Source organism: Bacillus sp. 7_6_55CFAA_CT2, from assembly GCF_000238655.1.
Lineage (GTDB): Bacteria > Bacillota > Bacilli > Bacillales > Bacillaceae_G > Bacillus_A > Bacillus_A cereus.
The window spans coordinates 195,676-253,346 of record NZ_JH414712.1 but is presented as its reverse complement, the minus strand read 5'-3'; the positions used below and the strand labels follow the sequence as shown (position 1 = coordinate 253,346).

Genomic DNA, 57,671 nt, shown 5'->3' with positions numbered 1-57,671 from the left:
GACTTCGTATTGAGTTAGGGGAAATAGAATCGTGTTTAATGTCTTGTGAAGGAGTTTTACAATGTGCGGTAATTGTAAGACAAGAATCTGAGATGGTAGTTAAGTTAATAGCTTTCTATGAGTCAGAAAATGATATTGAGTTAGAGAAGTTAAAAAAATATCTTCGCTTATTTTTACCAGATTATATGATACCTAACCGTTTTGTACGTGTAAATGAAATGCCATTAACGGATAGCGGAAAGATAGATAGAAAAGCACTTGCCTTATTAGGTTCCGATAAATATTCACACCATACCACACTTGTAGGAGGTTCTGTTAATGAGGAAAGCAGTAAAGATTCATAAAGAAGATATTGAAGATGTAATTGCCCTTACACCAGTGCAGGAAGGTATTCTTTATCATTATTTGAAAGAACCCGAAGGAAAGCTATATCATGAAGAACTTCGACTTTGCTTAACTGGAAAAATTAATATTCCAAAGTTTGAAGAGGCGTGGAATTATGTGACGCGGGAAAATGAAATGCTACGTACAATTTTTCGATGGGAAAAAGTTAAACAACCTGTACAACTTATACTAAAAAAGCATACTCCGAAGATTATATATAGTGATGGTAAAGTCTCTAATAATACAGAAAGCTTTGATTTACAAACAGTTCCCTTTTCTATCGAACTGTGCCATTTGAACGAAGGCGAATATGAAATGGTTTTACGTCATCATCATATTTTGTTTGATGGTTGGAGTAATAGTATTATTTTACAAGAGTTTATTAAGGTATATCGAGAGTTAATAAAGGGAGAGGTACCATCATCTATAAATAAAAAGAAATTTAAAGAATATATACTATGGCAACAAAAACAAGATAAATCAAAACAAAAGCTTTTTTGGGAACAATATTTAAATGAATTAACTGAACAAATAAATTTATCCAATAAGAATTCTAATGAACTAAAAAAAGCAAAAACATATGTAAAAGAGATAGATAAAGAGCGAAGTGATAGATTCCGAAGTTTTGCAAGTAATCAAGGTGTAACATTGGCTACATTATTTTATACAGCCTGGGGTCTATTATTACAAAGATACAAAAATTCAGAGGACGTAATATTCGGTACAACAGTATCTGGTCGTTCAATTCCAATGCATGGTCTGAGTGAAATGGTAGGTTTATTTATAAATACACCACCACTTCGTGTAAGTGCTGATGGGAGAATGACTGTTTCAGATCTTTTACAAAGAATTCAAAGTGATGTCCAAAGAAGAACTGAATATGAAACGACTCCAATTGTTGATTTAAACGTGTCATTTGACACTATTATGGTAGTTGAGAATTACCCTCTTGATATAGAAAAGCTGAAAGAAATTGATGAAGGTGTAAGAATTTCAGGTTATGAAGTAAATGAAATGACCAACTATGATTTAACTGTCTCAATAGAGTGTTTCGATTCTATTAAACTTGCAATGATGTGGCCTGAAGATGTATTTGATGAATCCATTATTACCAGTATAACTAATCATTTTATAAAGCTATTAGATTCAATGCTTTTAGATGAAGGACAACCAATACAAACTCTTAAAATGTTAGATGAGGCAGAAGAAAAGTTATTACTTCAAGGTGGTCAAAATCAAAGTGCTACATTCCCACACACAACACTTCATCAATTAATTGAGATGCAAGCTGAAAAGAATCCTGAAAGAGTGGCACTTACATTTGAGAATAGTGAGATGACTTATGGAGAGTTGAATGAGCGTGCGGATAAATTGGCATTTGCTCTTCTAAAAGAAGGTGTAACTTTAGATTCTCCAGTAGCTGTAATGTTGGATTACTCATTTAATATGATTATCTCCCTACTTGGTATTTTAAAGGCAGGTGGGGCTTATGTTCCAATTGATCCTGATTATCCTCAGGAACGAATTGATTTTATTCTTCAAGATAGTGGTTCAAATGTAATAATAACCTCAAATTTATTTGAGGATAAAGTTAAATTTGATAGCACAATGCTTTTTATTGAAGAACTCAATGAGACACCTATGCAAGATTTCGAGAGAGTAGATGTTGCCCCAAATAATTTAGCATATGTTATTTATACTTCTGGAACAACAGGACGTCCTAAAGGGGTTATGATTGAACATAGTAATGTAATACAACTTGTCATGCATCAACCAAATAGTTTTAAATTCTCTAGTGATGATGTGTGGTTACTATTTCATTCTTTCTGTTTTGATATGTCAGTTTGGGAGATATTTGGATCACTTACTTATGGTGGACGTCTTGTACTGGCAACAAAAGAAACAATCCGTGATACGTATAAACTTGCCCAGTTGATTGCAGATGAGGGAGTAACGGTATTGAATCAAACTCCATCTGCATTCTATGTTTTTCAACAAGTAGTTGAAGAGATGCCTAAACTTGCTTTTAAAATTAGGTTAATTACATTTGGAGGGGAAATGCTGAAGCCAGGTTTACTGCAAAGTTGGTTTAAGCGTTCACCTAATACGGTCATAGTAAATATGTATGGAATAACTGAGACGACAGTACATGTTACTTATAAGGAAATTGGAGAAAAAGAAATGCACAGTAATCTTAGTGCTATAGGCGTGCCTCTTCCTACGTATTCGTGCTATGTATTTGACAAACATATGAATCCTACACCTAAGGGAATGCAAGGGGAACTTTATGTTGGAGGATATGGAGTTGCGCGGGGATATCTAAATCGTCCTGAACTAAACAGTGAACGTTTTATACAGAATCCTTATAATCCAAGTGAAAGATTATATAGATCAGGAGATTTAGTCCGTATTCTTGAAAATGGCGAAATGGAGTATATAGGTCGTAGTGATCATCAAGTGAAGATACGTGGTTATCGAATTGAAACAGGAGAAATAGAACATCATTTACAACAGCATGCGGATGTGAAGGAAGCGGTAGTTTTATCTATTGCTTTTGGAGAGGAACAAGAACTGTGTGCTTATATACTAACTGATCAAGATATATCTCAAAATGAATTACGTTATTATCTTACTGACAAAATACCTTCGTATATGATACCTATGTATTTTGTACTTTTAAGTGAAATGCCATTAACTACGAATGGAAAAGTTAATCGTCGTGCTTTACCTAAGCCTACTAAGTTAGTACAACCAAATGATTTACTAGATGAGCTTGAAACAACGGTAGCTGATGTTTGGAAGGAAGTTTTGGGGGTAGAAAAAGTAGGGTTGTATGATAATTTCTTTGATGTTGGAGGGAACTCCTTAAAAATGGTTCGATTGTTTTCTCGTTTACGAAGCAAGTTTGAAAAAGAACTTACAATGCCTATGTTATTCCGATACCCAACGGTTCATGATCAAGCTTCCTACTTTAGAAGTGATAATGCTATGGAACACCAACCTAAAGAAGTTAAGAAAGAAAATTTTTTATCTATGAATAAAAATGATGTAGCAGTGGTTGGTATGGCGGCTCGTATGCCAGGCGCTTCTAATCTTAAGAAATTCTGGTCAAATTTAGAACAAGGGATAGAATCCATTCGTACATTTACAGATGAAGAACTTAGTGAGATGGGCATACCAAAAGAAGTGATTCAAAAAACTAATTATATAAAATCTAAAGGGTATTTAGAAGATGTAGATGCATTCGATAATGAATTTTTTGATTACAGTCTAAAAGAAGCTGAAATGATGGATCCACAACTGCGAATACTTCATGAATGCGCATGGGAGGCACTAGAACAAGCAGGTGAGGTTAATTCTTCTCATATGAATACAGGAGTTTATGTTGGAGGATCACCAAATTTCCACTGGCTTCGTTCTATTGCTAGTGAATCTTCAAATACATTAGAAGATTTCCAAGCAATGTTGTTAAACGAAAAAGATTTCTTTGCTACTCGATTGGCCTATAAATTAAATCTAAAAGGACCAGCGATTACAGTACAAACAGCTTGTTCTACCTCCTTAGTTGCTATTCAAAACGCATGGGCAGATCTTATTGATGGACGATGCGATATAGCTTTGGCCGGGGGAGTAAGTATAACTTATCCAACAAAAACAGGATATTTATATGAAGATGGTATGATTTTCTCACCAGATGGTCATTGTCGAGCTTTTGATAAGGATGCTCAAGGAACAGTGGGTGGAAATGGTGCTGGCATTGTAGTACTGAAAAGGTTGGAGGACGCTCTTCGAGATGGAAATTTAATATATGGAGTTATTAAAGGAGCTGCAGTAAACAATGATGGATCCAATAAGGCTGGATTTACAGCACCAGGGGTTGATGGACAAGCTGCTGTTATAAAATCGGCTCATGAAATAGCTGGTGTTAAGCCTGAAGAAATCTCATATATAGAAACTCATGGGACTGGTACGCAACTAGGTGATCCTATAGAAGTAGAAGCATTGAAGTTAGCTTTTGGTAAGCAAGAACCAGGTAGAGTTTTAATTGGATCAGTGAAGACGAACATTGGACATTTAGATGCTGCAGCAGGAGTTGGAGGATTTATAAAGACGGTCTTAGCTTTGAAAAACAAGAAAATTCCGCCGAGCCTTCATTATAATAACCCAAACCCTAGCATTGATTTTGGAAAAAATCCGTTTCGTGTAAATACGGAACTTATCCCATGGAAAGAAGAGGTTAGAAGAGCGGGTGTTAGTTCGTTTGGGATGGGTGGAACTAATGCACATATAGTGTTAGAGTCTGTTCCTGACAATGCTAAGAATTTTGAAAAACAATCTTGGAACTTATTAACTGTTTCAGCAAAAACAGAGGAATCCTTAGATAAAGCTACTAACGATCTATTATTGCATTTGAAGGGGAATTCAGAGATATCACTATCTGATACAGCTTATACATTACAAAAAGGTCGTCGTGAATTTCCATATAGAACTGCTGTAGTTGTTAATGGAATAGAGGATGCCATAGAAAAACTTGGTGATACGGGACTAGAGAAAACAAACGTAATAGAGAGTAGACCTTTAGCCTTTCTTTTTTCAGGGCAAGGATCACAGTATATCAATATGGGTAGAGATTTATATGAAAATGAACCTGTATTTCGTGAACACGTTGATCAAGGTTTAGCTTTACTCTCAAATTGGTTAAATATAGACATGAAAAATATTTTGTATCCTACAAAGGAGACAGAGGATAAAGCAACTGAACAGCTAAATAGAACTTCAATGACGCAACCTCTACTATTCACTATTGAATATGCATTAGCCAAGCTTCTAATAAATTGGGGAGTTTATCCAAGGGTCATGTTTGGCCATAGTATTGGTGAGTTTGTAGCAGCTTGTTTAGCAGAAGTAATGTCTTATGAAGATGCATTACATTTAGTAATGATTAGAGGGAAGTTAATGAATAGCGTACCAGAAGGCGCTATGCTAAGTGTAAATTTATCTGTTGAAGAATTAAAAACCTATATAACAGATGATGTAGATATAGCAGCTGTAAATTCCTCTCAACATTCAGTAATTTCTGGTACTGTACTTTCAATCAATAAGATTGAGGAATTACTTTTAAATCATGGAGTAAAGACAACGCGTCTATTTACTTCGCATGCTTTCCATTCTCGAATGATGGATGAAGTTCTAGATGCATTTGAGCAAGCTGTAGGAAATATAAAATTATCAAGTCCTAAAATACCTTATATATCTAATGTTACAGGTGAAATGATTACAGCAAATCAAGCCACATCACCTTCTTATTGGGCACAGCATCTACGAAGTACTGTTCAATTTTCAAAGGGATTATCTGAAATTTTTCATTTAAAAAATGTAATTTGCCTTGAGATTGGCCCAGGTAATGCATTATCAACTTTTGTATTAAAACATTTAAATAGAAGTAAAGATCAATTGGCTTTAAACATGTTACGTCATCCTCTGGATAAATCAAATGACTTCGAGCATTTATGCAAGCAAATGGGACGGTTATGGATGCAAGGTGGAACTATAAATTGGAATACTTTTAATAACAGTGAGAATAAAAGGTTATTAGATTTACCAACGTATCCTTTCATGAAAAAACGATTTACAGCTGATCCATTTTTTAATACTCAATCTCAGAGTTTAACTCAGGAAACAAGAGGCCATACTAAACAGGCTAATATTAAAGACTGGTTTTATTTGCCGTCTTGGGAGCGCAAAACATTAAAATCTATACAAATAAAGAAAGAACAAAAATATAAATGGCTTATTTTCAATGATCATCTAAATCGATTCAATCAACTGATAGAAAAATTAAAAAGAGAAGGTCATGATGTAATTGAAGTTAAAACAGGTGGTATTTTCTCTGAAAAATCAGACGGTTTATATACGATATGTCCATCTCAAAAAATGCATTATGAAATGCTATTTTCAGAATTAGAACAAAAAGATTTATTACCAAATAAGATTATACATGCTTGGAGTTTTAATCCAGTTAATGAGGTTATTCTCGATCAAGAGAGAATTGAACGATCAATGGATGAAGGATATTATTCGTTACTTTATATTGCACAAGCAATTGGGAAAATTAATTATGAGGGAGCATTACAGTTAAACATTTTTACTGACCGTATGTTTGAAGTTACAGGTACAGAGCTGAACTTAAAGCCAGAGCAAGCTACAATTCTAGGCTTTTCAAAAATATGTAATCTTGAGTTTCAAAATATAAAATGTCGTACCATTGATATGGATACAGATTCTCAACAAATGTTTGAAGAAGCGGGTTTAATGGAGAGTTTTGTGGATTCTACTGATATAGTTGTAGCTTATCGAGGACGTCATCGATGGGCGCAAACGATTATTCAAAGTCCTTTTGAGGAAGAAGATGTAGAAATTGATAGATTACGAGAGGGTGGCGTCTATTTAATTACTGGTGGACTTGGTGGAATTGGATTTGAAATTGCAAAAGATTTAGCTAATAGAGTACCAAATGTCAAACTTATATTGATTGGCCGCTCAGAGTTCCCACCTCGTAATCAATGGGAACAGTACCTAGAAAATAAAGACGAGCGTATAAGCCGAGTTATTTCTGATTTGTTGACAATGGAGTCTCAAGGTGCAGAATACATGATCCTAAGTTCTGATGTTTCCAATCAAGATGATATGAAACAGGCAATTGAAAAGGCTAAATCTCGTTTTGGTTCTATTAATGGTGTAATTCATGCAGCAGGTGTCGCTGATTATCTAGGTATTATGATGAATCGTGAAAAAGAATCTAATAATAAAATTTTAGCTCCGAAAATTAAAGGTACACTAGTACTCGATGCTTTATTAAAAGATGAACCAATTGATTTCTTCGTACTATGTTCATCAATTGGTAATGTGGCGTATCATATGAAATTTGGTCAGAGTGGTTATAATGCAGCGAATGAATTTTTAGATGCATTTGCGTTTTATAAGCGGGCTCATGATGGAGTGTTCACTGTAGCTATTAACTGGCCAGATTGGCAAGAGGTGGGTATGTCACTTAAGTCGGCTGAAATATGGGCAAAGCAATTTAATATGGATATGGAAAGTGTATTACATGATGGTGTAACTGTAGAAGAGGGTTTAAAAGTATTCCGTAGTATTATCAATAGAAATCAACAACAAGTCGTGGTTTCTCCAATAGATTTACATTGGAAAATTTTAAATGGTGCCAACTATTATAATGAACTATTGGAAAAAGGAAGTAAGAATAGATTAAAGCAGAATCGTTCAGATGTTTCCACGACGTATAGACCACCAACTAATGAAATTGAACAACAATTATACGAATTATTAAAAGATATGTTTGGAATCGAAGAAATAGGAATTTACGATAATTTCTTCGATCTAGGAATGAGTTCTTTAGATCTTGTTCGTATTAATGTGAAATTAAAAGAGGCCTTTAAACGAGACTTACCTATAGTTGTTCTTTATGAGCATACGTCAATTAAATCTCTTGCTAAATATTTAAGTAATCAAGAAGTAAATAACAATTTAACAAATAAAAAAGAGTTATTGAAAGCGAAATCGGTTATGAAAAATACATTATCTGCTTTAAAAAGTAGAAAGTAGTAAAGGGAGGGGAACAACATGATTAATAAAGAAGTAGTTCCGTCAAAAGTTGAGTTTTGCTGGGGATTACCTGTTATTCCAACACCACAAACAAAAGAACTTCTAGAGGAATATGTTAATCAAGCTAAAAGAGCTGAGAAGAATAACTTTGACTCGGTATTGGTTTCCATTGCACCAACATCTGTTGATCCAATGATAGCAGCGTCTATGATTGGAATGAATACGGAGTTTGTAAAGATTTTGGTTGCGCAAAATACAAACCAGATGCTTCCTACCGTAACAGCAAAAGCATTGAATACTTTAAATAGTTTAATTGGTAATCGTGCAGATATTAACATTGTAACTGGAAGTGCCTCGCTTGTCCTTGCGCGTGATGGATTACCAGAACCGCACCATGTTCGATATGCTAGGACAAAAGAATATATTGAGCTGTTACAACAATTAAGACGAGGAGTAACTAGCTATAAAGGTGAGTTTTATCAAGTAGAAAATAGTGATATTTATCCAAAGGAAGATCTATCTCGAAGTGCCCGCTACTTTGTAGCGGGGTCCTCCGAGGAGGCAATGAGAGTAGCTGCAGAGTATGGTGATGCTTATATACTTTATGCAACAGATCGCAAAAGTCTTAGAGAACACTATCAAACAGTTAATAATTACGCTAAGCAATATGGGCGCGAGAAAATTCCATGTGCTATTTTAGTAGACATCATTGCTCGTGAGACTTCGGAAGAAGCATATGAAGAAGCATATGAATTACTTGAGAGAACACCAGCAGCCTTAAAGCGGATGACTAAGCTATTTTTAGATAATGCAGATTCTGTTGGACTTCGCCGATACAAAGATTTAATTACAAAAGATAGTATGTGGATAGATGATCATCTTTGGGGAGGTCTAAGTTTAGTTAACCCATCTAATTCAATTTCTATTGTTGGTAGCTATGAGGAAGTCATCTCGACGTTAACTGATTTTTGGGAAATAGGGGCAAATTATTTTCTTATTACTTCTCAGATTAGTGAGCATGAAATTGAACGTATTGGTCAAAATGTTGTGCAACCATTTAAAAAGAAAATTGAAAAGTTAATCCAAGTTAACTAAAAGAGGGCTAAAAATATGAAGTTAAACATATGGTTGAAGTTTATCATTTTAATGACTTTAATAGTACTCCCTTATCGACAGGTGGAAGCACAGGAAACGGTACAGGTTAATGAGAAGAAAATACAGAAGCATATAGAAGAACAAATATCTCAAGCGGGTATTCCTGGACTTTCAGTAGTAATTGTAAAAGGAAACGAAACGATTTATAAGAAGAATTATGGCTATGCCAATACAGACAAAAAACGTCAAGTTACGAATGAGACGCTTTTCGAGCTAGGTTCTACTTCAAAAGCTTTTACGGCATTAGCTGTATTGCAGCTAGAAAAAGAAGGGAAAATTAAACTTAGTGATTCTTTAACTAAATATGTTTCATGGTTTGAAATGGAGTATAAAGGCAAACCTTATGAAATTACACTTTATGACTTATTACACCATACTAGTGGAATACCGGAAAAGGCCATTGGATATATTCCTATAACCAATGGCAAAGATTCTATTGAGAAAACGATTAGAAATGTTATGCCAATAGGACTAAACCGAGAGCCGGGTAGCAGTTTTGAATATTCTACGGTTAACTACGATCTATTAGGCTTAGTAATCGAGAAGGCAACTAATCAATCATTTGAAAGATATGTTCAAGATCATGTGCTATCAAAGTTGGATTTATTGAGTACATACGCTGGACGTGAGATGGCCCCATTAGATAACATGGCCCAAGGTTACAAGCGTAATTTCTTACAATCATTACCCTATGACGCTCCTAATTATAGGGGGAATACACCGGCTGGATATTTTATTTCAAATATAAATGATATGGAAAGATGGTTAAAATTACAGCTTGGGGTTGAAAAGCCTAGGATGTTTCCGGAGGAATTGATTAACGATTCTCATAAAGCGAATAGAAAGGTTGCCCCAGATAGCAATGGAGCTTCATATGCAGCTGGATGGGAGGTCTATCAAAGTGGTGGAGGGGAAATTTCACATGGTGGAAGTAACCCAAATTATTCATCGTATATTGGTTTCCGTGATGAGGAACAGATAGGGGTCGTAGTATTAGCAAATCTGAATAGTAATTACACTTACTATATCGGTAGCAGTCTTTTAAATATGATGATAGATAAAGAATTTAAACCGTTACTCTATGATGAATATAAGAAAACGGATCAAATAGGAACAGCCTTATTTGTGATCTCATCTTTGTGTTTACTAACGTTATTGGTCATGTTATTTCATTTAATCAGGGAGATTATTTTTAGAAAAAGAAAGTTTATATTACCAACGGGAAAAACATGGTTACATATGGTATTAGTTGTTGCGATATATGGGCTAATGATTTATGCACTTTATCAACTACCAAATCTCTTGTTTGGAGGGCTTCCGTGGGCATTTATAAAAGTTTGGGCTCCTTCAACTGTTGTACTTGCAATATATGCAATTGCTGGGGTGGGTTTGGCCTATGTTATCCATACATTCTTAAATCTTTGTTTTCCAAGACAAAAGGGAAAGTCGCTTTTGACTTTAATTGTTTTGGGATTAATATCAGGATTTGGTAATGCCTTTCTCATTTTTGTGATTAATGAAACGTTTGTTAGATCAAATAATTTGGAAAATGGCTTGTTGTTTTACTTTGTACTTGGAATCGTTATGTATGTCTTTTCACAACGTATTATTAGAACTAGCATTGTATCGTATACAAACGAGCTAGTTTATGAAAAAAGGATGGAATTAACAGATAAGTTGTTACAGACTCCTTATTACAAATTGGAATTGATTGAGAAGGGCCGAATAGAGGCGACATTAAATAACGATACGGAAGTTATCTCTCGTTCTCTCAATCTATTAGTTACTGCTGGAACAAGTTTATTAACGTTACTATTTTGTTTTCTCTATCTTGGTGTAATGAATATGTATGCCTTTTTACTATCCTTGTGTATCATCTTTATTACTGCAGGGGTATATTCTTTGATCGGACGACAAGCAGATAAAGTTTGGAATGAAACAAGAGATATTCAGAATGTATATTTTCGTTTGATTGGTGATCTAAGGCATGGTTTCAAAGAGCTTAGGCTTCATACTGGAAAACGAAACGATTTTCGAGAAGTTATGAATGAAAGCTGTAATAACTATCGTGTTAAACGAACGATAGGAGATATTAAATTTGCAAATGTGTTTGTTCTCGGAGAACTATTATTCATTTTTGTTATTGGTATTGTAGTTTTCGTATTTCCAGAAATTTTTGTTAATATGCCGAAAGAGACGATAAGTAACTATGTAATCGTTTTTCTGTATATGACAGGTCCAGTTAATGAAATACTGGGCGGTATCCCTCAGCTCGTAAATGTACGTATTTCTTGGCAACGTATTCAACAAATGGTGAAGAGTGTAGATCATATAAAGGCAAATGAGCAAATCGCGACAACAAAAGAGTACTTAGATGTGCCAATTTGTTTGCAGCTACAAAATGTAAGTTATAAGTATAAGAATAAAGATGGAGATTTTACTGGTTTTGGTATTGGTCCGATAGACATGGAGTTTAATTCTGGAGAAATAGTCTTTATTGCTGGTGGTAATGGGAGTGGAAAATCTACTTTATCAAAACTGATTACTGGGTTATATGAACCTAATGAAGGTAACGTTTTATTAAATGGAAAAGAAATAGCTCCAGAGGAATTGAATCAATACTATTCAGCTATCCTGAGTGATTTTCATGTTTTTGATAGGCTATATGGAATTAATACAGAAGGAATGAAAGCAGAAATCGATCATTATTTAGAACTTCTCCAACTGAGTGACAAGGTTGGCATTGAGGATGGGCACTTTACTACTACGCAACTATCAACTGGACAAAAGAAAAGGTTGGCATTGCTGGTTACGTATTTGGAAGATCGACCTATACTTTTATTTGATGAATGGGCAGCGGATCAAGATCCTGGTTATAGACGCTTCTTTTATGAAGAATTGTTACCTCAAATGCGAGCGAAGGGTAAATGTATTATTGCTATTACTCACGACGATCAATATTTTCATTTGGCAGATAACCTTATAGTGATGGAGATGGGAACTGTGAAAATGAATAAAACAAAGGAGGCATTATCATGAGTAAGGAAATTAAATGTGTTGTTTGGGACTTAGATTGTACAATTTGGGATGGTGTTTTATTAGAGAGTGGTACAGTTACTTTAAAACCTGGAATTTATGAAATTATATGTGAATTAGATCGACGTGGAATACTGCAATCAGTTGCTAGTAAAAATAACTACGAAGATGCAATAGCTAAATTACGGGAATTTGGAATAGAAGAGTATTTTTTATATCCGGAGATTCATTGGAACTCTAAATCTAGTTCCATTGAGAAAATTAGAAAAAATTTAAACATAGGTATTGATACTTTTGCGTTCATTGATGACCAACCTTTTGAATTAGAAGAGGTACAGAGTGTTCATAATGATATTCTGTGTATACATGTAAATGAATATAAGTCGTTATTAGACTTGCCACGACTACAACCAAAAAGAATTACAGAAGATTCAGGTCGTCGAAGACTGATGTATTTAGAAAATCTTAAGAGAACGAAGGATGAAGAAGAATATGAAGGCCCAAAAGAAGAATTTTTAGCTTCACTTGGGATGAATTTTGTGATTAGTGAGGCTCGTGAGGAAGATTTGCAGCGTGCAGAGGAGTTAACAGTACGTACGAATCAATTAAATTCGACTGGTATTACCTATGATTATGATGAATTAAACTATTATCGTAATCATCCAGATTATTTATTATTAGTTTGTGAGTTATCAGATAAATATGGCTCCTATGGGAAGATTGGTTTAACACTTGTAAAAAGGACGGAGGAAGCCGACTGCCTAAAACTTCTTCTCATGTCTTGTCGTGTAATGTCCCGTGGCGTTGGTACTATACTCCTCACATATCTAATGGAAAGAACAAAACAGGCAGGTAAACGCTTTTTGGCTGAGTTTCGACAGACTGACCGTAACCGTATGATGTTTGTTACGTACCGATTAGCTGGATTTAAGGAAACTAGCAACGAAAATGGAATATTAATTTTAGAACATAATCTTGAGAATATAAATCCTTATCCTCACTATATTAATATACAATTTCCGGAAACACCAACGGATGTGGATAGAGGGGAAGTGGAAATATGCAACAAACAATTGTAAAACATTCTCTTACGCACCCACAAAAAAGAGTTTGGTATAATGAACAAATTTATCCAAACACATCTATGTATAACATCGGAGGGATGGTTCTTATTAATGGGGAAATTAATTTTACAATTCTAGAAAAAGCAATTCATTTATTCATTAAGAAAAATGATGGTTTACGTCTACGGATTTTTCAACAACATAGAGAACCCCACCAATATATATCACCATTTGAACCTACACCAATATGTTTAATTGATTTTTCTAATCATCATAATCCAAGTTTAGAAGCTAGAAAATGGGCCCAGGATGAATTTCAAAAACAAATTCCACTTGAAGGAGGCCCTCTGTTTGAATTTGTGCTCTTGAAAATAAGTGATGTAGAAAGCTCCTATTTTGTTAAGTTTCATCATATTATAGCTGATGGTTGGACAATCCAACTTATGACGAGTCAAATTATCGATTTTTACTCTAAGTTAAAGAATGATGAGCATATAAATGATACGGTTGAATCTACTTATCTGTCTTATTTACAAGCAGAGGAGAAATATCTGGAATCCCCTCGATACGTAAAAAATAAGAATTATTGGAATGAGAAATTTATGAATCTGCCAGATTTCTTTTTATCAAAAACATCTCATTCTCTAGAAGGGAAACGAAAGATATTTTTAATTGAAAAAGAAAAATCGGTTGCTCTACAGTCTTTTATACAAAAACATAGAATATCTATGAATACATTATTTTCAACCTTTATGCTTATTTATATTCATAAAATGTATGATCAATCAGACATAATCATTGGATCTCCTGTACTAAATCGTTCCGGTGTACTAGAAAAGAAAATAGTAGGTATGTTTACTAGCACAATGCCGTTACGGTTAAATGTGGATGAAGATGAGAGTGTTCTATCTTTCATTAAAAGAGTAAATCATGAAATAAAACAATGTCTATTTCACCAGCGTTATCCTTATAACTTATTGGTAAAAGACTTGCAATTGACTAGTAAAGGATACGATGGTTTATTTCAATATAGTGTGAATTACTATAATACAAAACTTAAAAATACTATTGATGGATTTTCTTTAGAAAACGTGGAGTTTTACAGTGGTTACCAAGCCTATTCATTGCAGTTAGTTATTAAGGAATGGGCAGATGAAGGTTTAGAAATTCAATATGATTATAAAGTCGCGGATTTTGAAGAAGATCAAATCAATTGTATGCATGAGAGGTTTTTAGCTTTAGTAGAACAAGTTTTACGTAATGAAGATCAATCGATAAAAGAATTATCTTTGTTATCGGATGATGAGCAAAAGTTTATGTTAGAGAAATTTAACAATACAGCTGTTGTGTATCCGAAAGAAAAAACTATTCAAGAATTATTTGAAGAACAAGTAAAACAGACACCAGAAAAAATAGCAATTCAACATGCTGATAGATCAATGACTTATCTTGAATTAAATAAGAAATCTAATCAGTTAGCAAGAAAGTTACGAGAAAAAGGAATCAAAAATGGTCAAGTCGTGGGTATACTAGCTAAACATTCACTTGAGATAGTAATTGCAATTTGGGGAGTTATTAAGGCTGGAGGTACATATTTGCCTATAGATCCTTCCTACCCAGAGGACCGAATTCGTTATATTTTGAATGATAGCGGCACAACATTACTTTTAACTGACTATACAAATGAGGGTAATTTAGAATATTTAGGTGAGAAAATTAATATATGTGATCAGAAACTTTATGAAGGAGATAATGCCAATCTAAACCTAGTAAATGCACCAAATGATCCAATATATATAATTTATACCTCTGGAACCACGGGGAATCCTAAAGGAACTGTAATCACTCAACGTGGATTGGTTAACTATATTTCCTGGGCTAAAAAGAACTATATTAGTAGTGAAAATGATGTTTTTGCATTATATTCATCCGTTTCTTTTGATTTAACAGTAACTTCAATATTCACTCCTTTAATAAGTGGTTTATTGTTAGTAATATATCATGTTAATGAAGATGAGTTTATTTTGTCAAAAATACTCAAGGAAAATGTAGTAACAGTGTTGAAAGTTACGCCTTCACATTTAGCATTGTTAAATAACTATTCACCCCCAAAAGTTTCATCTCTTCGCAGATTGATTGTGGGTGGAGAGGATTTGAAAACCTCAGTCGCCGAAAAGATATATGATCTTTTTAGCGGTAAAGTTGAAATAATTAATGAATATGGACCAACTGAAACTGTGGTTGGATGTATGATTCATCGTTATGATCCAGATCTAGATCGAAGAGCATCCGTACCAATTGGTACACCAGCTGATAATGTTCAAATATATTTATTGGATAAGAATCTTCAGCCGGTTCCTATTGGTGTAAAAGGAGAAATTTATATATCGGGTGATGGGGTAGCTAAAGGTTATTTAAATCGTCCGGATTTAACAGCGCAACGTTTTTTATCCAATCCATTTATTTCGAGTGAGAAGATGTATCGAAGTGGTGACTTAGCTGTCATGTTGCCAAATGGATTAATTGAGTATCAAGGACGGATGGATTCTCAAGTGAAAGTTAAAGGATATCGTATTGAAATAGGGGAAGTTGAGAATGCACTGTTACAACACAAGTCTGTTAAAGATGTAGTAGTGGTGAATTGGCAAGGTGAGGATAATTCAAATCATCTAGTTGCTTACATTGTTTTGAAAGACAGTGTTCAAAATATAGAAATACGCAATTTTATTTCGCATATGCTACCAAGTTATATGATTCCTTCATTTTTTATCTATATGGATCAGCTACCGCTTACTATTAATGGAAAGGTAGATCGTCAAGCGTTGCCAGATCCGATGTTAAATAACGGTTCTAATCATACTCATTTAGAAGAAGTAGATGAAGATGTTACTGCAATGGTTAGTGAAGTTCTCAAGGAAATATTACAGACTGATAGAATCGAATTGCATAGTAATTTTTATCATTTAGGTGGAGATTCTATTAAAGCGATCCAAGTGAGCGCTAGATTACAAGAACTGGGATGGAAAGTTAGAGTTAAAGATGTACTAAATTATCCAGTTGTAAGTGAATTGGCAGCAATGTTAGTTAAACAAAAAGATGTTACAGTCTCACAAACATTGGTAACAGGAAAGGTAGAGCCTACTCCTATTATGCGTTGGTTCCTTAATCAACAGTTTAAGAACCCGCATCATTGGAATCAATCGGTATTACTGTCTTTGAAGAAGCCGGTTAAAGAAGAATATGTTAATAAGATGTTAAATACGATCATGCATCATCATGATTTGTTACGGTTAAGGTATGAGGATAAGCAGGATTACTTCTATTATGACGAAGATATGTCCATTGTTGATTCTAAGGTTACCATGTTTGATTTGTCTGAAATTCCAATTGAAATGGCTTTGAATCAGGTTCATATAAAAGGTGAAGAGTTAAAAGGAAGTTTAAATTTGAATGTAGGACCATTATTTAAAGGGGCCTTATTCCAGCTTTCAAATGATCAACAGTTGTTATTATTAACTGCACACCACCTTATTGTTGATGCTGTGTCCTGGCGTATTTTAATTGAAGATGCAAACCGATGTTTGAATAGCTTGTATTTAGGAGAAGTTCCATCGCTACCATTAAAAACTAACTCTTTCCAAGATTGGTCTGAAGCTTTAAATAGTCGAGGAGTTAATTTAGTACGTGCTGAATTAGATTATTGGGAATCCATAGATAACATGCTAGATAATAATTTTCAAATTAATAGAGAAAAAGAAAATAGTACTGTTGAAAGTTGTACTACTCTTACCTTTACATTGAATGCAGATGATACAAGAAAACTATTAACTACTGCAAATGTGCCTTACAATACACAACCAATGGAGTTGTTACTTGCTGTGTTGACAGAAAATTTAGGTAAATATACAAACCAAGATCAAATTAAATTTGAGTTAGAAGGTCATGGTCGAGAGGAATTATTTGAGCATCTTGATATTTCACGTACAGTAGGGTGGTTTACAACGATGTATCCTATTGTATTACAAGTTTCGCATAATATTGCTAATCAAATAAAGAGTGTTAAAGAAGAGGTTCGTAAAAGACCTAATAAGGGAATTGGATATGGAATTCTTAAAGAGAAGTTTCCTTCTTGCAAAGATTTAACTCAAAATATAATTCGTTTTAACTATTTAGGAGAGATAGATAATTCTCTCGGGGATGGATGGTTTACTATTGTTGATTATCAAAGTGGCAGTGAACAATCAAAAGATAATCATATTACTGCATTATTGGATATTGTGGCCATGGTTAAGAATAAAAGCTTAGAAATTCATGTGACATTTAGTACAAGTCATTTTCAAAAGAATTTTGTAGAAAATTTATTTTCAGATTATCTAGAACGACTACAGACATATATCCAATCCTGTTGTCAAATGCAAACAAAAGAATTTACTTCATCAGATTTTGAAACCTTAAACCTTAGTGATGAAGAAATTGATAATTTGTTTGATTAAACAACTATTTGATGAAAATTTTATTTAATAAAGGAGAAGTCACTTGAGAAAATTAATGAAAGATTTATCGCCAGGATTGAATAGTAACAAATATTTGGTTTGTGTTCCTTATGCTGGGGGCTATTCGAATTCTTTTTTATCTTTAAAGAATTATTTACCGAAAGATATAAAACTTATTTCATTTGATCCTCCAGGCCATGGTCCTAATCTTTCTCCACTAGTTGATAACATAGATGATCTTGTTAATTTATATTTAATGGAGATGCAACCAATTTTAGAGGGAGAGGTTACATTATTTGGCCATAGCATGGGAGGAATTATAGTTCACCGTATGGCTCAAATTTTAGAAAGTAAGGGTATAAACCCTAAAAATGTTATTATCTCTGCTATGAATCCACCGGAAATAAGAAGAAAAACAAATCATTTAGATGATAAAGACTTTATAGATTATATAAAGTCTTTGGGAGGATTACCGGATGAAGTATTACAACATCAGGAGCTTTTAAACTATATCCTTCCAGTTATTCGATCAGACTTTCGTGCCATTGAGAATTATATAAATGATGACACAACATTGTTGAAAGCGCCCCTATATATTATTAGTGGAACAACAGACTCTAATTATACAGTAAAAGGGGCTAAGAATTGGGTAGAATGGGGCAATGAGGTTTATTTTCTAACAGTTAATGGTGGTCATATGTTTTTACTACATCAAGCTGACATCGTGGGCGAGTTAATTATGAAAATACTAGATAGGGTAAAATCTGTGAAGTAAAAAAATTAAGAGATGTATCTGAGTAAGAGAAAAGTGCATTTCTATGCTTTATGTGAAACTTCTATTGTTAAAGTAGCAATCTAATTGGTCGTCATTGGGAGTTTTATTACTGAGGAAGAAAACTCCCAATGACGAGTATGATTGTGCCCCCTCATGATAAAACGGATAGGTCTATGGGGAACATAACCACTAAATATGTAGTATTTAGTATCAATATCATAGAGAATGGTGGGAAGAAAAAATGCTTGATAAATTTACCCAGCAGGTTTTATTATCTAGTGAAAAATTTAAAAAAGAAAAAGAATATTGGTTAGACAAGTTATCAGGTGATGTTGAGTTAAGTAGATTTCCTTGTGATTGTCTGTCTTTAAATAATATTCAGGCTTCTAAAGAAAGTTATTATTGTCAATTCCCATCGGATATTGCGAAGAGAGCTGTAGCAATTAGCAATAATTCTAATATGTTACTGTACACTATTTTATTATCAGGTGTGAAATATCTCTTAAGTAGATATACCGATAAGGATGATGTAGTAATTGGAATGCCAGTTTTTAAACAAGGTCAAGAAGAGACGGTTTTTCAAAACAACTTTTTATTATTACGTACTCAAATAAATCAAGAAGATAATTTTAAAGAAATAATATATAAAATTAAAGAAACAATTTTAGAGTCAAATGAACATTGTCATTTTCCTTTTAATAAACTTACTCAATTATTAAGTCTAGATGGAGAGAGTAATAATCTTCCCTTATTAAATACAATAGTAATGTTAGATGATATTCATTGTTATGAGAGTACAGATAAAATAAAATCTGATATGGTTATTAGGTTTATGAAAAATGAAGAACAGTTAAAGGTTCAAGTGGATTACAATTCTACTTTATATAGTGAAGGATTAGTTAGTAGAATAGTTAATCATTTATATAATATTTTAGATATATTAATGAAAGATCCAAATAAATCTGCAATGGATCTAGATGTAATGCCTAAAACAGAAAAGAATCAAATATTATTTGATTTCAATCATACGACTAGAGTTCATAAAACATTACTTTGTGAGACTGTAACAGCTCCTCAATTATTTGAAGAGCAGGTAAAACAGAATCCTAATCAAATAGCGATTGTATGTAATGGAAAAGAAATTACATATAAACAATTAAATATAAAAGCTAATCAGTTGGCGAGAAGGTTATTAGACCAGGGAGTTAAAAGAGAATCCATTGTTGGTGTGATGATGGAACGCTCTATTGAGATGATTGTAGGCATATTAGGTATCTTAAAAGCGGGTGGGGCGTATTTACCGATTGATACCGAGTTACCAAAACAAAGAGTGGAATATATGCTGACAGACAGCGGGTGTTCACATGTACTAACATATCAAAACTCTATTATAAAGGGAGTAGCATTTCAAGGTAGTGTAATAAATCTAATGGATATTCCTTTTGAAGAAGAACATGTAGAAGATTTGCAGATAACGATGGAACCTCAAAATTTGGCATATGTTATTTATACATCAGGTTCTACAGGCCAGCCCAAAGGGGTAATGATTGAACATCGTTCCTTAACTAATTTTTTGTGTGCAATGTATGAGGACTTCTCTCAAGATATAGGGATAACTGATAATGTACTATTCTCAAGTAGTATTTCTTTTGATGTTACTATATTTGAAATATTTGTCCCATTGGTATGTGGAGCAAGAATGACTATTTATCAAGGTGAGAAGTTTGATGTACTAAAACTTGTACAAGTCATTCTTGAGGAACAGGTTACGTTAGCATATATTCCACCTACCTTATTAAATGAAATATATGATTATTTTGTAAGGGCGAATCAGAAGATATCGTTAAATAAACTTTTCGTGGGAGTAGAACCAATTAAAACAGAATTACTCGCAAAATACGATCATCTATTTAGGGGGAACCTCCAAATATTAAATGGATACGGACCTACAGAGGCTACAGTCTGTTGTACATCTTATCAATATGAGAGGGATAAAGAAATTACAACACAAAACGTACCAATAGGTTCGCCATTGTTAAATACTAAAATTTATATATTGGATTCATTTCACAGGCTACAACCTATAGGTGTTCCAGGAGAAATATGTATTTCTGGCATAGGGTTAGCTAGGGGATACATCAATCGAAAAGAATTAACAGCAGATAAATTTATTGATCATCCATTTGAACATGGTGAGAAATTATATAAAACAGGAGATATAGCGAGATGGCTACCTGATGGTAACATAGAATACTTGGGACGAGTTGATCATCAAGTGAAAATAAGGGGATATCGAATAGAACTAGGTGAGATAGAAGCAAGTTTGTTAAAATATGAGACAATCAAAACCGCCGTAGTAATACAGCGAGAAGATGAAAGTGGAGAAAAGTATTTATGTGCGTATGTAGTTACAGAAAAAGATATTCCTATTCCAGAGGTAAGAGCATATTTAGCAACCAAGTTACCATATTATATGATACCTCAACAAATCATATCCATTCAAAACATACCGTTAACACAAAACGGAAAAATAGATAGAAAAAAATTACCTCAACCTATTAATAATTTGAAATCTAGTCATCTAGAGCCGACAAATTCTACAGAAAGAAAATTAGTTGAGATTTGGAAAGATGTATTAGGAATACAAAGGATAGGAATACGGGATAATTTTTTTGAGATAGGTGGTCATTCATTAAAGGCTGCTAGGCTAATTTCTATTGTTAATAAAGAATTTAATGTGCAATTATCTATTAAATCCCTATTTAAGTTTCCTGTTTTGGTTGATTTTTCAAAATGTATATTAGAAATGGAAAAAAGTAATTATATTTCCATAGAACCTGTAAAACCACAAGAGTATTATTTAGCTTCTACGTCACAAAAGAGAATGTTTATAGTAGATCAATTCGAAGATGGTACAAATACAACTTATAATATGCCCACAATACTTAAAGTAGAAGGGGATATTTGTAAAGATAAGTTTGAAAATATATTTCAATCTTTAATTGAGAGACATGAAATATTAAGAACTTCTTTTCAAATTTTAGATGGGGAATTAGTGCAGAAAATTGAGCCTAATGTAGATTTCAATATTGAATACGTTCATGTAAATGAAAAAGATGCGGATTATTTAATACATGAGTTTATAAGTCCATTTGATTTATCAAAACCTCCATTATTAAGGGTGTTGCTTTTAAGGATAGCAGAAGAAAGACATATCCTTGTAGTAGATATGCATCATATAATATCTGATGGTTTATCAATGGGGATATTAATAAAAGAGTTTGTAGAATTGTATAAAGGAAATGAGCTTCCAAAATTGAGAGTGCAGTACAAAGACTATGTGATGTGGCAAAATCGACCTTACTATAAGAATCTAATTAGTGAACAAAAGAATTATTGGTTAACAACTTTAAAAGGAGAACTCCCGGTTTTAAATTTTCCAACCGATTTTCAAAGACCGACTATACAAAGCTTTAAAGGTAATGTTTGTTCTTTTAATTTGGGAACAGATTTAACTTTTAAAGTAAATAAGCTAGCAACTGAAACTGGTACCACGCCATATATGATTTTATTGGCCATTTATAACATACTTTTATCTAGATACACAGGTCAAGAAGACATTATTGTAGGTTCGCCTATTGCTGGAAGGTCTCATTCTGATACTAATCATATGATTGGTATGTTTATTAATACTTTGGTAATGAGAAATTATCTAGAAAATGACGATGAGTTTATTGAGTTTTTGAGTAGATTAAAACTCAATACATTAGAAGCTTATGAAAATCAAGACTATCCTTTTGAAGAACTATTAGAAGGTTTAGACTTGCATAGGGATACAAGTAGAAATCCATTATTTGATACCATGTTTGTTTTTCAAAACATGGATATGAATCCGATATCTATTGGTGAATTAGAATTTACACCGTATCCGTTTAAGCAGTCAGTTTCGAAATTTGATTTGTCATTAGTAGCAACGGAAATAGATAATAACATTCATTTAAAAGTAGAATATAGTATTAAGTTATTTAAAGCGGAGACAATAGAAAGGTTAATGGTACATTTTACAAATATAGTTGAGGAAGTAACTAATAACCCTAGAGTACGATTGCGTAATATTAATATGTTATCTATAGAAGAAGAACATTGTATTATGAATGAATTTAACAAAAAAGAGAATTCAAATTCTAATCATTTATTAGTGCATAAAATGTTCGAAGAACAAGTAAAACGGAACCCTAATCAAATAGCCGTTGTATGTAATGAAAAAGGAATTACATATAATGAATTAAATATAAAAGCTAATCAGTTGGCGAGAAGGTTATTAGACCAAGGAGTTAAAAGAGAATCCATTGTTGGTGTGATGATGAAACGCTCCATCGAGATGGTTATAGGTATATTAGGTGTCTTAAAAGCAGGTGGGGCGTATTTACCAATTGATACCGACTTACCAAAACAAAGAGTGGAATATATGCTGACAGACAGTGGGTGTTCACATGTATTAGTACATCAAAACTCTATTATAAAGGGGATAGAATTCCAAGGTAATGTAATAGATCTAATGGATATGTCTTTTGAAGAAGAACCAGGAGAAGACATGCACATGATGATAGAACCTCACAACTTAGCGTATGTTATTTATACATCAGGTTCTACAGGACAACCTAAAGGAGTAATGATTGAACATCGATCCTTGACTAACTTTTTGTGTGCAATGTATGAAGATTTCTCTCAAGATATAGGGATAACTGATAATGTTCTATTCTCAAGTAGTATTTCTTTTGATGTTACTATTTTTGAGATATTTGTCCCATTGATATATGGCGCAAGAATGACTATTTATCAAGGTGAGAAGTTTGATGTAACAAAACTTGTACAAGTCATTCTTGAGGAACAGGTTACATTATCATATATTCCACCTACTTTATTAAATGAAATATATGATTATTTTGTTAGAGATAACCAGAAGATAGTGTTAAATAAGCTACTTGTGGGAGTAGAACCCATTAAAACAGAATTACTCGCAAAATACGATCATCTATTTAGGGGGAACCTCCAAATATTAAATGGATACGGACCTACAGAGGCTACAGTTTGTTGTACATCTTATCGATATGAGAGTAATAAAGAAATTACAACACAAAACGTACCGATAGGTTCGCCATTGTTAAATACTAAAATTTATATATTGGATTCATTTCATAGGATACAACCTATAGGTGTTCCAGGTGAAATATGTATCTCTGGTATAGGGTTAGCTAGAGGATACATCAATCGAAAAGAATTAACAGCAGATAAATTTATTGATCATCCATTTGAACGAGGTGAGAAACTATATAAAACAGGGGATATAGCAAAGTGGCTACCTGATGGTAACATTGAATATTTGGGCCGAGTCGATCATCAAGTAAAAATAAGGGGATATCGAATAGAACTAGGTGAGATAGAAGCGAGTTTGTTAAAATATGAGACAATCAAAACGGCCGTAGTAATAGATCAAGAAGATGAAGCTGGGGAAAAGTATTTATGTGCATACGTAGTTACAGAAAAAGATATTCCTATTCCAGAGGTAAGAGCATATTTGGCAACAAAGTTACCACATTATATGATACCTCAACAACTTATACCAATTCACAATATACCATTAACACAAAATGGGAAAATAGATAGAAGTAAGTTACCGAAGCTAAATACACTGGGCAATAGTAATTATGTACCACCAAGAAATGAAATAGATAGTAGTTTAATTGATATTTGGAGTAGTATATTAGGCGTAAATAATATTGGTATAAATGATAATTTCTTTGAATTAGGTGGTCATTCTCTTAAGGGACTAAAGTTATTCGAAAATATCAAGAGAATGTTTAATGTGCAACTGCCATTAAGTTTATTATTTCAAAAGGCTACTATTGAACAATTAAGTGATGTAATAAGTAGGAATAAAGGAATAGACAGTGAGTGTTTAATTCCAATTCAAAATGGAACAAACAAGGATAGTCAATGGTTCATTATTCATGGGCAAGGCGGGGGTATATTAAACTATTATGATTTGGCTAGAGAATTAGGAGAGGATAAGACTGTATATGGGTTACAATCTATAGGATATGATGATAGTAGATTTCCAAACTTATCTGTAGAGGAAATGGCGGTAAGATATATAGAAGAGATTAAACAAGTAAAAAAAGAAGGGCCATATACCTTATTAGGATGGTCTTTTGGAGGAATAGTTGCATTTGAAATGGCTAGAAAATTAGAAGAACTAGGTGATAAAGTTAGTTTTCTAGGTTTACTTGATGTTCATCCTATTGAACAAGGTAGGGAGATTCTTAGTTTAAATATTAAGAATGCATTTGAAGAATTGGAAAAATTCAATGATCAGTTAGGGATTGAGAAAATTAGTTTTGAGCAAATGAGTGAAGAACAATTAATAGAATCTTTACTGAAAAAATTTACATTGAATGAAAATAGTTGTCAGCAAAATTTTGAAGATCCAATGATGAATAAGTTAAAAGTAATGATAGCTAATAGATATGCATACCTAAAATATAATTGTAAACAAAAAATAAAAGCAGATATCTTTCTATTTAATGCATCTATTAATGACATTCACCCACTAGTAGATTATAACAGATGGAATGAATATACATCAGGGGAAGTATACGCTTTGCAAGTGCCAGGTTCCCATCTGAGTATGTTAGAGAAACCGCACATTCATGAATTGGTAAAGAGTATAAAAATGAATTTTAAACAAATGCTCTTATTAGCACATGTAAATAGGTGAAATATTATTTGAAATCGTACACTATTAGTTTTCTAAAAGTCTCATAAATTCGTGTATAACATATTATGAGACTTTTTTCTTTGAGACCATTCAATAATAAATATAAAGAGGTTGGAAAATAAGTGGAAAATATGAATGTAAAATAGAATATTATCCTCTGAAAATGTTTTTTACTATTAAAAATAAATAGGAATTGTTCATTGAGAGTTTTTTATATTTATATAAGATGTTAGGTGGGAAGGAAATAATGAATATATATAAGGTACGTGTGCCAAGAAATATAGAACATAATATTATGCAGAAACTTATGTGTTTGGTCTCAAAAGAAAAGCAGATGAAAATACAGAAATATAAAAGAAAGCCCGACCAATATAGTGCCTTAATTGGAGACATTATAATAAGATATTTAATTACTACAAATTTCTCAAAAGAAAATAAAGATATTAAATATAAATACAATGAATACGGAAAGCCTTATGTTGATGAGTTAAATCATTTTCATTTTAATATATCACATTCCGAAAGTTGGGTTGTTGGAGCTATTCATGAGGAAGAAGTAGGAATAGATGTAGAAAAAGTTCGGCCCATAGATACTACAATGATTAAAAATATATTTACTGAGGAAGAATTTAATTATTTAAATTCATTAAATGTAGAACAACAATTAGATGTGTTTTATGAATTATGGACTATAAAAGAAAGCTTTGTTAAATGGATAGGGAAAGGGCTAACTATACCTTTAAACTCTTTTGTTATTAATAAAAATACAATATTTTATGGTGACATGTTATCTAATGAGGTTTATTATAAAAAGTTTACTATTGGTAAAGATTATAAGCTTTCTTGTTGTGCTTCTTTAGACAGTTTTCCAGAATCAATAATTGAAATTGATTTTGTTGATTTGTGTAATTACTTTATAGAAGATAAGCATTCTTACATAGTTTAAAATGAGCGATATTTCCCTAAGGAAAGAAAATTTTCGGGAATTTAATTTTGAAAATTCTAAAAGTAAAGATCTGAATAAGTAATTAAACTTGCTGGATACGCAATCATTTTACGCTTAATAGATTACTTTGTGTATATATTAGTATGCCATTCATTGTTTGTTTACTTAGATCAATGGTTACAATAATAATTGTTAGCGTTGTAGCTGTAACAATTAAGAGATTATCATAACTATAAATAGCGAGCCAGTAGAAGGAGTATATCTCTTTTAAAGAGGGCTCTTTAATGACTGCAGCAGTAATTTGCATCTTAACTGACAATCCGGAAAACGATACTTTTGAATGGGCGGATTTTATAGAGATGGGGCTATAAAAGAAACGGCCAACATTGTATGTATATTATTAGTAAAAAAGAGAATTCAAGTATGAATTGACAGAAAATTGATAAAAGAATTGAGAAAGCTGAAAATTCAGTATTTTGAGTATATTTTTAGCGTTGTAGTGTGTAATATATTCAGCAGAGCTATATCATAAAAAATAGGAATATAGACTAACAATAGAATTATATGTAAGTATTTATGAGTAAAAATAGTATTCGAGTTCATATAGGCTATATATCAACTGCTATACATTAGTTTAAAAACAAATATAGAAAAGTGTGGTAATGGATCCACTTAAATTATATTTGCAATCTATTATGTTTTACCTTAGCTGTTTAATAGTTTTGATTTACATATATGTGTAAATACATTTTTGTTACATGCACTTATTCAAAAGGGAGGTAATATAATAATGGCTATTCGAAAACATTTAATTACTCTTGAGGATCTTACTGATAGTGATATTAACCAAATTGTAACTCGTGGGGTAGAGTTTGCCGCAGGTAAATCGCAACCTAATCAAATATTAGCGGGAAATATAATTGGGATTTACTTCCGTAAAACATCGACTAGAACTCGATCGGCATTTTCTGTTGCAGCATTAAAAATGGGTGCACAAATTGTAACGTATGGTCCAAATGATTTGCAAGAAAATACAGGGGAGTCTATAGAAGACACTACTCAAGTACTTTCGCGAATGCTGGATGGACTAGTAGCAAGAACTGCAGATAGTCAAAAGGAAATGGAAAAACTGGCATCTCAAAGTCGTATGGCAGTCATTAATGCAATGAGTACGGAAGAACATCCAACACAAGCGCTAACAGACTTAACAACAATGAAACAAAAATTTGGTGAAATAGCTGGATTACGGGTTTTATATATGGGAGAAGGTAATAACAGTGCTGCAGCTCTAGCTCTTTCTTTATCTCGTTTTCCAGGTACGGAGTTATATCTTTTTACACCTGCTGGTTATGGAGTGTCTCCAAGTGTGCTTGAAAAATCAAAAGAATATGCACGATTATCTGGTGCTAAAGTTATTGAATGTCATGATATAAAAATGTTACCTAGTGAAGTGGATGTTGTATATACAACAAGGTGGCAAACAACAGGGACAAGCAAAATAGATCCTTTATGGAAAGATGCATTTAATCCATTTGCAGTGACAGAGAGAATTTTGACTTTATATCCGGAGGCTACTTTCATGCATGACCTCCCAGCACACCGGGGGGAAGAAGTAGCAGCAACAGTTATTGATGGACCGAAAAGTATTGTATTTACCCAGGCCGAAAACAAGCTAAATAGTGCTATGGCAGTACTTGAATGGTGCTTAGCTTACCGATACTAAAGAATTTAGCATTTATTGTGTTTCAGCTATAAGTTCTATTTGAGCTACATTCGAAAGGACATTTAAAGTAAACATGAATATAAGTTATTTAAAAGTGATTTATATTAGAACTTACAAATGTTTAATTAATTTTTTTAGATTTTAACCAAGAAAGGAAGCAAATTATGCTCAAGAAATTAGAGAGTTTAGAAAGGGTAATCGGCAACACACCTATGATTAAATTAGAGCATGAAAAGATTAATTTGTATGCAAAACTAGAATATTACAATTTAATGAATAGCGTTAAAGTACGTGCTGCTTACCATATTTTAAAATCAGCAATAAGTCGCGGTGAAGTGACTGAAAATTCTACGATTATCGAATCTTCATCTGGTAACTTTGCGGTTGCTCTTGCTACTCTTTGTAGGTATATCGGCCTGAAATTCATACCAGTTATTGATCCAAATATTAATGATAGTTATGAGAATTTTTTGAGAGCAACTTCCTATCAAGTAGCTAAAGTGGATGAACGAGATGAAACAGGTGGCTATTTATTAACGCGTTTAAATAAGGTGGAAGAACTTTTAAATACTATTCCTAAAGCATACTGGACCAATCAATATAATAATGCTGATAACTTTGAAGCCCATTATCAAGGAATTGGTGGAGAAATATCTAATGATTTTGAACAGTTAGATTATGCCTTCATTGGAGTGAGTACTGGAGGAACTATCGCTGGGGTATCTACACGATTAAAAGAAAAATTCCCTAATATTAAAATTATTGCGGTAGATAGTCAAGGGTCCATTATTTTTGGTGATAAGCCTCGCAAACGGTACATACCAGGAATTGGTGCCAGTATGATACCTGGTATGGTTAAAAAAGCATTGATTGATGATGTAATGATTGTACCGGAGGTTCATACTGTTGCAGGTTGTTATGAGCTATTTAATAAACATGCAATATTTGCTGGTGGATCATCAGGGACTTCATATTATGCAATCCAAAAGTATTTTGAAAATAAGGATGTTCAAAATACACCTAATGTTGTTTTCTTGTGTCCTGATAATGGACAAGCTTACACATCAACTATTTACAACGTAGAGTGGGTAGAATGGCTCAATACACAAAAATCAGTAGAAGACCAATTAGTTTCTTTATAAAAATGATATAGAAATGAGGAAGCAATTATGATGTATTTAAATACCAAACATATCAATGAAATGGGTGTTAATTGGGAAGAAACAATAAATGTCATTTCAAAGGCAGTAAAAAGTCTTGATTTAGATGATTTTTCTCAGCCAATTAAGCCATACTTACGTTTCGATGATCCGTCTAATAGAATTATTGCTATGCCAGCTTATATTGGAGGAGAAGTTAAGGTTTCAGGAATCAAATGGATAGCTAGTTTTCCGAAGAATATTGAGAAAGGTATTCAACGTGCTCATTCAGTTACTATATTAAATGATGCTATGACTGGAAAACCATTTGCGACGCTTAATACAGCAATGGTCAGTGTTATACGAACAGCTTCTGTTACAGGGTTAATGATTCGAGAGTTTGCCAAGTTAAGAGATTTAAATAATGTTAAAGTTGGAATTATTGGATTTGGACCTATTGGTCAGATGCATTTAAAGATGGTAACTGCCCTATTAGGCGATAAAATCGAAGGTGTTTACCTATATGATATCAATGGAATTAAAGACGAATTAATTCCTGAGGAAATTTATTCTAAAACTCAAAAGGTTAATGCTTATGAAAAAGCCTATAATGATGCTGATATTTTTATTACTTGTACTGTTTCTGCAGAAGGTTATATTGATAAGAAACCTAAAGATGGAGCGCTACTACTCAATGTTTCTCTTCGTGATTTTAAGCCTGATATCTTAGAATATACAAAATCCCTAGTTGTTGATAATTGGGAAGAAGTCTGTCGTGAAAAAACTGATGTTGAAAGGATGCACCTTGAAAGAGGTTTACAAAAAGAAGATACAGTATCAATTGCTGACGTTGTAATCCGAGGAGCACTGCAAAACTTCCCTTATGACAAAGCAATATTATTTAATCCAATGGGTATGGCCATTTTTGATGTAGCCATTGCTGCTTATTACTATCAAAGGGCTAGGGAAAAGGAAATTGGTGTTTTATTAGAAGACTAGTAAAATTATTAAAGCGCAGTTTGAAATAATTGTCTAATAGCTGCTAAATATCGGTAAACACGACTAATCATTATAGAAAATTAGTTATTTGATAAGCTTAGAATTTATGTAATTATTTGAGGAGCTGTTTTTATGAGTGAAATTATTTCGGCCTTAGATCTCTTACATCCCAAGCAAATTCGCTTTCATGAATCATATGAACACAAAAGATTGGAACAAATTTGTCGTGTAATGGAAAGCGAAGGTGTTTTACGGAATCCTCCCTTAGTATCTGAGCTTAGTGATGGTAATTATCTGTTACTTGATGGTGCCCATCGTATGAAGGCTATGATGGCATTAGGTTGTAAACGCGTTGCTGTACAGGTAGTACCTGATGAAAAAATAAAAATTCGTGCTTGGAATCATTTATTACCAATGGGGGAATGGGTAAATCATTTAAAGAAAGAACCTACAATAATTTGGTCAGGTAAGGTTATTGATAATAAACGTTTGCTTGCAAAGATTACAGAAGCAAATAAACAAGAACATTTTTTATATGTAAGGGATTTAAATAGCGATTTATTTACCCATTTAGAGATATGGCATCGTATTGTTGGTTTATATCAACATGAGTACACGGTACGCCGTCATTCAAATGATACTGAGGTCTGGCCTCATTCAAATGAAATATTGATGAGTTATCCAGAATACTCGTTGATGGAACTGAAAAAGGTAATTGAAGCAAAGTTTTTAATGCCAGCGGGAGTTACTCGTACGACGCTTAGTGGTCGGTTATTGAATTTACGTATACCACTTCATATATTGCGTACGGAAGTATATCCTGCTGGTGAATGGGAAACGTTATGTGGAAATTGGTCAAAATGTTTACGCCTTTATGATGAGCCAATATATGTTTATGATGCTTAATATATTGTTTAATGATTATGATGTATATTTTTTATTTATTTGTAAAAATTTCATTATATGATTTATATTAATTCCAAAATATTTTTATTATGTTATAAAAACTTTTTGAATTAGTATTTAAGACTAATCTAAGAGAGGTTTGTTATCGGATGGGGTAAATATTACCAAAAAAGATAAAGTGGAGATCTCTAAAAAATTAAAAACTTTCTTGGGTGATCAATATTCACTTGAATTAGGAGATTACATAAGCTTTGAGATACTTGAATTTATAATAAAAGAATTAAATCCACATTTTAATCTAGCTACAAAAAATAGGTTGGAAATTCTCTTGAAAAATATAGAGAAAGAGATATATAGTGAATTAGTTTCACATGAAAATAACAAAGTATAGGCAATATTACATGTATTTAAATGTAGAATAGTATAAACCTATATCTACATAATGTGTTGCTATTAATTTGGTAGAATAGTGAGGAACAAGAGAATTGGTAATATACAATTTTTGGAAGAGGTGGAATTGAGAAGTGAACATACTTACAATTTCATCTTTTTATTTTTGACACGCTTTTTGCAATTAAAGTATGAAAAAGGTAGCTGTACAAAAGTACAGCTACCTTTTTTAAAAAATTTCGTATACAAGAACAATTTTAGCGTAAACTTGCGCTTAATGGTACTTGAGAATAAACTGTGAAATTGTTACTATAAGTGCCATGTTTAGAAAATGAGGAAGAAATTGAACTGTTCCAACTCTTGTAGATAGATCCAGATGTATCTGCTCTTAGAAGTACGTTTGAAAAGCTAGCTTGGCTAAAAGAATTACGTCCAGTATCTTCAACGCCCTGAACCATTTTTACTGGTTCGTATTGAGAAAATGAGCCATATACAGGCTGATTTGTATATCTAGGGATTCCATTTACATACATAGTAACCGTACCATTGCCGTTATTAATTATTTTAAGGTTTACTCGATCACCATCTTTAATTGATGTATCATATTGTGTGTTCCAATACTTATTGTTTTGACCTGATTCATTATATCCTGAATTAAGAAATACTTTATATCCACTTGGTGTTTTTGAAATACCACCTTCAACTTTAGATGCTCCAATACCTAAATACCAATTCACATATCCATCCTTAACAACAACTGATTTTGGTAGGTTTATATCAGCTGCAATTCCAGTATAATTACTATTTGTAACACTTTTTATAGCACCTTCTGTAGCTGCAAAACTTGTAGTTGAAAACATTGATAGAGAAATTAGAAGTGAACCGATTAGATACATCATTTTTTTCTTACTTTTCCTTAATACTTGATTCATTTTTAAATCACCCTTATTTTTAATTATTAAATTGTATTAAAAGTTGGCCAACTAACTAAGACTTACAAACCAAAGATACATTAGGTTTAACTAAATGTATATATTTTCCTGTCATAAGTCATTGAAATGTCAAATAAATTAGATGTTTCATATTTATCAATATAGGGGGAGTTGACAGCATGAAGTGTTATGTCTATTTAAAATTATGAAGGTTTTGTTAAAAATAAGATTAAAGCTTATAAATTTGTTGGGTATAATGTGTATTACGATTTATTTAGGAGAGATAAATATGAATGGAATACCAGGGGTTTTTCAAAAGATATATTTAAAATTCTGAGAAATAAAATAAAAACAAATGAAATAAATGAATTGCTTGTGTTAAAGAATTTATTGGAATAGTTAGTAGGTAAAGGGAAATATATGATTTAAAAGGCGTGGAATTCTCATATAAAAAGAAGAAAGGTGGGAGTTATGGAAAAGACAAGATCAAAGTTAAATAATGCAACTATTGAAGGGGGGATAGAGACATTAAAAGATGAAAATGAATGTTTACGTATGGAAATCGATTATTTAAAAAAGTTAAAGGCCTTACTTCAAAAAGAGAAGAAATTACAGAATAAGACTAAGTGGAAGTTTTAGGTTTATAATTAATAGACATTTTTAGTTAAGGAAATTTAAAAGCCGTGTCTTTAAAGACACGGCTTTTAAAAAAAGGGATAACAGTTAACAACTGAAGGTACCACCATATTACCATTATTGGAATTTTTAATCCATATTATCGTGTTGATAAATAATTTATGTTATAGAAAGTGGGATGAGGAGAGAATCTTTGTAAATTTTGTAATAAGGAAAGCGAATATTGAATTTAAAGTTATGTTTAAAAAGGAATAGAATTATTCCTTTTGCTTTGCAACGTATATTAAGCATGGTTCAAAATCATGTATAGAATATAATATGATTAAATATAGTGTGGCTAAAAAATTTCAAGACAACAATTCATTGGAACGGTAAAAACTGTTTTCGGAATAGGTGTCTTTTTTGTATTGAGTAGAATATATTTTCTCAACAGGAAAAATTGTAATTATCTATAAGTATTACTTATAAGGATAATAGGAAAATAGAAATTAATAATAAAGGAGAATGCGAAATGTTAACAGTAATATCTAATAATGACCTAGCTAAAATACGCGAAGAAGATGTAGATGTAATAAGGGTAATGGCACATCCGGTTCGATTAAAAATTATAAGCGAGTTAATACATCATAAAATGTGCAATGTTACACAGTTAACAGAAATATTAAAACTTCCACAATCCACTGTTTCACAACATTTAGCAAAGTTAAAAGGAATTGTAATCCGTGCAGAAAGAAAAGGATTAGAGATGCATTATTATATTAATAATAATAAAGCACGTCAGATTGTAGAAATTTTAGGGCTGTAGATTAACATAGAAAAAAGTTTCCTATTATAAAGGGAACTTTTTTCTATGTTAATCAAAATATAATAAGTTATAAAGAAATTACAGCTAAAAAAAGAATGGTCTCAAATAAACATAAATAGGGTAAAAGAAGAATTGAAAAAACTTCAAACCACAACTTCGCACGAAATACCAATTTTACGAACAATAAAATGTATAAATAAAAATATAATACAGTATTTAGGGATTTCGAGCTCAATTGCATGAATCTCAGTATATTGGTATGTGTCCATATAATTCATATTTTATATAGGAATCATTAAATACTGAACTATTCATTGAAAATATTCATAGTAAATTACCTTTTACTATATAGGATTTTTTCTTATGTTGATCTAATTAACTCCTCATAATTATGATTAAATTAACCAATTCATGTTAGATAACGAATTTTAAACTGTTTTCATATATTGATTTTTTGTATGAATTTATATATATAAATTGTTTTATTTTGCACACCTGTGAACGTGATTTTTGTACTAATTTTTATAGCTTAATACAAATTTATCACGTGCTTATCTATAATTTTATTAGAATGACTACACTATTCTTATTTAATTTCGAGTATATTTTAGCATCCCATAATTTAATTATGTAAATAAGTCTGTGTAAAAATTGAATTTAACGCGAACTTGTGTTCGCCTCTCTTTTCTGTTATAGTATATATGAGGTGATTTTTATGGATTACAGTAAACAACGTCAAAAATTCGTACATCGTAAGAAATTATACGAGAATTTAAATGAAATGCCCTTTTACATAGAAGAATTTGTGGAGTACAAAGAATTGCATGATGCCTCTCCCTCCACCCTACTGAATTATGTATATGATTTTAGAGTCTTCTTTAATTGGCTATTATCTGAACAAATTATTGAATTTAAGCCTATTAAAGACATATCCTTCTCTGATTTGGAGAATTTAAAGAAAAAAGATGTTGAGAACTTTATGAGGTTTCTAAAACTACAACAAAACATGCAGAATTCCTCTGTTAACAGAAAAATTTCGGCCTTAAAGTCTTTATTTAAGTACCTCACCTCCCTATCAGAGAATGAAGATGGAGAATGCTATTTTTATAGAAATGTAATGGCTAAAATAGAAATACATAAAGATAAAGAAACATTAAATGCTCGTGCAAAACGTATGAGATCTAAAATATTCCATAATGATGATGATCAAGAATTTTTGAATTATGTTAAGTACGAACATGAAAAATCTTTAACAAAACATCAGTTATTCTATTTCCTAAGAGATAAGGAGCGTGATGTAGCTATCCTCTCCCTCTTTCTTGGTAGTGGTATTCGTGTAAGTGAATTGGCCGATCTCCGCATGGAAGATATAAACTTAAAAGAAAGACTAATTGATGTAATCCGAAAAGGAAACAAAGAAGATTCCGTTTGGATTACCCCAATCGCATTGAACGATTTAGAAAAGTATATGGAAATAAGAGATAACAAATACGCTCCAGGGAAAGAATTAAAAAATGTGTTTTTATCAAAGTATAAACATACTGCACAACCTCTTTCGGTTAGAGCTATCCAAGATATAGTAGAAAAATATACTAAAGCCTATGGTAAAAAAATGTCCCCTCATAAATTAAGACACACATTGGCAAATAAATTATACATGGAAGAAAAAGATTCGTTACAAGTGATGCAGCAACTTGGGCATACGAGTCAAGATACAGCTTTGTTATACACTCAACTTGGAGAAACAACTATTAAAGATAGTTTAGGAAGAATTGGAAAGAATAAAGAATAAAAGTTCAGTGATATATAATTGCTGAACTTTTATTTTTTTTATTGATAATACAATAGTGATTTAAAATTTATATTAAATTCACTTCATTTTGATATTTATTATGTAATAAATACATAGTTTAAATTATACTTTAATTAGAATTTAAACTCTCTCTTGATAGTTAACATAAGGGTTTTAAATTCCTACAAATTGCATCTTCACGTTAAATTAGCATTTAACGTGAAGATGCAATTTGTAGTTGAAGTTTATTTTGTCCCCTCCTGTACTGTCGAAAGACATTAAAATGGATGCTTTTTTAGACAAGAAAGTGGGTACTTTTTTATAAAGGAATTTGCTTTAATTATATGTACGTACATTTTTACCCTGATTTTCAATAGCAAATCTATTAATTAAAAGTGATCTTTATTTCTGTACAGTTGCGTATAACGATTCTTTCTAAAAATAAAAATACATCACTATTTAATAGTGATGTATTTTTATTTTAGTATATTAGAATAGGAATACTGGCCAATTAATAAGGAAAAGGTTACTGCATAATATTTCTCTAACAGGGTATCAATTAAAGATGAATGCTTTATTCCATAATAGAGCATTTAAATCCTAACTTTTCGATTATATCTACACTTTCTTATCTGCCAACGAAACATTAGATACAATTATCAATCCATTCCCCTTTTAGGCTCTACCAACATGATGTGGGATTCCTTTTCAGTGAAAGGTTTATGCTCAACGCCTCTCGGGACAATAAACATCTCGCCCTTAGAAATTTTCACCTGTCCATCACGAAAATCGATGAACATCTCCCCTTCAAACACAATAAATAGCTTATCCGTATTAGGATGCTCATGCCATATAAAATCTCCATTAGCTTTAAAAAACTGAATTTGATCATCATTCATTTCACCAATCACTCGTGGATACCAATAATCGTTAATTTTAGATAACTCGTCATTTAGTTTAATAGGTTGGTAATGGATAATAATCCCTCCTCATTTTTAACTTCCACTATATTACAATAATCTAAGTAAAAAGGTTGTCATTACGCTTAAAAAGAAAATGCTCCGGCCAGAACTTTTCATTCAGATAGTACAAAGGAGTGATTTCAATGAAAGTTCTTTCAATCCAATGTTTCCTTTAACTCTCCATAAGTATAGAACAGTGATTTTCAAATAAGAATGGACCCCTGTTGACATTAGTATGGATTATTGATGAACTTCTCGCGATATTTAGTAGGCGAAATGCCAACTCGCTTCTTGAAAATTCTACTAAAATAAAAAGGGTCTGCGATTCCAACAGCCTGCGCAATTTGTTGTACAGGCACACCACTTGTACATAACATTTTTTGAGCCATCTTTATACGATAGTTCAATAAATATTCTGCTGGCCCCATACCTGCATGCTTTCTAAACACGTAAGAAAGACGATTTCGATTAACATTATTTTGTTCTGCAAGTGTATGTATCGTAATATCTTTATAATAGTATTTATGAACGTAAGTAGATATTCGTTCGAATAAAGTATGCGACTCATAGTTGTTTTCTCTATTGACAACACTTAATAAAGCTTCATTCAACGCTTCGCGAAACAGCATTTCGGTCTGAAACATCGAAATGCCTCCACGCTGATTATACACATCCCAAAGACGCATAAGTAATTCGACAAGACGAGGAGATTGTCCTGTTAATAATTCAAAATGCTGATGTGTAAAGCCAGAGTCTTCTCGTTCCGAATTGCTTATCCGATATAAGACAAGAATATATTCCCAGTTTATTTCACCAAGCATTTTATGGGATAATGTCATTTTTGCACCCCCATGTATAACTTTTCCTGGGGAAAGGGTATAAGGCGTACCATTAAATTGAAATTGCGTCTTCCCTGCAAGCGGAAATACAAATCCTGGGAAATAATCTGTAGACTCAGCACAAGGCACACCTGGATTTTTAGCATAACGATATACTCCTTCTACTCGGAAAGGATTATTGGCAAGATACTCTGCTAACTCACTCACGTCCAACTTCACAATGCACGCCTCATTTCAATAATAGTTTTCTTGTAATTCGCGAGATTAATTGGTGTACATTTTGGGTAACGCTAAACTAAAAATAGTACATACGACTTAACAAGATTTGGTTACTAACCTATAAATATATTGTTTTTCATTTATTGACAAAAGTATCCTCCCTATATTATTGATAATGATTTTCATTATAGTTTGGTAAAAAAACATTTGTCAAGTTAGATGGCCTAGAAAAATGACGAAACAAGGGGTACAGAGGGACGGTTCTGTTGCAAATAATACCTGGTCTTTGTTAACTAATTCCTCTCAAAACTGGAATGATCATGTAAACACCGGGTTTCATCAGCCGAGTCGAATAATGGTACAGCAGATCAACGAAGCTAAGTCGAACTCTGATCTAATACAACTTAGTAATTCCCCCTATTGCAAATGAAACAAAGTATACAAGAGTTAGCTAATGAAATAGAGGCGTTTGGATATGAAGAACCAAAAGTTTTTTGCCACTAGGCATACCACCAACATTTTAACAAGAATATACGCTAAGCAAAATTTCACACGAAAAAACGTCACTCTATATTCTAATTCTATAAAAAATCACAATGTGCGATCCAATCATTTGTTTTGCTATTTTTAGCAAAATAAATTCCGCCACCATGAATAATCTTTAAATGTGCTTTTGGATCGTCTGTTATTTGAAAAATAAAATCATAATCTGCGGGCCATTGGATGCCTGATTGGGCAAAACAAGCATAGCCACCTAATTTATGTATGTAATGATTTTCTTCAAAAATATCCTCGTAGTAGTCAATCTCATTTGTGTTTTCGAGTTCTAAAATTTTATCTTGCATATTGTTTGGAAAATCTTCTGTATCCCATTGTGGAAACTCATCAGTTACTAATTTAGGTATTAAGGGAAAAGATTTTAAATCAGGAAACGTAAGTAACATTTCATTCGGTACTAGTTCCTCTAAAGAATCATATTCTCTAATACAAAAATTTCCTGATAAGTTGGACAAGTCTTTAGCAAAGTTTGGAGAGAGAAATACCGCGATGGCTTTCAAATCTTTTACTGCTTCTGGAAGAAAAGGTATTTGAGTTAAATTAAGCATCATGATCGCATACATTTTTTCTCCATAGCGGTCGATTGGGTAAGTTTCATTTGGTAATGAATAGTGAATCTTTCCAATCCAACTTTCATTTATAGATAAATCGGGCCTTTTTCCTCCTGTTTGAAAGATAGTCGCTCTTTTTCTTAGGATATTTTTTATTTGATCTATTTCCAAAGTATTTCTCCTCCTAAATGTGTATTCTGTTTTCTCCTAATTTTAATAGGTAATTATATTGTATCAATAATGAAAAAATACGCTATTCTTTCTGTAAAATCATAGGAAAAGATAACGTATTTTAATCATTTTGAGGACCACATAATAAGTATAGGGTATCAGAAAAAACTTGTTAAGATTTGAAATTCCATACTATTTCATTTCATACAAAAGGAATTTGCTCATTATTAACGAAAGTGTATGTTAACTAGATGAATTCATTCATATACCGTATTACAAAAAAAATGAGAACAATCTTATCCTACGATACATAATTATGATCCGTTTTAAAAATTAGTAAAATTAAGGAGCAACATTGTATGGGGAAAAAAGTACTGTTTTTTGGGGATTTCGGAATTGACGATACGATAGCTATCATATACGCGCATTTGACAGATAAAATTGATGTTATAGGAATTGTTGCAGACTATGGGAACGTACCTAAAGCCGAAGTTGTTCGAAATGTTCGCTTTTTACTTAAAAGTGTAGGAAAAGAATATATAAAAGTTTTTGGTGGGGCGGAGCATTCCATGTCTTCAGAAGCTGAAACTTTTTATCCAGAAGTTCACGGTAAATTTGGGATAGGGCCCATTTCCCCAGGACTAGAGGTTCAGACATTTGAGAATTTTTTTGAGGTTCTCACACTTATTAAGCAGCATAAAAATGAACTTATTATCGTGAATACCGGAAGGCTAACTTCACTTGCAACTTTATTTCTCCTTTATGGAGAGGTGATGAAATATGTACATTCTTATTATATTATGGGAGGAGCTTTTCTGTATCCAGGAAATGTTACTCCCATTGCTGAAGCTAACTTTTATGGCGATCCTGGATCGGCCAATATTGTAATGAGATACGCAAAGAATCTATCAATTTATCCTTTGAATGTTACACAATCGGCTATTGTAACACCGGAAATGGTCAATTATATCCACTCTAAAGAGAAAACTAAATTTTTAAAGCCTCTTTTAAACTATTACTATTATCAATTTTATCAAAAAAAATTCCTGGAATACAAGGTAGCCCGGTTCATGATGCACTTACTTTAATTGCGATTAATCGTGATGACATTTTTACCTACCATCAATCAGCAGTCACAGTTAATGTACTTGATACTGTAAGAGGACAAAGTATAGGAGATTTTAGGTCTACCTTTGAACCAGAAACATTCGGTAATCGTCCAAAACATAGAATTGCAATACAAATGAATTATGAAAAGTTTTTTGAGGAGTTTATGACTGTAATGACTGGCGAACTATTTTAGGTAAAACCCTTATATATAAGGATATGTTTTGCTATCAAGGGTACTGCGCATAATTATGGTAGATTTGTAACACCTATTATATCAGTATATAAGCCAGGATCATGTGTAGCTGTTATGAAACTTGGGGAGAATTATTATTATGGTGGCAGCTTAAGAATTACAAAATAATGAATGTTAATTTCACTAATGATAATATTTTTGATATGATCAATGTATAATAAAAATATAACTCATGTAATAGTCTAAGCGGTATACTTAACCAACGGCCGCTTAGGTATTGAGTTATACCCCTTGGAAAAGGTACCTTGCAGCAGGGGTACCTTTTCTTTTGTTTTTAGTTGTAAAATAGTTTAAATAGAAACTATGTAGTTAAAAAGTATACTGATTAAATTGTAATTGAAGTGAAGTATGTATCCCATATGGATATTTTTAAATATTAGAAAGAAAATCATTTGAGTAATGGCTGGTATTCCGATAATAGCTAAACATTGTATCGAGTTAAAATTATACGTGGAAAGATGGAGTAATCCAAATGAGCTTCCAGACAATATTAAAGAGTTTATAATTAAGAAATATGAAAAAGACACTCTTATGAGTGCCCTTCTTAACAACTAAGTCCGCTGCAGCTACTACCATAACCCATATGAATTTCTCCTGTAAGAGGATATTTTAAGTTCATATTTAATTATTAAAATAAACCGCACCAAAGTTTTCATTAAATCTTTTACACCAAACAGAAACCGAACCATATTCATTTACATCTATCCCTTCAGGAATTTCGTAGTTTTGGTCTCCTTTATTTCCCTTTAATTTTCCTAATTCAATATACCAATAGTTTTTCACGTCTTCATTATTTTTCAAACGATTTGTAGGAACTAATACAACTCGTACATCTGGCCCATTAGATGTTGCAAAATTAGAAAGTCGTAAAACACGTTTTCCATCCGCTAATTGGAGAATTTTTGCCGTTCCGGTTGTCTCATGGACACCGTTTTGAAACTGACCTTCCCTTATTACTCGATCACTTTGCTGCTTTACTTCAGTTGATTGTATCTCTGCTTGTGGCAATAATTCATTTACGTGCTTATCAATAAATAATTTCTCTGGTCGGAACAATGACCACAAAATCCCCAATACAATTATCAAACCACCTATAAGCCATACATATTTTCTTTTCATAAAGTAAAAAACCTCCTGTAACATACTGTGTAGTAGTATGTTAACAAGAAGGTCTTTCATTTTTCTAACGTAAATGTTACAAAAGTCTTTCAGCCATCTTATTTTTTTAATGATGTGATGGGAAGAGTAAACCAAAATTCACTTCCCTGCTTACCATCTGCGCGATTCCTTACACCAATTTCCCCTTTGTGCATTTCAATTAATGATTTTGCAATAGCTAATCCAAGTCCGGAACCTCCAGATTGTGAACTTCTTGATCGATCTGTTCTAAAAAAACGTTCAAATACACGTAATTGATCATTTGGAGAAATTCCTATTCCTTCATCTCGCAAAGTGAATTGGACCTGTTGATTTAGTTTATTTTCCACTACAGTCAACTCAATTGTTCCAGAGATAGGAGAATATCGAATTGCATTATGTAATAAATTACCTATGACCCTTTCTATTTTACAAGACATAATCAAAAGTCGAGGTAATGTATCAGGGACATCCAATTGCACATGAATTTGTTTATCTCCTAATAAGACAGAATGTGATTCTAATACATCTAATAGAACTTTATCTAAATGTGTGAAACTTGGGTGAAAATCTACTTGCTCAAACTCTAACTTTGAAAGATCAAATAAGTCGTTAATTAATCCATTTAATCTTTTTATTTCTTTTAAAACCGTTGCTAAGTATTGCTTTTTCATTTCAGGATCTTCAATCAGGTTATCTTGTAATGCTTCTATCATCATTTGCATACTAGCCATAGGTGTTCGTAAGTCGTGTGAGATATTGGTAATTAGCTCCTTACGAGAGTTTTCCTGTTCCTCTAACTTAGTAAACCCTTCTTCTAATTTTTTTGCCATCTGTTGAAAGGCTGTTGCTAATTCTTTAAACTCACGTGGTTCTTGCCCAATTATATACATTGTTTCAAAGTGTCTATCACTAAATTGCTTCGTCAATTTTATTAAATTTTGTATAGATCTCATGATAGGACGTGTCATTAACCAATAAATAAACGTTGAAATAATGAATGCCACAAATGCAATTACTGTTAATAACCGCGTTTGTTCCGGTTCAAGTAACATTTTGGTCTCACTATACCATATAGCAATTACCATAATACTGGTACTTAATAGATTCATGAGTAACAATTGAATACGTAATCTCATGTTTCATTTCCTCCATTTGGCTCAAAGCGATATCCTATACCCCAGACCGTATGAATCCAACGATTCTTTATCGTATGCTTCTCGAGCTTTTCACGTAAACGACTTACTAATACGGTAACTGTGTTTGATGCCCCTTCATGTCCAAAATCCCAAATTAATTCAAGAAGCTGCGAGCGAGAAAATACTTGTTTTGGATGTTTTGCCATGAGATAAAGTACCTCAAACTCTTTCACCGTTAACTCCACTTCCTTATCACAAACAAGTACATATCTTGTCTTTGGATATATTTTTAAATCTGGAAACTCTATCACTTCCAACAGGGATTCTTTCGCTTGTATTGGTACATGACTTCCTCTTCTTAGTATAATTTGAACCCTTAATACTAATTCACGAGGGGAAAATGGCTTTGTTAAATAATCATCTGCCCCCATTGTTAAGCCTAAAATCCGCTCCCTTTCCTCTCCCTTAGCAGTCAACATAATAATAGGGACATTTGACTGTTGACGAATTTCCTCACATAATTCCCATCCATCTTTTTTTGGCATCATCAAATCTAATATAATTAAATCTGGTTGATGTGTAAGAAATAAATCCCAACCTTCTTTACCATTTACAGCTGTATAAACTTCATATTCTTCTCTTTCTAAATATCGTTTGCATACTTCTCTAATATTTTCTTCATCTTCTACGATTAAAATTCTTTTCTTCATATACTATCCTCACTTCTTTTTCACCAATAACACAAAATTTTTTTCTATTATTCAATAAAAATATCTTTATAGGTAAAGATATAGAAACTAATCACATAAATAAATCAGAATTCCACATTTTAGCCTCAAAACAAATGAAAATTCGAAAAATAAATTATGTAATATAGATAGTAATCTTAACATTTGATTACTTATATGACTAGATAAGTATTTAAAATAGTAGTTACTAAATCATATAAATTAAAAGAAATGAGTCCGATTTAACATCGAACTCATTCCTTATTAGTAACCTAAATTATCGTATCTAACTTTTCGGATTCAATTCATTTCCGTTTCTCTTTCCAAACTTAGCAACAGAACTATTACCTATTACTGAACTCTTGATAGATTCCATGCTATAGTATCAGTCCCATTCTCTCCATTACCATATTTCATATAATCGATTAAATATCCTACCTTTAACTTGTTACCATTAGATAGTATGTTCCATTGCTTATGGTGTCCAGTGAAATTCTTTGGATATGCATGATTAAATTTAAAAGTACTTGCGTTCTGTTTTTGATCTAAATGGATATAACTATCTTGAAGTTTTAAATATGCATAATCTGAATAAATAGGATTTTGAAATTTAATTAATACCTCTTCATCCTTTTTAATTGGTTTTCCAGGTTTAGGTTGACCTACTCTTTCAATAATTACATTCACTTTTTCATCACTAGATTTTTCAGACCAAAGATACTCCCATTTATTCCCGGCATGATGACTTCCCCAATAAGCTGTATTTCCATATGAGGCCACAGTATAAGGAACTCCTTCTGTAACAAATTCACCTGAATTATCTACTACATAATCTTCAAATTCTTTATTAGCTTTAATTTCAGTATCAATCTTTTGTATAGGCGTTAAATTGTGTGCGTCATTGATTTCAAATGTAACTTTTCTGTGCGCAGCAATTTCAGATTTAATAGGGTGTATATTTTCTCTAGACTCATATGTAAATCCATTCTCACGTTTAACTAGTGTTACTGTTTGTGATGGAGCATTCCATTTCTTGCTATAAGTAGTAGGAATCTCTTTACTCACTCCAAATAAACCAGGTAAGATTGATGCTCTAATCTTTTGCGTCACAGAATCATAACTACCTTCTACTAATGTTGGTTGCTGTAGTTTTGCAAAAGCACCGTGTACAGAATCTTTATGTAAATAACCGCGATCTCCCTGTCCCGCTTTTAAATCGTTTAATGCATCAGTTCCATTATTAGCTGAAACCACTGATACGTTATTAGTACTTTTAGCCTTGTTTACAATATGATTCACTTTTTTCGTATCTATATTTACATGTTGAAAAACTTCGTTATAGGATAAAACTGGCTTATCAGCAAGGGATTTGTCTTTAGGAGTATATATCCTAAACTTTGGTATATTTCCTATATCTGTTTCTAATTGTTCAGTAGCTGCATTCACTCTAGACTCATATCTCCCTGAATCCCCCAAATGCATAATTTCTTCACCTTTTTCAATAGATAAATCCATTGTACTTGTAGGTAAAACTTCAATCGAAAGAAGTTCCCCTTGTTCAACAGCTTTTAATTCATCCAAAGATAAGACAATATTTGCATCTGCTTGTCCTTCTAAACTGTCAATTACTACTTCTGTTTTATTCCGTCCACCTTTTTCTGTACTTAAATAGTTTGCTTTATAACGATCTTGTGTTGCCTTTACAGTATTAATAATTTTGTTTCCTAAACGAATATTAAAATGTGGCGAAACATTTTCAGCGGATGCTGTTCCTACATTCTTATATTCCAAATGTACCCGTAATTTTGCTGCGTTCGCTGTATCAACAGTTGTTGCAGTAGACCAATCAAAATCATTTGTATAACTCTCCGTTTCTGTAGTTGTTTTTGAATATCCATATCCCAAATTTGCTGAAACACTTCCGGAAGGAACAGGACCGGCTGCTGAGCCTTCTACACCACCTGAACCACTTAAACCTACATTAAATGAATGTTGTGTAGATACACTTTTTTCCCATCCTCTGCTAACTGATCCGCCATTATTATCCGTAATGGTTGCAATAGGAATTACTTCAATTCGTTTGACACCAATTTGCAAATTCGGCATGTTGGCAACTATCGGATTGAAATTAGTATCAGAATCGTTGTTATAATTCTCAACCTCATACATATCAGTAAAAGGATCACCATCCGTATTTGCATTCATAGGATTCGATATAAATTTTGGTTTCCCTTTATCCTTCTCAGGATCCCATGCTTTCGCTTCATTTTTTCCAGTTTGTGAATTGAATTCAATTTTATATCCATTAATCTCTAAGTCGTTAGAAATACCATCTTTGTCCCAATCATTGTTTGCCATTTCAATGTTTTGTGTAATGAGCGAACCTATCTCCCCATCAGATCCGAGCGTGAAATTCTTATCTTCTTTTTTTGCATTTGCATTCTCTTTGAATATTTCAACTGTACTTCCTGGATTCGGTTGTGTTACATCTGCTAAAGCAGGAGATGCTAGAGTCAGTGCCATCGATACACTACCTAATACACTAATTGCTGGCTTTAATTGTTTCATTGTTATTTTTCCTCCTTGGTTTCTAGGTCAATTAGAACACCTACTAATAAGATTAATCTCATCATATATAACGAATCTTTCTTTTCTCTCTCATAACTGTTAAAAAAGTCTCTCGTAAATGTTACAAAACACTTACGAAGTTTTTAAAATCTATATATGAAACATCAAAAAGCCGTAATATGAAGGATCGATTACAATATATAAAAAAAGCAGCTAGCCAAAGCTAACTGCTTACTAACTTATAAAATTTTAGTAAAAGAATGTATTAATTTTGAAGTGTGAAAATTATTTATTTCTTAATCATACGAAGAAATTATTTACGTCAGATACTTCAATTAATACGCTAATATTTCAGGTAGTTTAAGCGTATTTACAAACTCCTTTAAATGAAACACTGTTTTTCAGCTCAATGTTACTCAAGAAAGTTACGCATTTTATTTCCTTACATTTGGGGATTTATTACCAATTTTTCTTTTAACATATGCTGTTATTTTAGAATTTGTAGATGAATTCTTACAAATTACACCTTAAAACAATAAAAAATAAAGATTTTAGGCGAAACAACGTTTAATAGACTCCAGGTTTCTTTTAAAGAGTTTAATGAGTTTCTATACTTATTGTATTGTCACAACAAATAAATACTCTTATAAATGAATCTGAGTGGTCGTTTTCAAGTTTTTAAAACCTATTTTTAGATTTTGTATAAATAAAAGGAAGAAGGATTCATCTTAGAGAATCCTTCTTCCTTTTATTTTTTAATCTTAGTGTAATCTGTATTGTCCTGTTAATTGCTCTTCAGCCATTCGAACCAAGCGCTTTGTAATTTCTCCACCGACAGAGCCATTTGCACGTGATGATGTATCAGGTCCTAGTGTCACTCCCAATTCACGGGCAATTTCATACTTCATTTGCTCAATAGCACTTGCTGCAGCAGAAATAAGAATTTCATTTGTATTACTTTCATGTCTTTGAATATTCATAATTGCACCTCCACTATATTTGTATATAACATGTGCTTAATTATGATATTTATACGTAAGTAAACTATTTTCTTCTATTATTTTTAGGAGAATTCTTTTTCGTTCTCTCTTAGCATATTCCACTAACTGAATTTGAAACACATCTGAATCCTGAATTCCTAACACATTCATTTCTTCCCTAAATGAACGCTGAGACTCTACCTTTATTGATTTTTCTTGCCATTTCTTAATGTGTAGATTTTTGAGTACTATATAATTAAACCTTCTCACATGTTAAATAATGTGCATTTAATTATGTAAAAAATACACAATTAAACATTTTTTCATATTAAAATTTCATACCAACATATCCGCAAATGTAGTCCCCACATTATTCTTCCGTTTCATATGTTTTTCTAAATAAATCTTTGTTGTTTGGATATTTTCATGACCAAGTGTTTGCATTAAATGATATAAATCTGCATTTCCTTGTTCAACTGCCATGATTGCAAAAGCATGGCGGAATGTATGTGCCGTTACAGGATTTTCACGATACTTTAAGAAATCTAAATTTGTCTTTTTTATCATGTCTGTTACCTGATTTGATAAAGTTTTCGGATTATAAAAATTCCCTCTTTGATTTACGAATAAAGGACATTCATCTCCCCGATCCAATATCGTTTGGAATCCTCTTCTCCGTCTCATTTCGCTAATACATTGGAATAAATGCTCAGGAATGAAAAGTTCACGTGCTTTATCCCCTTTTCCTGTGACTTTTAACCAATACTTCCCGTCATAATGTAAGTCTTTCACTCTCGCGGTGCACAATTCTTGAATTCTAGCGCCGGTACTTGCTAGAGCTAGTAAAATTGTATAGTTTACTAAATGCCCTTGTTCTTTATAAAACCCTAAAATTTTCATCACTTCATCATAAGATAGGTCCCGATTTGGCCGATCCTGTTCATTTACATTCGCGCGCTGCAGTTCTTCATGAAGAGGTCTTTCAATATAAGCAAATACATGAAGATGTTTTAGGAAAGAACGTATAAGTACTGATTTTTTTGCAAGTGTTGCGGCTGCGTACGTATCTCCATTTCTCCCGTTCTCTACTTGCTTCAACCAAGCATTATATTTACGAATATGCCAAGGCTTTAATGTTTTTAATAACGAATCATTTTGCTGTACCTCTTCCCCATTCAATTCGAATTCCTCTGCATGCTGCACCATGCACTGACAAAATGATAAGATTTCGGAAACATAACTCTTTTTCGTATCCTCTTTTCTATTCTTCTTCTCATCCATATCTTTTTGTAAATGTACGAAATGATAAATGACTTCCAGATCACTTAAATACGTATATTTACTCTTTCCCTCTTTTTCTGCAACCTCCATCTTTTCTTCCACCTTATCTACATAACGACTATCATGCAGGAATGGAAACATATCTCTTATGTTTTCTACATATGTATCTATATTTTCACTTTTATTCTTTATTATAGGTAAGTTCTCTTTTTCATTTTGTTTATCCATAATTCGAATTCACCACTCCTATTGAAGATTATGAATATAATTATCTTTATTATCCTTACTTATCATTTTATTTTACTTCTATACATTATACAAATGATAATTCATTTTCTTTCTGTAAGAATCCTACATTCTTCTCTATTTGCCTATACTTATATTTTTTTATAATTTATTAGTAAATAGATATCGTTTAACAGTTAATACCTTATATCGAAACTCCCTTTTATAAATAAAATAAATTCAAAAATATATTAAGAGATAAATAAAATCAAAAATGATTTTAAAATATAAAAATTTATAAAAACTTTAATAATTTTATTTCTCATTTTAAATATATCTTATATTCTGATATGATATATACATATATAAAACACTAGCAAACAATAGTTATGGAGGTGTCCTTGCATGACACAGGATTTATTGTTCATTACAAAACCTACTGTAACAACAAAAGAGGCAGCCGACTTATTAGGAGTAACAGTACAGACAATTTTAAAGAAAGAAAAAGATGGATTAATAGAATGTGTATATAAAGATAACTGGAAGCAATTTGGTAGTAAGATTTTCTACTTAGAGGATATTGAACGTTTAAAAAATCGCGAAGAGATTGAGGGTTATAGTACAAAAGAAGCAGCTGAGATTCTTAATGTAGCACCATCTACTGTCTTTACATATATCAAATCTGGAAAACTACCTGCTTCAAAGGTTGAAAAACGCGGAAAAGAAGTATATATCATTGATAAGGATGACCTTGAAACTTTTCAACTTACTTATGAAAAAACTACATCAAAAGAGCGAAAAACATTCATTACTAAGATTCAAGACGAAGATATATATTTATATCAATTATTAACACATCAACATACCGGAAAAATAGCGAGAGTAATAGAAGTCAATGGAGCAGACGGCAAGATTCTTACAGAAGACGAAGAAATTTTCCCTCTATCCACGTATAAAGAACATGATTACTCCTTTGAACCTTTCCGTAAGCAAGCTGTAATTACAAAACGAGGGTATTTATCCTTTTCATTTAAAAAACCTCAGCTATTTAATTCCATTACTTATAATCTAATAAATTTATTTTATAAAGAGCTAGGTGTCACAAATATGCGATTGAGTGTTTCATCTGATACTATTAAATTAGAAACTAAACCTTTCGTATTACAAGTTGATCCATTGCAATTTCAAGAAGAGATTAAATACTTACATTCTCATATGAAATCCGGTACGATACTACCACATGTTGAAGGAATTTACTTTAAAAGTAATGTAGAGCCATTAACTTTTCATGTAGATCATGAATTCAAGCAAAAAGTAGTGCAAATGGCAGCGGATGCTGGTAAGGGACAGGAAGAATTCCTATTGCAAGCTGTAAAATCTTATATTGAAAATTAAACAACTATATTTTAACCCCGTTCTAAAATTAGAACGGGGTTATGCTTGTTTTAGGTTTTAAAATTAAATAACTTGATTGTCTTTTTAAGATAAAACCTTTCTACACCTTCTTTATTACTTTACTAAATCTAATTTCTCTTATTGAAATTTCTAATTACCTTATTCAAAATTAAAAAGAAACAATGTATTACACCTTTTATTATGAACAAGATTATTTTTTAGTTTATCATAATATTATTATGAATAATGTTTTAACTATAAAGTCTATATACTATTAATTCTTTATAATAAATCATTTTCTTATTTTAGATTTTCTTGTTTTGGCACGATTTTAATAGATCTCTTACTAATCCGTATAAGCATACCAAAAGAGAGAAAAATAAAAAATCCGCCAAATAGAGCAAATACAACTGAAGGCTTGAAATGTGCTAATAATAATCCCGAAACAATGGGTCCGACAGCCATTCCCATATATCTAATAAAGTTAAACATTCCCATTGCACTTCCTCTATTATGTTCAAATTCATTTGCAATCATAGTAGCGAATAAAGGAGTGAGGATACCAATTGATATTCCGTGGAGAATTAAAGCAACTGTTACACCAATTAAAGTATTCGAGTGTGTCACAGCAAATAATATTACGCTTAAAGCTAAGACTACATTTCCAGTTATAAAAAGATTTTTTTGTGAAATTTTTGATTGAATTTTTTTAAAGGTCATACTGCCAATTATTAAACTTATAGCCATTGGTAAGTAAAGTAAACCCACTACCTGTAAACTTAATTGATAATGATCTGTTAATAAAATTGGTAAGTAAACAATGAAGGAGAAATAAAGAAAAAATGCAAAGAAACTTAATATTAATATGGAGCTTCCCACTTTGCTTTTAAATATAGAAGCATAGTGAGATATAAGTGTTTTTCGACTCATTTCTTTTTTACTCCCCATACGATCTTCAGGGAAATATAACCAATTAGTGATAAACAGAATTATAGATACTACTACAAGTAGCCAGAAAACACCTGGGTAATTATATTTTTCCCCAATAAAACCTCCTAACACAGGTGCAACAGCAGGGGCAATGGATAACATGGTTTGATATGTACCCATTGCACTTCCTCGTTGTTCTCCTTGAAATACAGTACCAATTGTAGTTGCCGCAATAAGTGGTATTGCAGCTGTCCCTACAGCCTGTAAAATTCTACATATTAAAAATACTGTAAAGTTACTTGTAATTGCACAACCAATACTCGCTATAATTGTTAAAATAATACTCGGAATAAGAATAGTCCTAGCACCTTTAAAATCAATTATAGAACCAAAAACAATTTGCATAATTGCCGTAATAAAAATAAATATGGAAACGGAAAGGTTAACCATCGTTATAGATACTTGGAATGAATCCCGAATTATGGGGATTATTGGAGAATATATATTTTGATTTAAAGAAGCGAAAAAAGCACTAATACACAACAAATATAAAAGAAAAGAAGCACTTGATTTAACACGGTTCATGCTATCCCTCCTAAAAGATTATTAATAATTAGCTAATTTATTTAAGTTATAATAAATTTATTTCCCCAACATTTTATCGTTTATATTTTGTAAAAACTTCAATATTGCGTTTTGTTCAATTTCAGAAAATGAATCAACGAACTGATAAAATTCATTTTCTTTCTGGTCATGAATTTTCTGATGTAATTCACAAAGTGATTGTCCTGCCGGAGTAAGTTGATAATATACCTCCTTTTTGTTATCAGCTGACTGAAAACGAGTGATTAAATTTTCCTTTATTAATTTGGTGTTAATTTTTGTGATATTCGCTTTAGATAAATTCATTTTCCTTGCAATTGTAATATTATTTATTGGTTGATTCTCACCAATACAGGCAATTACGTGTATACTTGTCATATTTGTCGGTACATGTTCTATTTCATCCATTTTTGCTTGCTTAAAAAAAGTCTCAATATCCTTATCTGCCTTTTGTTCATTGAGGTGTAACAAATGTAGATAATTATCGTAAATTTTCTGTTTTATGCCCTTATTCATTTAAATGTTTCTACCCTTCTTTATCTATTTTAGTTTTTTTGTTTACCGGTAAACTATTTTGATTTTATATCTTCACTTATCAATTGTCAATTGATAAGTTGGAATTTAATTAATTATGTAAGCACCTTTAATGTATCTATTTTTCATAATTTAACCTAATAAAGCCCTATTATATTAAAGAGTTAGTTTCAATGCATAAAAGTCCTTTTTTAAATTGTTGACCTAGTTATTGTTTACTGGTAAACTTTATATTGTTAACTAGTAAACAATAATTCAAGATAGGGGAAATTATTATGACAAATTTTGTCCATAAACAAACCTTAAAAGCTATTGAAGACTTTGTCATAACAAGAGAAAAGAAAAAATATGCATCTCAAGAGATGATCAAAGAATTAGTTAGTGATTATGAAAATATAAATAAAAATTGGACTCTAACGCAACTTCATATTGTTTCGGTGATTCATGAGAGTAAACAACAAATGAATAACACTCTATTATCTATGGAACTTAATATTTCTAAAGTAACCATCTCCAAAGCTATTCGCATTCTTATTGATAATAGAATTTTATTGACGCATCAAAATACAGATAATAAGAAGGAAATCTTTTATACTTTGACTGATAAAGGAATACAGTTAGCCATTGTTCATAAAAAGTTGCACAAGATTGCACATAAGCGTTACAGTGAGTTATTCCAACAATTTGATGATTCCGAGTTACAAATTGTAACTAAATTTTTAGAAGCATGGAAACAATGTATTTAATGTTTTGTTATATTAGCTTAGAAGGTATAAATGTTGACCTTTTCATAAAAATAAAAAACTAAGGGGTTTTAACCCCTTAGCAAAATTGAATTATATCATTAATTAAAATCGCAATCTTGTTTTTAAACTAACTTATCAAAAAGAATAGGCATAGAAATAGGTCCACGTGTATAAAGTCCTTTTTCAACATATTGAAAATCTTCTGCTAATTTAATGTTTTTCATATTATTTAAGACTACATTTACAACTATTTCAATTTCTGATTTTGCAAACGCTGCTCCTACGCAATTATGAATACCTGATCCGAATGCAAGATGTCTTGCAGCACCACTAAATGCCTTTTTAATATCAAGATCAGGACGATAAATGTTGAATTCATCAGGTCTTTCAAATGCGTTGGGATCACGGTTCGCTGCACCAATCATACAAAATACTGTAGTTCCTTTGGATAATTGAATACCATTTATTTCTGTATCTTTTGATAATTGACGAGGAATCAATTGCACTGGTGGATTGTAACGTAAAGTTTCTGCAATAGCTAATGGTACTAATGAGCGATCATTTAATACATCTTGCAGTTGTTTCGGTTGGTTAATTAAATTATAGATTAATAAAGCAAGTGTTTTATCACCAGGTTCTGTTGCAGCTAATAATATATTTAATATCAATGCTAGAATATCAGTATCAGTCATAGCTATTCCTTCATATTTAGCACTGCATAATTTAGAAATTAAATCTTCCTGTGGGTTTAATCGTCGCTCTTTAATAATTGGTTCTAAATAATTAGCCAACTGTTCACTGCACCAAAGAGAATGTTTTTTGGCCTCTGGTGGTTGATTTATACTGGTAATAAACTCAGCTACACCACTATGCCATTCTCCTATCTTCTTATGATCTTTCTTATCTAATCCAATCATATCCATTGTTACATAAACAGCAAATGTTCTGCCAAAATCATTAATTAAATCTATCTTTCCATTTGGAAGGTGTGGAGATAGTAAATCTTCTGCATTCTTTTTAATTAAAGGCATTAATTTTTGTAAAGCATCTCCCATAAAACTCCTTAAAACAATTTTTCTTTTCGCAACATGCTCTTTTCCACGCATTTGTGCTAATACTGGTCCACGCATTACTGGCTCAGCACGTTCAGCTAATGATTTTGTTGTAAATGTTTCAGTATCATTCAATATATTACGGACATCTTGATATCTGCTAATAAAATAACTATCAATCTCAGGTTCATAATGTACTGGGTCATTCTGACGTAGGTATGAAAAATACTTATATGGATCTTCTTGAAATTCCTCTGTTAATATATTTACAGTTTGCATAGTATTTGACATATTACTTCCTCCTTGTATTAGTTACTTACCATTTGCTAAGATATATCTTCCAATTCTTGAACCATTAAATATCCTTGATTTGGTTTCATCTTGATAGAAAAATCATTTCGAACTATCTGTTCACCAAGCTCCCATGGTTTATGATAAATAAGTACAGCTTCTTGAGCTCCTAAAATTTCAGCTCCGCCAATGAAAAATGGGAGTTCTGCAATTACATATTCTACTGCAATATTTAGCATGTCATTTGATATTTGATCAATATCTATATTAGTACCCCTTGCCCTACCTAAAATGGCTGCATGTGACATTTCTAAGCAAGCATTTCGAAAATCAGTTTCGCTTAAAAAAATATGTTCTGCTTCTGCCCTCATGCAGCTATATGCATTGTTGTCATTAAAATCAGAAAAAGTATGGATAGCATTTACATTACCACCATGCTCTTTAAGTGCCTTTTCAGCTGATCTTCTATTTCGAGATACTTCTTTCCTAACTTTTCTTTCCGCTTTACCTTTTGGAGTTCCTAGAGCCTCAAGTAAATTTGCAGCTTCTTTTCCAGCTAATAAAACACTAACATCATCAAAAGTATGTAATGCCCATTCAATGAGTCTATTAATATATTCATCAGAAAATCTACTATTAAACGGACTAATACCTATTATTGCATGCTTACTACGTTTTAATATTTCAGCACAATTAGTAGATAAGGGTTGAGAACTAAACTTTCTTACATTTCTTACCGCTATAGCATTCGTCATACAATCATCCCTTTAAATAATTTTATCAATATAAACTGTTTTATTGATTTTAAGTAACCAATAATATTTCAAACTACATAAAAAAAGAGATAGAATATCTTGATGTTAGAAATGGTGAATAAAAATAATACTAACAAAAAACCCTGTATAATGTTCACCGGTGAACAAAACCAATTCTATATCGCTACTATTGTTTTGTCAATATGTATTATTCAGAAAAAATAAATAAAACAAAAAATTAAAATTCTGTTCATAATTGTTTACACAATATAAATTTATTTCACAACTTACAGTTAGTCATAATAAAGAAGTACAGGTCCTTAATTAAGGACCTGTACTTCTTTATTATATATTTTATTTCTCGTTTTTTTGCTCTTCAATAATAAATTTAGAAAGCAATTCTGTTAATGCATTCACCTTTTCTTTCATCTTGTTAGATTGATTTGAAATTTCTTGAATTGAAACTGCTTGTAATTGAATTGATTGTACTGTTTGAATTGTTTCTCTTTCTATTTGTGTTGAAGCATCAGATACTAGTGAAAGAGACGCATTTACTTCTTCTGTACCGGCAGACATCTCCTCTGTTGCTGCAGAGACTTCTTGAATTTGACTTGTGATTTTGTCAATATCTCTCATAATAGATGAGAATGTTTGATCTGCTTGGTGGGCTGCTTCCTTTCCTTCTGCTGCCTTTTGTTCTCCTTTTTGCATGACATGAACTGTGTCTTGAGTATCTTGTTGAATAGATTTGACTAAATGGTTAATTTCATTCGCGGATTCTTTAGACTTTTCAGCCAAATCCCTCACTTCTGCTGCAACCACTGCAAACCCTTTCCCATTCTCTCCAGCACGTGCTGCTTCAATAGCAGCATTTAAGGCAAGAAGGTTAGTTTGCTCGGCAATATTAGTAATTGCATCCAAGGCTGTATCAATCTTTTGTGTACGTGTAACAAGTCTATCTATTACTTTTGATGTTTCCTCCACGACATCATGAACACTGTTCATTTGAAGAATTGAGTGCTTTATCACATCACTACCAATGTGTATTTGTTCTGTAGTAGTTACTGCTACCTCAGCAACTACAGCTGAAGACTCAGCTACTGTTTGCACACCAATTGTTATTTCATCCATTGAAGATGAACTCTCTTGAATACTAGTTACCTGTCCTGCTATTTTTTCTTTTACTTCAGAAATCGTCTGAACAACCTCATTCGAAATATTAGATGCTCGCTTTGTATCTTGTAAAACACCATCTGTAGAAGAAATAACTTCTTGTGTTGTCGATTTAACACTTGCAATTAATTGTTGTAGATTATCTAACATACTATTAAAAGACTGTACAATATTTCCTATCTCATTATTTGCTTTATAAGAAGTACGTATTGTTAAATTACCTGCAGCTACTTTCTTCATATCATTTTGCAATAATAATAGTGGTTGTCGTATAGTTAACCTGATAAGATATCCGATGAATATTACTATGATAATTGCTAAAATTGAAAGGACTACAAACATTATCATTGTATTTTGAGCACTGTTATTATTAACTTGTTGTAACTGCTCTGCATTATTACTGTTATATACAATTAGTTCACGAATGGACTGAATTGTTTTTTGCATATTAGGTTCGATTTCTTTTAGATAATAAGTGTAGGCTTCTTCATTATTAGCTTTCCCTAATTCTTGTGCCTTTTTCATCTTTTTTCTTAATTCATGAAACTCTTCCTGAAATTTGCTAAATAGCTCCTTTTCTTTATTAGAAATAACTTTAGTTTCGAACAGCTTTAATAACTGATCATTTTCTTTACGAATTCCATCCATTTCTTTTATCAAATCGTTCATTCTTTTTTCATCTTTGGATACCATTATTTCCATAAAATTCATATTAACATGATAAAAGTTAGATTCTATCGTTCCTATCCAATCAACTGATTTTAAATTATCTTCATACATATTAGAAGAAGCACTCTTTCCTCTTTCTAATCCCCAAAATCCTATTAGGGATAATACTATACAGGCAATACTTGATATGCCTATTAGTATGTTTAGTTTTGTACCAACCTTACTGTTTCTCAATAATTTCAACTAAAAACTCTCCATTCTTATATATAGTTCAGTTGATATATTGTATAATAATAATCTGGAATATACGATATTTATTTTTAAAATATATAAATATAAATAATTTAAAAAAGTAATAAAAATAAAATTTTCCAGTAAAATATTTCGCCATTTGGCCATCAAGGGGTACCCCCCTATGCCCATCAACTTAAGAAAACAGATCCACCCAAAAAGAAAAAAATGTGCTTTATTATTACAAGTCAGCACAAAATTTCGTTTTTGGGGTAGGTGTCTTCTCTTAGCTTGATGGCGATGGGGTGGTACCCTTGTTTACTTCTTCCCAAGATTTCACTCCTTTTTCTTCAGAATAATATACTAGAAGAAAAGCATCTTCACGAAGGTACTTTTGTGCGAAAAATTCTAATTCCTTTTCTTTACCTTCCTTCTCAGAGTCTAATAATTTTAAAAAATGTTATGTTAGAAGTAAATAATTTAAATAAATCTTACGAAAATTTCTCATTAAAAGATGTTACTTTTACAATTAATAACGACTGTATAACAGGATTTATCGGTACCAATGGTTCTGGTAAAACTACTACAATCAAAGTAATCCCCGGTCTAATTTTAAAATATTCCGGAAAAATTTATGATTAAATATGAAAGAAAGTCCAAAAACAAAATTGGTATTGTGCTAGATGAGGAATATTTTTATGATGAATTAACATTGAAAGAAATGAAAAATATTATTGCTCCTTCCTATACTGATTGGAATGAACTTGTTTTTCAAGATTACATAAAACCGTTTACTTTAAATCTAAAACAGAAAATTTCTACCTTATCCAAAGGGATCGAATGAAATTTGAAAGTTCACTAGATTGGAACATTTATTTGAATGTAAATATGCTAAAATAGTGAATGTACCGTTAATCTTTCAGCGAATGTATAATGGCTTTTGTTACGATTTAATGTATAGTTGTAAAATAAAAAACCACTACTTTAAGTAGTGG

36 protein-coding genes and 5 pseudogenes (1 of these 41 running past the window's edge) are annotated in these 57,671 nt (G+C 32.0%); 22 read left to right on the top strand and 19 right to left on the bottom strand.

The genetic code is table 11. From position 1 onward, the window contains the following. The 9 genes from zmaJ to HMPREF1014_RS24525 all read left to right on the top strand — a co-directional run. Positions 1–344 carry the 3' end of a zwittermicin A synthase ZmaJ gene (gene zmaJ, locus HMPREF1014_RS24565; protein ID WP_009327562.1) on the top strand. Its footprint begins 1,234 nt before the window's first position, so 344 of the gene's 1,578 nt are visible here — the last part of the coding sequence; the start codon falls outside the window, past its left edge; its stop codon occupies positions 342–344. Then, positions 319–8,007, top strand: a complete 7,689-nt coding sequence (locus tag HMPREF1014_RS24560; RefSeq protein WP_001224109.1) for a hybrid non-ribosomal peptide synthetase/type I polyketide synthase — start codon at positions 319–321, stop codon at positions 8,005–8,007. The genes zmaJ and HMPREF1014_RS24560 overlap by 26 nt, the downstream gene beginning before the upstream one ends. An 18-nt stretch (positions 8,008–8,025) precedes the next feature. Then, complete coding sequence (locus tag HMPREF1014_RS24555) at positions 8,026–9,102, top strand: LLM class flavin-dependent oxidoreductase (protein WP_000608547.1); 1,077 nt, start codon at positions 8,026–8,028, stop codon at positions 9,100–9,102. Between the two features lie 15 nt (positions 9,103–9,117). Then, on the top strand, positions 9,118–12,201 hold the full coding sequence (locus tag HMPREF1014_RS24550; protein WP_000773404.1) for a cyclic peptide export ABC transporter: 3,084 nt from the start codon (positions 9,118–9,120) through the stop codon (positions 12,199–12,201). Then, on the top strand, positions 12,198–13,277 hold the full coding sequence (locus HMPREF1014_RS24545) for an HAD-IIIC family phosphatase (RefSeq protein ID WP_000031543.1): 1,080 nt from the start codon (positions 12,198–12,200) through the stop codon (positions 13,275–13,277). The genes HMPREF1014_RS24550 and HMPREF1014_RS24545 overlap by 4 nt, the downstream gene beginning before the upstream one ends. Further along, positions 13,259–17,755, top strand: coding sequence for a non-ribosomal peptide synthetase (locus HMPREF1014_RS24540; protein WP_001187882.1), 4,497 nt, complete (start codon positions 13,259–13,261; stop codon positions 17,753–17,755). The genes HMPREF1014_RS24545 and HMPREF1014_RS24540 overlap by 19 nt, the downstream gene beginning before the upstream one ends. A 43-nt stretch (positions 17,756–17,798) precedes the next feature. Then, positions 17,799–18,530 carry a thioesterase II family protein gene (locus tag HMPREF1014_RS24535; protein ID WP_001228852.1) on the top strand — a complete coding sequence of 244 codons (732 nt, stop codon included), beginning with the start codon at positions 17,799–17,801 and terminating at the stop codon, positions 18,528–18,530. Positions 18,531–18,771: 241 nt separating this feature from the next. Then, positions 18,772–25,308, top strand: coding sequence for a non-ribosomal peptide synthetase (locus HMPREF1014_RS24530; RefSeq protein WP_000884574.1), 6,537 nt, complete (start codon positions 18,772–18,774; stop codon positions 25,306–25,308). 247 nt (positions 25,309–25,555) lie between these two features. Further along, complete coding sequence (locus HMPREF1014_RS24525; RefSeq protein ID WP_001028936.1) at positions 25,556–26,254, top strand: 4'-phosphopantetheinyl transferase family protein; 699 nt, start codon at positions 25,556–25,558, stop codon at positions 26,252–26,254. 103 nt (positions 26,255–26,357) lie between these two features. Here HMPREF1014_RS24525 and HMPREF1014_RS31940 read toward each other — a convergent pair whose 3' ends face one another. Next, positions 26,358–26,573 (bottom strand): hypothetical protein, encoded by a 216-nt coding sequence (locus HMPREF1014_RS31940; RefSeq protein ID WP_153601868.1) that lies wholly within the window; start codon positions 26,571–26,573, stop codon positions 26,358–26,360. Positions 26,574–27,044: 471 nt separating this feature from the next. Here HMPREF1014_RS31940 and HMPREF1014_RS24520 point away from each other — a divergent pair, with 471 nt between their 5' ends. From HMPREF1014_RS24520 to HMPREF1014_RS24500, 5 genes are all read left to right on the top strand, one after another. Continuing rightward, positions 27,045–27,977, top strand: a complete 933-nt coding sequence (locus HMPREF1014_RS24520) for an ornithine carbamoyltransferase (protein ID WP_001007706.1) — start codon at positions 27,045–27,047, stop codon at positions 27,975–27,977. A 164-nt stretch (positions 27,978–28,141) separates the two neighbouring features. Continuing rightward, a complete protein-coding gene (sbnA, locus tag HMPREF1014_RS24515) occupies positions 28,142–29,119 on the top strand; it encodes a 2,3-diaminopropionate biosynthesis protein SbnA (RefSeq protein WP_000914213.1) in 978 nt (325 codons plus the stop codon). Between the two features lie 27 nt (positions 29,120–29,146). After that, complete coding sequence (gene sbnB, locus HMPREF1014_RS24510; protein WP_009327561.1) at positions 29,147–30,115, top strand: 2,3-diaminopropionate biosynthesis protein SbnB; 969 nt, start codon at positions 29,147–29,149, stop codon at positions 30,113–30,115. A gap of 132 nt (positions 30,116–30,247) precedes the next feature. Continuing rightward, positions 30,248–31,021 (top strand): ParB N-terminal domain-containing protein, encoded by a 774-nt coding sequence (locus HMPREF1014_RS24505; protein ID WP_001289601.1) that lies wholly within the window; start codon positions 30,248–30,250, stop codon positions 31,019–31,021. A 139-nt stretch (positions 31,022–31,160) separates the two neighbouring features. Further along, positions 31,161–31,412, top strand: a complete 252-nt coding sequence (locus tag HMPREF1014_RS24500) for a DUF2164 family protein (protein ID WP_000947505.1) — start codon at positions 31,161–31,163, stop codon at positions 31,410–31,412. Between the two features lie 256 nt (positions 31,413–31,668). Here the strand turns inward: HMPREF1014_RS24500 and HMPREF1014_RS24495 are convergent, their stop codons facing one another. Next, complete coding sequence (locus tag HMPREF1014_RS24495) at positions 31,669–32,343, bottom strand: hypothetical protein (RefSeq protein ID WP_001077581.1); 675 nt, start codon at positions 32,341–32,343, stop codon at positions 31,669–31,671. A 471-nt stretch (positions 32,344–32,814) separates the two neighbouring features. Here HMPREF1014_RS24495 and HMPREF1014_RS31755 point away from each other — a divergent pair, with 471 nt between their 5' ends. From HMPREF1014_RS31755 to xerS, 3 genes are all read left to right on the top strand, one after another. Next, entirely contained in the window at positions 32,815–32,982 is a 168-nt protein-coding gene (locus HMPREF1014_RS31755; protein ID WP_000416174.1) for a hypothetical protein, read from the top strand. 508 nt (positions 32,983–33,490) lie between these two features. Next, positions 33,491–33,784, top strand: coding sequence for an ArsR/SmtB family transcription factor (locus tag HMPREF1014_RS24485; protein ID WP_000958627.1), 294 nt, complete (start codon positions 33,491–33,493; stop codon positions 33,782–33,784). Positions 33,785–34,499: 715 nt separating this feature from the next. Beyond that, complete coding sequence (gene xerS, locus HMPREF1014_RS24480) at positions 34,500–35,576, top strand: tyrosine recombinase XerS (protein WP_000386592.1); 1,077 nt, start codon at positions 34,500–34,502, stop codon at positions 35,574–35,576. A 659-nt stretch (positions 35,577–36,235) separates the two neighbouring features. Here xerS and HMPREF1014_RS24475 read toward each other — a convergent pair. The 3 genes from HMPREF1014_RS24475 to HMPREF1014_RS24465 all read right to left on the bottom strand — a co-directional run bounded on the left by HMPREF1014_RS24475 (position 36,236) and on the right by HMPREF1014_RS24465 (position 38,876). Further along, positions 36,236–36,475, bottom strand: a complete 240-nt coding sequence (locus HMPREF1014_RS24475) for a cupin domain-containing protein (protein WP_000997178.1) — start codon at positions 36,473–36,475, stop codon at positions 36,236–36,238. Between the two features lie 293 nt (positions 36,476–36,768). Then, a complete protein-coding gene (locus tag HMPREF1014_RS24470; protein ID WP_000762823.1) occupies positions 36,769–37,596 on the bottom strand; it encodes a helix-turn-helix transcriptional regulator in 828 nt (275 codons plus the stop codon). A gap of 581 nt (positions 37,597–38,177) precedes the next feature. Then, positions 38,178–38,876 (bottom strand): DUF1963 domain-containing protein, encoded by a 699-nt coding sequence (locus HMPREF1014_RS24465; RefSeq protein ID WP_000401863.1) that lies wholly within the window; start codon positions 38,874–38,876, stop codon positions 38,178–38,180. 359 nt (positions 38,877–39,235) lie between these two features. Between HMPREF1014_RS24465 and HMPREF1014_RS24460 the strand changes: the two are divergent. Both HMPREF1014_RS24460 and HMPREF1014_RS30830 read left to right on the top strand, forming a co-directional pair. Continuing rightward, positions 39,236–40,179, top strand: a pseudogene (locus HMPREF1014_RS24460) (nucleoside hydrolase). Between the two features lie 15 nt (positions 40,180–40,194). Beyond that, positions 40,195–40,347, top strand: a complete 153-nt coding sequence (locus HMPREF1014_RS30830) for a DUF5065 family protein (RefSeq protein ID WP_080473709.1) — start codon at positions 40,195–40,197, stop codon at positions 40,345–40,347. A 182-nt stretch (positions 40,348–40,529) separates the two neighbouring features. On the opposite strand, the pseudogene HMPREF1014_RS32520 reads toward HMPREF1014_RS30830, so the two are convergent. From HMPREF1014_RS32520 to HMPREF1014_RS24430, 8 genes and pseudogenes are all read right to left on the bottom strand, one after another. Further along, a pseudogene (locus HMPREF1014_RS32520) lies at positions 40,530–40,745 on the bottom strand (hypothetical protein); the annotation flags it as partial. A gap of 115 nt (positions 40,746–40,860) precedes the next feature. Further along, positions 40,861–41,358 carry a DM13 domain-containing protein gene (locus tag HMPREF1014_RS24455; RefSeq protein WP_000824727.1) on the bottom strand — a complete coding sequence of 166 codons (498 nt, stop codon included), beginning with the start codon at positions 41,356–41,358 and terminating at the stop codon, positions 40,861–40,863. Positions 41,359–41,456: 98 nt separating this feature from the next. Continuing rightward, positions 41,457–42,515, bottom strand: coding sequence for a sensor histidine kinase (locus HMPREF1014_RS24450; protein ID WP_009327559.1), 1,059 nt, complete (start codon positions 42,513–42,515; stop codon positions 41,457–41,459). Beyond that, positions 42,512–43,225, bottom strand: a complete 714-nt coding sequence (locus HMPREF1014_RS24445) for a response regulator transcription factor (protein WP_000746051.1) — start codon at positions 43,223–43,225, stop codon at positions 42,512–42,514. The genes HMPREF1014_RS24450 and HMPREF1014_RS24445 overlap by 4 nt, the downstream gene beginning before the upstream one ends. Before the next feature lie 369 nt (positions 43,226–43,594). Then, complete coding sequence (locus tag HMPREF1014_RS24440) at positions 43,595–45,811, bottom strand: binary toxin-like calcium binding domain-containing protein (protein WP_000811549.1); 2,217 nt, start codon at positions 45,809–45,811, stop codon at positions 43,595–43,597. Positions 45,812–46,572: 761 nt separating this feature from the next. Then, positions 46,573–46,791 (bottom strand): alpha/beta-type small acid-soluble spore protein, encoded by a 219-nt coding sequence (locus tag HMPREF1014_RS24435; RefSeq protein ID WP_001025758.1) that lies wholly within the window; start codon positions 46,789–46,791, stop codon positions 46,573–46,575. Positions 46,792–46,827: 36 nt separating this feature from the next. Next, positions 46,828–47,030 (bottom strand): annotated as a pseudogene (locus HMPREF1014_RS32295) (hypothetical protein). A 97-nt stretch (positions 47,031–47,127) separates the two neighbouring features. Next, positions 47,128–48,300 carry a tyrosine-type recombinase/integrase gene (locus tag HMPREF1014_RS24430; protein WP_000360813.1) on the bottom strand — a complete coding sequence of 391 codons (1,173 nt, stop codon included), beginning with the start codon at positions 48,298–48,300 and terminating at the stop codon, positions 47,128–47,130. 402 nt (positions 48,301–48,702) lie between these two features. Between HMPREF1014_RS24430 and HMPREF1014_RS24425 the strand changes: the two genes are divergently transcribed. After that, a complete protein-coding gene (locus tag HMPREF1014_RS24425) occupies positions 48,703–49,692 on the top strand; it encodes a helix-turn-helix domain-containing protein (protein ID WP_000189822.1) in 990 nt (329 codons plus the stop codon). A gap of 300 nt (positions 49,693–49,992) precedes the next feature. Here the strand turns inward: HMPREF1014_RS24425 and HMPREF1014_RS24420 are convergent, their stop codons facing one another. Together HMPREF1014_RS24420 and HMPREF1014_RS24415 are read right to left on the bottom strand one after the other, a co-directional pair. After that, positions 49,993–51,207, bottom strand: a complete 1,215-nt coding sequence (locus tag HMPREF1014_RS24420; RefSeq protein ID WP_001082482.1) for an MFS transporter — start codon at positions 51,205–51,207, stop codon at positions 49,993–49,995. A 57-nt stretch (positions 51,208–51,264) separates the two neighbouring features. Beyond that, complete coding sequence (locus tag HMPREF1014_RS24415; protein WP_001032350.1) at positions 51,265–51,741, bottom strand: MarR family transcriptional regulator; 477 nt, start codon at positions 51,739–51,741, stop codon at positions 51,265–51,267. Between the two features lie 293 nt (positions 51,742–52,034). Here HMPREF1014_RS24415 and HMPREF1014_RS24410 point away from each other — a divergent pair, with 293 nt between their 5' ends. After that, positions 52,035–52,505, top strand: a complete 471-nt coding sequence (locus HMPREF1014_RS24410) for a winged helix DNA-binding protein (RefSeq protein ID WP_000181216.1) — start codon at positions 52,035–52,037, stop codon at positions 52,503–52,505. A 122-nt stretch (positions 52,506–52,627) separates the two neighbouring features. On the opposite strand, the gene cypX is transcribed toward HMPREF1014_RS24410, so the two are convergent. The 4 genes and pseudogenes from cypX to HMPREF1014_RS30815 all read right to left on the bottom strand — a co-directional run. Further along, positions 52,628–53,848 (bottom strand): pulcherriminic acid synthase, encoded by a 1,221-nt coding sequence (gene cypX / locus HMPREF1014_RS24405; RefSeq protein ID WP_000072433.1) that lies wholly within the window; start codon positions 53,846–53,848, stop codon positions 52,628–52,630. A 35-nt stretch (positions 53,849–53,883) separates the two neighbouring features. Further along, positions 53,884–54,603 carry a tRNA-dependent cyclodipeptide synthase gene (locus HMPREF1014_RS24400; protein ID WP_000180150.1) on the bottom strand — a complete coding sequence of 240 codons (720 nt, stop codon included), beginning with the start codon at positions 54,601–54,603 and terminating at the stop codon, positions 53,884–53,886. Between the two features lie 354 nt (positions 54,604–54,957). Then, the gene (locus tag HMPREF1014_RS24395) at positions 54,958–56,688 is read right to left on the bottom strand and encodes a methyl-accepting chemotaxis protein (RefSeq protein WP_000771835.1); all 1,731 of its coding nucleotides are present in this window, start codon (positions 56,686–56,688) and stop codon (positions 54,958–54,960) included. Positions 56,689–56,962: 274 nt separating this feature from the next. Then, positions 56,963–57,127 (bottom strand): annotated as a pseudogene (locus HMPREF1014_RS30815) (DUF1093 domain-containing protein); the annotation flags it as partial. A gap of 11 nt (positions 57,128–57,138) precedes the next feature. Here HMPREF1014_RS30815 and HMPREF1014_RS30810 point away from each other — a divergent pair. Further along, positions 57,139–57,514, top strand: a pseudogene (locus tag HMPREF1014_RS30810) (ATP-binding cassette domain-containing protein); the annotation flags it as partial. Positions 57,515–57,671 lie beyond the last annotated feature (157 nt).

Excerpts from the sequence above, each read along its gene's own strand:
- sbnA (WP_000914213.1), top strand. The coding sequence starts at position 28,142 with ATGCTCAAGAAATTAGAGAGTTTAGAAAGGGTAATCGGCAACACACCT.
- HMPREF1014_RS31755 (WP_000416174.1), top strand. The coding sequence starts at position 32,815 with ATGGAAAAGACAAGATCAAAGTTAAATAATGCAACTATTGAAGGGGGG.
- HMPREF1014_RS24425 (WP_000189822.1), top strand. The coding sequence starts at position 48,703 with ATGACACAGGATTTATTGTTCATTACAAAACCTACTGTAACAACAAAA.
- HMPREF1014_RS24545 (WP_000031543.1), top strand. The coding sequence starts at position 12,198 with ATGAGTAAGGAAATTAAATGTGTTGTTTGGGACTTAGATTGTACAATT.
- HMPREF1014_RS24435 (WP_001025758.1), bottom strand. The coding sequence starts at position 46,791 with ATGAATATTCAAAGACATGAAAGTAATACAAATGAAATTCTTATTTCT.
- HMPREF1014_RS24495 (WP_001077581.1), bottom strand. The coding sequence starts at position 32,343 with ATGAATCAAGTATTAAGGAAAAGTAAGAAAAAAATGATGTATCTAATC.
- HMPREF1014_RS24410 (WP_000181216.1), top strand. The coding sequence starts at position 52,035 with ATGACAAATTTTGTCCATAAACAAACCTTAAAAGCTATTGAAGACTTT.
- sbnB (WP_009327561.1), top strand. The coding sequence starts at position 29,147 with ATGATGTATTTAAATACCAAACATATCAATGAAATGGGTGTTAATTGG.
- HMPREF1014_RS24475 (WP_000997178.1), bottom strand. The coding sequence starts at position 36,475 with ATGAATGATGATCAAATTCAGTTTTTTAAAGCTAATGGAGATTTTATA.
- HMPREF1014_RS24540 (WP_001187882.1), top strand. The coding sequence starts at position 13,259 with ATGCAACAAACAATTGTAAAACATTCTCTTACGCACCCACAAAAAAGA.
- xerS (WP_000386592.1), top strand. The coding sequence starts at position 34,500 with ATGGATTACAGTAAACAACGTCAAAAATTCGTACATCGTAAGAAATTA.
- HMPREF1014_RS24520 (WP_001007706.1), top strand. The coding sequence starts at position 27,045 with ATGGCTATTCGAAAACATTTAATTACTCTTGAGGATCTTACTGATAGT.
- HMPREF1014_RS24430 (WP_000360813.1), bottom strand. The coding sequence starts at position 48,300 with ATGGATAAACAAAATGAAAAAGAGAACTTACCTATAATAAAGAATAAA.
- HMPREF1014_RS24530 (WP_000884574.1), top strand. The coding sequence starts at position 18,772 with ATGCTTGATAAATTTACCCAGCAGGTTTTATTATCTAGTGAAAAATTT.
- HMPREF1014_RS24400 (WP_000180150.1), bottom strand. The coding sequence starts at position 54,603 with ATGACGAATGCTATAGCGGTAAGAAATGTAAGAAAGTTTAGTTCTCAA.
- HMPREF1014_RS24550 (WP_000773404.1), top strand. The coding sequence starts at position 9,118 with ATGAAGTTAAACATATGGTTGAAGTTTATCATTTTAATGACTTTAATA.
- HMPREF1014_RS24560 (WP_001224109.1), top strand. The coding sequence starts at position 319 with ATGAGGAAAGCAGTAAAGATTCATAAAGAAGATATTGAAGATGTAATT.
- HMPREF1014_RS24450 (WP_009327559.1), bottom strand. The coding sequence starts at position 42,515 with ATGAGATTACGTATTCAATTGTTACTCATGAATCTATTAAGTACCAGT.
- HMPREF1014_RS24440 (WP_000811549.1), bottom strand. The coding sequence starts at position 45,811 with ATGAAACAATTAAAGCCAGCAATTAGTGTATTAGGTAGTGTATCGATG.
- HMPREF1014_RS24420 (WP_001082482.1), bottom strand. The coding sequence starts at position 51,207 with ATGAACCGTGTTAAATCAAGTGCTTCTTTTCTTTTATATTTGTTGTGT.
- HMPREF1014_RS24455 (WP_000824727.1), bottom strand. The coding sequence starts at position 41,358 with ATGAAAAGAAAATATGTATGGCTTATAGGTGGTTTGATAATTGTATTG.
- HMPREF1014_RS24445 (WP_000746051.1), bottom strand. The coding sequence starts at position 43,225 with ATGAAGAAAAGAATTTTAATCGTAGAAGATGAAGAAAATATTAGAGAA.
- cypX (WP_000072433.1), bottom strand. The coding sequence starts at position 53,848 with ATGTCAAATACTATGCAAACTGTAAATATATTAACAGAGGAATTTCAA.
- HMPREF1014_RS24485 (WP_000958627.1), top strand. The coding sequence starts at position 33,491 with ATGTTAACAGTAATATCTAATAATGACCTAGCTAAAATACGCGAAGAA.
- HMPREF1014_RS24415 (WP_001032350.1), bottom strand. The coding sequence starts at position 51,741 with ATGAATAAGGGCATAAAACAGAAAATTTACGATAATTATCTACATTTG.
- HMPREF1014_RS24525 (WP_001028936.1), top strand. The coding sequence starts at position 25,556 with ATGAATATATATAAGGTACGTGTGCCAAGAAATATAGAACATAATATT.
- HMPREF1014_RS24505 (WP_001289601.1), top strand. The coding sequence starts at position 30,248 with ATGAGTGAAATTATTTCGGCCTTAGATCTCTTACATCCCAAGCAAATT.
- HMPREF1014_RS24555 (WP_000608547.1), top strand. The coding sequence starts at position 8,026 with ATGATTAATAAAGAAGTAGTTCCGTCAAAAGTTGAGTTTTGCTGGGGA.